This is a genomic window from Pseudomonas sp. LB3P14 (assembly GCF_054898045.1).
In genome coordinates this window covers 3,387,672-3,442,999 of sequence record NZ_CM142714.1, presented here as the reverse complement: position 1 = coordinate 3,442,999, position 55,328 = coordinate 3,387,672, and the positions used below count along the sequence as shown (strand labels likewise).

Below are 55,328 nucleotides of genomic sequence, written 5' to 3'. Positions count from 1 at the left end.
CAACATCTATGTCGACTAACAATCCGCTTTCGCGAGCAGGCTCGCTCCCACAGTAGATGTCGCCAGCCTTTAGATCCCCTGCGGAGTCTCTTCGCCGCCCAACGCTTCAACCAGCGCCGGCAGGTAGTCGCCGAAGGTCAGCATCATCAGGGTGAAGCTGGCGTCCAGTTGACCGAGGGCTTCTTCGCCACCGTCCTGTTCCGCCTGGTCTTGCAGCAGGTCTTCGAACTTCAGGCGCTTGACCACCATCTTGTCGTCGAGGACGAAAGACAGCTTGTCTTGCCAGGCCAGCGACAGCTGAGTCACCACTTTGCCGGTGCTCAAGTGCAGCTGAATCTCTTCGCTGGTCAGGTCCTGACGCTTGCAACGCACGATGCCGCCATCTTCGTGGGTATCGCGCAGCTCGCATTCGTCCAGCACGAAGAAGTCGTCCGCGGCTTTCTGGGTGGTGACCCATTCAGTCATGGTCGCGGTCGGCGACATTTTAACGGTCAGTGGACGTACCGGCAGTGTGCCGATCACTTCACGCAAGGTGGACAGCAAGTCTTCGGCACGTTTCGGGCTGGCCGAGTTGACCAGAATCAGACCCTGCTTCGGTGCTATGGCAGCGAAAGTCGACGAACGACGAATAAAGGCGCGCGGCAGGAAGGCCTGGATGATTTCATCCTTGATCTGGTCGCGCTCCTTTTTGTAGACCTTGCGCATTTGTTCCGCTTCGATCTCTTCGACCTTTTCCTTCACGGCGTCACGCACGACGCTGCCCGGCAGAATGCGTTCTTCTTTACGCGCGGCGATCAGCAGGAAGTCGCCGCTGATGTGCGCCAGCGGAGCATCTTCGCCCTTGCCAAATGGCGCGACGAAACCGTAGGTGGTCAACTCCTGGCTTGCACATGGACGCGCCAGTTTGGTGGCCAGTGCAGTTTCCAACGCCTCGGCATCAAAAGGCAGATCTTGGGTCAGGCGATAGATAAGCAGGTTTTTGAACCACATGGGGCGAGTCTCTCCTTTATGCAAAGGGGGGCATTATTCTCTTCGCGGCGCCATAGGCCAACCCTTCTCTAAGCCTTTGGAAGGCCTGAAAAATTATTTTAAAAAGTGCTTGCCAGAGGTGAAGTCGCTCCGTAGAATGCGCGCCACACCGAAAGTGAAGGGTGATTAGCTCAGCTGGGAGAGCGTCTGCCTTACAAGCAGAATGTCGGCGGTTCGATCCCGTCATCACCCACCATTCGCTTCCAGTGTTACGCGCAGCGGTAGTTCAGTCGGTTAGAATACCGGCCTGTCACGCCGGGGGTCGCGGGTTCGAGTCCCGTCCGCTGCGCCATATTCGGTAATCTGGAACGCTGAACGCCAGGTCACCACGGAAAAGCCCGCTAACGCGGGTTTTTTTCTGTCCGTAGTTCCTGCAGGGTGTATCGTTTTACGGGTTTTCAGATTTTTTTGATTAATTTATCAATTAAATCAACACGTTATGAAAATCTGTGGCACAATGCGCCCCGCAACGAAGGTAAAGGGTGATTAGCTCAGCTGGGAGAGCGTCTGCCTTACAAGCAGAATGTCGGCGGTTCGATCCCGTCATCACCCACCACTACTTTCAATGTTACGCGCAGCGGTAGTTCAGTCGGTTAGAATACCGGCCTGTCACGCCGGGGGTCGCGGGTTCGAGTCCCGTCCGCTGCGCCATATTCGGTAATCTGGAACGCTGAACGCCAGGTCACCACAGAAAGCCCGCTTAACGCGGGCTTTTTGCTGTCTGGGGTTTGGCTCCTGCCGGGTTCCACTGAGAAAGCGACCTTCGGGTCGCTTTTTTTCGTTCTGCCTTCTTATTGTTCGGCATTGCGGCTGTGTCGGTAGTCGCTCACGGCGTCATACACGGCTTTGCGCAACCGGTTGATGCCGCCAATGGGGCGATGAGCCTCAAGGCCAAACCACGGGTTGAACGACTGGTTATCGCATTGCACGTTCAGCGCAGGCGTATCGAAGTCCTGGGGGGGGACTTTGAGCCGCGCCACGGTCTCGAACAGGGCATCGCTTTGCTGCCATTCAATGCTCGTGTCTTCGATCGGCATGTACTTGGCCGGGTCCTGGCGTTGTATCTGCAGGACGAAACAGGCCGGCATCCGATCGGTCGACAGTTGCTGGTTCAGCGCATTGCGCAGGAAGTTCGGCAACTTCTGGTTTTGCGCGGGAAGGTTGTAGGCCGGGCAACTTGCCATATCGGGCATGACGCGGAACTTGGCATTGGCTTCGCCGAATTTGTAGGGCGAAACCGAAAAGTAAGTCGTCTGGGTCGGACTTTCCGGGGCGGGTGACAGTGTTGCCAGCGCGATAAACAGATGGCGAACCTGCCAGGTCCGCGGGTCCCAACCCGGGAAGAACGCCATCAGCTTCTTGCCGTCAGCCTGTGCGGCTACATTCTGACGGTACTCGGCGACATCGCTGACGAAGAAGTTCGGATGGCTGAACATCACGAAGTCCTGTTCGCCACGACTCTGTTGATCGTTCAGCAGTTGTTTGCCGGGTACATCGAGCAACTTGATCGCCATGCCCCTTGCATCGCGGATGCTGTCGAACTGCGGGTAGGCATTGCCGTTGGAAAGTCGCATCGTCGCTTGCCAGGTTTTGCCGGGTTCGCTGAACACACCCTGACGCAATTCACCCGCCAGATCTGGCAGCACCTCAACCTCGGCCTTCACACAGCCATGGGCCTTGGCATGGGCGTCACGCAGATAGCGGGTGCTTTCACGGTGCTGGTCGACGATGCGCACGGCTGTCTGGATGATGTCTTGGGTCATCGCTGATTCGCTATCCGGAATCAGTTCTTCTGCCGAAACCGGGCCGCTGTGCTGCCAGGCGAACCATGCCGTGGCCAGCGCCCAGCCGAGCAATCCAAGGCCCAGCGACCACAGCAGGGTTTTGCCGAGAAAGGCGCCAAAACGCATCCAGAGTCTACTCATGGCAATTGCGACTCCAACGGGCCGCCCAATACTTTCAAATATTCCAGCAACGCCCAGCGCTCCTCCGGTCGCAGCCAGCGGCCGATAACGCCGTTGCCACGCTTGCCTGCGCGGAACTCATGGCCACTGTTGTGATTGCCGGTGATGCGCGTGTCGAACAAAAATCCATTGGTGAAGGCCTCAGTGCGATAGCCGAGGTGCCTCGGGTCGTACTCGAAAGTGCCTTTGTAGAAGAGGGTTGCGCGTTCATCCTGGGGCGAGAGCAACTGATAAATGTTCGGCACCGAACCGTTATGCAGAAACGGTGCGGTGGCCCAGACTCCTGCCAATGGTCGCGCCTTGTAGGCGCGCAATTCGCGCACGCCAATCGGCAGGCCGAAGCCATCCATGCCCGGTCGTTCGGCTGTAGAAATGTTTGCTTCACGGTAGGCCCGGTTTCCGACGAAAGCGGTGATGTAGGCCAACCCTTTAGCCGATGAGAGCTTGCTCATATCCAGCGATTCAGTGGGCGTTGGCTGCAATTGCACATCCAGTTGCGCCAGCTCTGCCGGGTCCCATTGCAGGGCTGTGAGGTCGAAACGATGGTCAGCGATGTTATTGGCCGCGCCGGCGTCTGTGCCAATGAACTCCGCGGGCAGCATTTTCAAATGTTGCACCCAGCGCCCGTCGCTTTGGACCGATCGAGGTACATGGCAGCCGGCGCAGTTCTCGGTGAATAATTCGCGACCTTTTGCGGCCTGGGTTTTGTCGATGGCGCCCAGCAGTTCTTCCGGCCAGGCCGGTGGTTTTAGCCGTTGCAGGGTTTGTTCGATCAGGTGCAGGTCGCGCAAGCGGACACTGGACGGATAGCGGGCGTCACCTTTAAGCGGTTGGCCGTTAGCGTCGAAGAAATTCAGCGTGGCACCCACACCCAAGGCCTCACCGATGTTGCGGGCCATCGGCTGCTGCGCCGAACCGTTCCACTGCACCCAGTCGAAGGTCCACATGTCCCACAGTTGTGGATAGTCGACCGGAGCGTCGGCCACGCGGTAGTTGGCGGGGGAAATAGCATCGCCGAAACTGGCGTTGGCAATACGCCCGAAAGCGTCGGTGCGGCCGGGGCCTTCTTCGGTGGGGTAGAGCCCGCGATGGGTGTCGTTCCAGGCCACCTTCAAGAAAGTGTCGAGAGAGACTTTGACGTCTTTGCGCAGTTGTTGATGCCGGGCATCGTAGTCCTGGCCCAACACTTTGCGTGCGAAACGTTCGAATTTCCACGGGTTGTAGTAAGTCGACGTCAGACTTGCCACCAGCGCTTGCCCGAAACTGCCGCCGCGCAACATAGGAACGCTGGATGGCAGAACGTGCTGCGCCGAACCACCATCGATGCGCACGGCCTGGCCGTTAAAGCGCAGTTCGCCGGTGTGGCAGGCGGCGCAGGTGATGTCCAGAAACTCGTCCTGGCTTCCAGGGTTCTGATGACGGGCAAAACCTACGGGTAGATTGCCGGGGTTGTTCGGTGTGGGTCTCTGGCTGGGGTCGATCAGAAAACCGAAGCGGGCGAGGTATTCGGGAGCGGCGAATCGCTGTTGCGAGAACGGCAATTCGAGGGCCTTGAACCAGTCATAGCGCAAGCCTTTGACCTGAGTACCCTGAGGTGTGAAGTAGTAAGTCTCGCGGTCGGCGGCGCTCCATTGCTCCAGGTAATGCACCTGCTGCACGGGTGACCAGGCCGGCAATTTCGGATTGGCGACGTAGTACAGAGCCACGGCGAGGCCCAGCCCCAGGAGAACTGCGAACAGAACCAGCAAGCGGAAGAGGAGACGCAAGATAAACATCCTTGTCGATTTTATAGCTCCCTTATGCCTCAGCACCTGAGGTGCGGCAAGTGGCCATTACGCCAGATGCTGTGGGATCGGTATCGGTCTGTGTGAGCAAAAGATGACAGAACCTTCATCATCCCATTCCCGAAATGCGTTAAAACACCTGAACTTATCAGAAGTTTCCTGCTCTCATGCCGGTAGCCATTGGTCGTGGCCGCCTGATAAGCTCGCGGCTTTATTCGATTGCCCTTTAGGCGCATGAACAAGGAAATAGCATGAAACAGCATCGGTTGGCGGCGGCGGTGGCCCTGGTTAGCCTGGTACTTGCGGGTTGTGATTCGCAGACCAGCGTAGAGCTGAAAACCCCGGCGCAAAAAGCTTCCTACGGGATTGGCCTGAACATGGGCAAGAGCCTGGCTCAGGAAGGCATGGATGATCTGGACTCCAAAGCCGTAGCCCAAGGCATCGAAGATGCCGTCGGCAAGAAAGAACAGAAGCTGAAGGATGACGAACTGGTCGAAGCCTTCGCAGCACTGCAAAAGCGTGCTGAAGAGCGTATGGCCAAAATGAGCGAAGAGTCGGCAGCCGCCGGCAAGAAATTCCTCGAAGACAACGCCAAGAAAGCCGGTGTAACCACCACCGCTTCGGGCCTGCAGTATGAAGTAGTGAAGAAGGCCGATGGCGCACAGCCTAAGCCGACCGACGTAGTGACCGTTCACTACACCGGCACCCTGACCAACGGTACTGTTTTCGACAGCTCCGTCGAGCGTGGCAGCCCGATCGATCTGCCGGTCAGCGGTGTGATTCCGGGTTGGGTAGAAGGCCTGCAACTGATGCACGTTGGCGAGAAGTACAAACTGTACATCCCTAGCGAATTGGCTTACGGCGCCCAAAGCCCAAGCCCGGCGATTCCAGCCAACTCGGTGCTGGTATTCGACCTGGAACTGCTGGCGATCAAGGATCCAGCAAAACAAGACGCCACTGCCCAGTAACCGGCGTCTGCTCTAAAAACAACGCCTCGCTTATGCGGGGCGTTGTTGCATCTGGCGTTCAGCGAAGGTAAACAAAGCGAACGGATGCTGTAGGCTGGAGTCATAGCCATTGAGGACGCCTGTGCTAGCCGCGTCAGAACGCCAAGTCAATGAAATCTTGGGTTTTTTTATGTGAGTAAAAAACGCCCGATCTGAGTTAAGCCCTTATGAAACGGGGCTTTCAGCCATGAAAAGCAGCTCTGTTCACAAGGTTATCCACAATTTGTGTGGATAACATTTCAGTGGGAGGAATGATGAAAACGCCTTGGAATTTCGCTCGTTTCCTGCCTCTGGCTGGACGGCTGCTCGCGCGTGGACGTTTGCCGACCTTGCTCTTCGCGGTGGCCAGCAAAGGTGCCAGCCAAGGCAACCGCCTGGGCAAACTCAAGGATGATCTGCGCTTGTTGCAAGCACTCTGCCTGGCTTATTGGCGCGGTGAGTATCGGGCCATCAGCCCCAAAGCCCTGATATCAGTCGTGGCAGGCCTGATGTACTTCCTCAGTCCAGTGGATGCGATTCCGGATTTCATTCCGGTGTTCGGCATGCTCGATGACATCGCAGTGCTGGCTTGGCTGATGAAAGTCCTCGACGACGAACTCAACGCCTTCCGCGCCTGGCGCAATCGTCAGCTGCCGGAGAAGCTCGCAGTGGTTGAGCGCCTACCCGATACCCCGGAACAACTTCAGCTTCAGGGGCCAAAAAAAAACTGAGTTGATTCAGTCTCATCCACAGATTGATGCCCCCCGCGACCTTGGCCGCTGTTAGGATTACACTTCTAGGGAAAAGTGCCGACTCGCTAAGTGTTGTTGTCCTACGGGGTAGTCATGGATATTCAGATAATTACACGCGAAGGCGAGCCCGAATATGCGGTTCTGCCGTGGGCTCAGTATCAGGCTCTACTGAAAGCAGCAGGCATCAACGAACAACCGCCGCAGGTCGCTCCAGAGCGTCACGCGGCAACACCAGACCAGATTCTTCCGGGTCTGGATCAACTACGAAGTTTGCGCGAAGGGAAGGGCATCGCCATCGAGGCGCTGGCCCGCACGGTAGGCATCAGCCCGTCTTATCTGGCCTTGATCGAAAGTGGCGAGCGTCAACCCGACGCTGCGATTCGCCGCAGCCTGGCCTGGGAATTGACGGTGCCAGGGTGGAGGGATGAATCGTGAGCGTACGCATCAGTCGTCAACATTGGGACGGGTTGCTGGGTGAACTGGATCAGGCGCGCCGCCAGCGCCATCTTCTGACATATCGTGCGTTGCTCGAACGTTTGCAACTGCCCACGCCGGCCATGCAAACCCTGACTGCCGCCCTTGAACATCTGGCCGCGCTGGACGCCAAGGCCGAGCAGCCCTTGCGCAGCTCGCTGGTGATCAGCCAGGGTGCCAGCCGCTTGCCGCGCACCGGTTTCTTTGAATGTGTCGAGCGTCTGGGGCGTTTCTCCGGTCCTTCCGATGGCATCGCCGCAGCGTCCTGGCATGCTTCGGAAGTGGTGCGGGTGTTCGAGTACGAATACCCCGAGTCGGCGGAGGCCTGAGTGTTTCTGCGACTCAAGGCGAAGGCCAGTTACTGGCTGGCGCGTAGGCTGTTTCACTGGTCGTGGTTTGTGCGTCAGCCGCGTGGCTGGAGCTGGCTCGAAGGCCAGTTCGCCCGCATGGCGAACCTGGGTGATGTCGGCGCCCAGAGCTTCTATGGCCACATCCTGACCTTTCGCGGGGTCGGCCTTGGGGCACGCGAGGAGGGTGTGAGATTGCTGCGCCTGGCGGCGTTGGCGGGGGATGGCAAGGCAGCGTACCAGGTGGGCGTGATCAGTCTTGCCGGAACGCCGAGCAAGGCACCGGATCCGGTTGAAGCTGCGCGGTTTTGGGAGATGGCTGCCAAAGCAGGACATCCGTTGGCGGAGATCAAACTCAGAGAGCTGGAGTCCCGTCACTCCGAGCCTCCACTTACGAATTAAGGTTGCCTGAACTTGCCCGCGATTACGTTAGCTCGATCACCGCTGCCCGACGAGCAATTCTTCTCCAGGCACCGCCAGACTATCAATCACATGCACGCTATACCCCGGCACATTCTTCGCGTGGTGCTTGGCTTGCGAGGCCATCTCCGCCAATTGGCTTGCATCGAGTTGTCCACAGGCCTGTGGATGCAAGTGCACCACGCCGATCGACAGTGACAGCAACGCAAACTCCTGACGCACGCCCTGACGGTTTGGGGCGATGAAGCAGCCAGCTTCCAGGTGTTCGCTGCGGTAGAAGCGTCGGCACTGGCTCTGGAAGTCGTCCAGCAACTGGTTCAAACGTTTGCGCCAGTCTTCCGGGCCGAGCACCAGCAGGAAGTCATCGCCGCCGATATGCCCGACGAAGTCGCGGGAAGGGTCGACGCGATCATTCAGGCATTGCGCCAGGCACAGTAGGACTTCGTCCCCGCGGCCGTAGCCGTAGATGTCGTTGAAGGGTTTGAAACTGTCGATGTCCACGTAGCAGATCACCGATTCCCGTTGCTGTTGCAGCAGTCGTGTCAAGCATTGCTGGATCGGCACGTTGCCAGGCAACAGGGTCAGCGGGTTGGCGTAACGGGCTTGCTGGATCTTCAGTTCGGTAATCAGTTTGAGTACGTCGATCACTCGGCCCAGTCCCAGGTAACCGCCGTTGAGGGTGATGATGAAATCTTCTTCGATGCGCTGCCGCGCGCGGCTGGTGATCAGGCGACTCACTTGTTGCAACGACTGGCTCATCTCAACGGCGAGGAAGTCATCGCTCATTAAGCGGCTGATCGGTTTGCGGGCGAACAGGTCGGTGGCAAAGGGTTTGAGCAGTGCGTCGGAGAGCGAATGCCGGTGGACGATCCCGCAGGGCTGGCCTTGGTCGTCGAGCACCGCCAGGGAGTTCAGGTTGGCCTGGCGACGGAAGGCTTCCAGCACCGTGGCGGTCGGTGTATCGCGACCCACTGCCGGTTGGTCGTTGAGCAGGGCACTAAGGTCACTGCCTTCATCGTTCAGCGCCACGGCGGAGCTGTCATGTTTGGGCATCATCGCTCGTGCGTCCCGAGGCGGTTGCTCTTGAGGCCGACAGAGCAAATAACCCTGGACCAGGTCGACGCCCATCTCGGTCAATACCGCGAGTTCTTCCGGCAGCTCGATGCCTTCGGCGATCACTTGCGCCCGCGAGGCCTTGGCGATTTGCAGGATAGAGCCGACGAATTCGCGCTTGAGGGCGTCCTGGTGAATGCCGTCGATGAAGTGTCGATCAATCTTCACGTAGTCTGGACGCAGTTCGGACCAGAGCCGCAAGCTCGAATAGCCTGCACCCAGATCATCCAGAGCAATGGAAAACCCCATCGCTCGATAGTGATGCAACGCGGTTTGCAGCAGCTCGAAATCGTCGGTCGGGGTCTGTTCAGTCAGTTCGATCACCACCTGACTCGGCGGTATGCCGAAATCCTGCAGCAGTTGCAGGGTGCGACCGGGTTGGTGTGCGGCTTCGAGCAAGGATTCCGGGGAAACGTTGAGGAACAGTTTGCCGGGCAGTTGTTGTTCGTTGAAGCGGCGGCAAGCGCTTTGACGGCAAGCGATCTCCAGTTCGCTCAGGCGGCCAGCCTGCCGGGCGACGGCGAACAGTGCGATGGGGGAATGCAGCGGACTGTTGGAGGGGCCGCGACTGAGCGCTTCGTAACCCAGAATGCGTCGCTCAGAAAGGCAAATGATCGGCTGGAACAGGCTGTGCAAACCGCTTTGAGCCAGTATGGAACTCAAGGCACTCAGCTGTTCTGTGGTGGTCATGGCTTTCTCTGGCGATAAAAAAAGGACTGGGAGCACACTCTTGGATAAAGAGGTGCTCCCAGTCCTGTATTTCACGACAGGATGATGACTGTTTGATGACGCTCCGGGGAGCGTCACCATTAAATTGCCATCATCTTGCTTGTAACAACTTAGTGCTTGGCTACCGCGGTGTTGAGTTTCAGGTAGTCCAACAGAATCCGCCCGGTCTCACTCAAGTAAGCATCGTCTTCTGGTTTGGTCTTGTCTGGCTCGGCCGCGATCGCGTCTTCGTCTTCTTTCTTCAGCTCTTTGAGCGGTTCTTCGCCCTTGGCCTTGCGACGGATATTTTCCATGGCAAGTTGCTTGGCTTCGATATCAGCGTGTTGGGCACGACGATCAGCTTCATTGAGGCTGACGGTTTTTTCCGCCATCAGTTTCTGTGCCAGGGCCAGTTTGTCGCGGATGAATACGAACTCCGCGTCTTTGGCCGAGCGTCCGTCATGCTCGGATTTAAGCTGCGAGATGTACGGCTTGAACGGGTCGACCGCAGGCTTGATGGCCGCACGGATGGTGTCCCACGGCATGGCTTCAGGCAGTGCGCTTTCGCCGATTTCCTTGGTGTCGATGATCGACGGGTAATCGATGTCCGGCAGTACGCCCTGATGCTGGGTGCTCTGGCCGGAAACCCGGTAGAACTTGGCCAGGGTCAGTTTCAGTTCGCCATGGTTCAGCGGCTGAATAGTCTGCACGGTGCCTTTACCGAAGGTCTGGCCGCCGATGATCAATGCGCGGTGGTAATCCTGCATGGCACCGGCAAAAATCTCCGAAGCCGAGGCGGACAAGCGGTTGACCAGCAACGCCATTGGCCCTTTGTAGAAGGCACCCGGGTTTTCATCTTCCAGCACATCGACCCGGCCATCGGCATTACGCACGAGAACGGTCGGACCTTTGTCGATGAACAGACTGGTCAGCTCGGTGGCTTCCTGCAGGGAACCACCGCCGTTGTTGCGCAGGTCGATGACTACGCCGTCAACTTTGTCTTTCTGCAACTCGGTCAGCAGTTTCTTGACGTCGCGAGTGGTGCTCTTGTAGTCCGGATCGCCAGCACGGAAGGCCTTGAAGTCCAGGTAGAAGGCCGGGATCTCGATGACGCCGAGCTTGTAGTCCTTGCCGTCCTGTTTCAGGTTGAGGACCGACTTCTTCACAGCCTGGTCTTCAAGCTTCACTGCTTCGCGGGTGATCGGGACGACTTTGGTGGTCTGGTCGTTCGGCGCGTTGCTGGCCGGGATCACTTCCAGGCGCACCACGGTGCCTTTCGGCCCACGGATCAGCTTGACCACTTCGTCCAGACGCCAGCCGACCACGTCGACCATTTCCTTGTTGCCCTGGGCAACGCCGATGATCTTGTCAGCCGGTGCGACTTGCTTGGTCTTGTCGGCCGGGCCTGCCGGCACCAGACGCACGACTTTCACCTGGTCGTTGTCGCTCTGCAACACGGCGCCGATGCCCTCGAGGGACAGGCTCATGTTGATGTCGAAGTTCTCCGCGTTATCCGGCGACAGATAGTTGGTGTGCGGGTCGTAGGACATGGCGAAGGTGTTGATGTACGCCTGGAAGATATCTTCCGGACGGGTCTGGTCCAGGCGCGCCAATTGGTTCTTGTAGCGCTTGGTCAGGGTTTCCTGAATCTGCTTGGGCTCTTTGCCGGCAATCTTCATCCGCAGTACTTCGTCCTTGACGCGTTTGCGCCACAGGTCGTCGAGTTCTGCAGTGGATTTGAGCCAAGGGGCGTCCTTGCGATCGATCAGCAAGGTTTCCTTGGTGGAGAAATCAATTTTGTCGACGCCTTTGTTCAGCTCGGCAAGGGCGAAGTCCAGACGCGCTTTGACGCGGTCCAGGTAGCGCTTGTAGATGGTGAACCCGGCGTTCAGGTCGCCGCTTTTGAGGAAGTCGTCAAACTGGGTTTTCCACTTGTCGAATTCGGCAATGTCGCTGGCCATGAAGTAGCTGCGCGACGGGTCCAGCAGCTTGAGATAGCTGTCATAGATGATCGCGGAGCGCGCGTCATCGAGCGGCGGCTTGCTGTAGTGATGGCGCTTGAGCAACTCGACGACATTCAGGCTGGCGATCACTTCATCACGATCAGGCTGAAGCTTGTCCCAGCTATTGGCTGCAAACGAATTGGTCGACATCGGCAACAGACCGATACCAATGAATAGGGCTAGGGCGGTGCTGGGGAAAAAATGCTTCATGCTGATTCGACGCGGGGACAATTGATCACGCATATTAGGCCGTCTTTGAAGTCGCCGGTTCCACAAAGGGCCGGTCAAAAAATGCAAGAAAGCCCGGCGCTACAGCAACGGGCTCAGTCCAGACTCACTATGGAGGCACTGTGAAAGCATTGCAAGGCGTTGAAGGTCGAGTGGAGTGGGTGGAAGAGCCCAGTCCTACATGCGATGTAGGACAAGTTCGGATTCGAGTGGCGGCTGCGGGTCTCAATCGCGCCGATTTGTTACAGAAGGCGGGTCTTTATCCGCCACCGCCGGGAGCCAGTCAGGTACTGGGTCTTGAGTGCTCGGGGGTGATCAGCGAGGTGGGACCCGGGTCGTCCTGGCAGGTCGGGGATCGGGTCTGCGCCTTGCTGGCCGGGGGCGGGATGGCCGAGGAGGTAGTTGTCGACGGACGGCACGTGTTGCGGGTTCCCGAAGGTTTGTCCCTGACGGAGGCTGCAGCGCTGCCGGAAGTGTATGCGACCGTTTGGCTGAATTTGTTTCAACTGGCGGCGCTCAAACCGGGTGAGAAAGTGCTCCTGCACGCCGGAGCAAGTGGAATCGGTTCAGCTGCCATTCAGCTGTGCAAGGCGTTTGGTAACCCGTGCTGGGTCAGCGTCGGTTCCGCCGAGCGTTTGGCTTACTGCGAAGCGCTGGGCGCGCAAGGCGGGGTAGTACGAAACGGGGATCTGGACAGCTTGAGCGATCTGGCGCCGTTCGATGTGATCCTTGATCCGGTCGGCGGTAACTACGCGACGTTGAATCTGAAACTTCTGGCCCGCGACGGCCGTTGGGTGTTGATCGGCCTGATGGGCGGACGTGAGGCGAAGCTGGATCTGGCGCAAGTGCTGGCCAAGCGCGTGCAATTGCTGGGTTCGACCCTGCGCAGTCGCGACGAGCAGTTCAAGGCGGATTTGTTCAGTGATCTGAGCCAGCATGTCTGGCCGCTGTTTGCCGAAGGGCGTTTGAGTCCGCAACTGGCCAAGACCTTCCCGATCAAGGATGCCGAAGCGGCGTTTGCTGAGTTGGCGACCAATAAGGTGGCGGGGAAGTTAGTGTTGGTGATCGACCCAAGCCTGACCTGACCCTTGTCACAGATCGTTCCCATGCTCTGCGTGGGAATGCCTCAATGGACGCTCTGCGTCCGCTTGGGACGCGGAGCGTCCCGGGCTGCATTCCCACGCAGAGCGTGGGAACGATCAGAGCAAAGAGTTACTTCCAGATATGGATCGGCCAGCCTGCTTTTTCGGCGTGCTCAAGCAACACTGGATCCGGATTCACCACGTGCGGGAAATCCACCTTCAGCAACAGCGGCAAGTCATTGCGTGAGTCCGAGTAGAAACTCGCGCCTTCCAGATTTTCCTCCTCCGCATCCAGCCATTCCAGCAAGCGCGTGATCTTGCCTTCGCGGTAGGTCAGCGTGCCGACGGTGTGGCCGCTATAAACGCCGTGCGCGACTTCCAGCTCGATGCCGAGAATCTCGTCAATGCCCAAACGATCGGCAATCGGCCTCACCAAGTGCGTGCCCGACGCCGAAATCACCAAAATCCGGTCGCCGGCCTTGCGGTGGGCTGCAATTGCTTTGGTGGCGTCACTGAAAATGATCGGCTCAATGAAGTCTTCCACCCAAGGCCCGACCAAATGATCGACCTCTTGCGGTGTGCGCCCGATCATCGGCTCCAGACTGAAGGTCATGTATTCCTCCATTCGCAGCTTGCCGTGGCTGTAGGCGTCCATCAGTTCGTTGTTCTGACGCATGAACGACTCGGGATCGACCCAACCCAGGCGGCCCATTTGCTCGCTCCAAAGGGTGGCGCAGTCACCGTGGATCAGGGTTTCGTCCAAATCAAAAATTGCCAGGGCCATCAGTGCGGTTCTCTCTTCAACATCAGCAAAGGCATCAGGCTACCTCACAGAGGGCCGTCGGATCGATGGAAAGCGCCAGACGCTGACCATCGGGATGCAGATCGGCCGCCGAGCGGTTCAGCACATCCACCACCAATTCCACGCCCCGGGCTTCAACCCGGTAGCGAATCACGTTGCCCAACAGGCTGTGGCTGCGGACTTGCGCGTCGAGTTCGCCGTTCAGGCTCAGCTCGATGGCTTCCGGGCGAATCGCGATGCGGTGGGTAATGGGGCGCTGCAGCAGTTTCGAGGCGCTGTCGGCGTCCAGCAGGTTGTAGTTGCCGATAAAGCCTGCGGCAAAAACATCCACTGGCGCGGTGTAAAGGGTTTCGGCATCGCCGCTCTGTACGATTTTTCCCTGATTCATCAGGAAAATCCGGTCAGACATGGTCAGTGCTTCTTCCTGATCGTGTGTGACGAAGATCGTGGTCAGGCCGAGTTCACGCTGAATCTGACGGATCTGTTCGCGCAAGTGCTTGCGAATCCGCGCATCGAGGGCCGACAGCGGTTCATCCAGCAGCAACAGACGTGGCCGGGTCACCAACGAGCGGGCGAGGGCGACCCGCTGGCATTGGCCGCCAGACAGTTGATGCGGATACCGCGCGGCGAAGTCATTGAGTTCCACCAGTTTCAGCACTTCGGCAACACGTTTTTGGCTGTCGTCGGCGTTGACCTTCTGCATGCGCAAACCGAAGGCGACGTTCTGTTCCACGGTCATGTTCGGGAACAGTGCATAACTCTGGAACACCATGCCGATCCCGCGTTTCTGCGGGCTCAACGGCACGATATCGACGCCATCCAGCAGAATCTTGCCGCCATCCACCGACGTCAGGCCGGCGATGCAGCGCAGCAGCGTGGATTTGCCGCAACCGGACGGGCCGAGGAGGGTGACGAATTCGCCCTTCTGGATTTCGCAGTTGATGTCGCTGAACACCGTGGTGCCTGCATAGTTTTTCTGCAGGTGTTGGACGCTGACATAGCTCATTCGCTTTTGTCCTTGTTCAAGATATTGGCCGCCCAGGTCAGAACCAGCACAAAGAAGAAGTAGGAGATCACCAGCGCACTGGTGAAGTGGCCGCTGCTGTTACGCATGTTGTTGAGGTAGACCTGCAGGGTTTCGTAGCGGGTCCCGACGAGGATGTTGGCGAACACGAACTCACCGAACAGGAACGAGAACGACAGCAGCAACGCCACCATCAGCCCCTTGCGCAGGTTCGGCAGCACCACCAGGAACGCGGCTTGCCAGGTGCTGGCGCCCAGCAACTGAGCGGAGTCCATCAGGTCGCGCAGGTTGATCGCTTGCAGGTTGTTGGTGATCGCCCGGTACATGAACGGCAGCGCGATGGTGAAGTAGCAGCCAATCAGAATCCATGGCGTACCGACCATCGCAAACGGCCCGGAACCATAGAGCTGCAACAGCCCCACCGAGGACACCACCGGCGGCACCGCGAAGGGCAGCAGGATCAGGATGTTCATCAGCGCATCAAGTTTGGGGAAGTGGTAATGCACCACAAACAGCAGCGGCAGAATCAGCACCACCGACAGAATCAACGCGCCGACGCAGACCAGCAGCGATTGCCCGAACGCATTGAGAAAGCGCGGATCGCTCCACAGCTGGACGTACCACTTGAAGGTAAAGCCGCTGGGCAGAATGGTCGCCGACCAACTGCTGGCGATCGAGTAGATTAACGTCCCGGCCAGCGGCAACAACAGAATGGCAAACAGCAAGTACACCACCACCCGGTGATAGACACCGATGGGGCCCAATTCAGCGCGAGACATGGTAGCTCCTCTTCAGCAGCAGCTGATGCACGATGGTCACCAGGGTCATCAACGCCACCAGCACCACGGCCAACGCACTGGCGAGGTTCGGGTCCAGGGAAATATCGCCGGACACCATCGCCGCGATGCGGATCGGCAGCACGTTGAAGTTGCCGGTGGTCAACGCGTAGACCGTGGCGTAGGCACCGAGGGCGTTGGCCAGCAAGATCACGAAGGTGCCGAGCAGTGCAGGCGTCAGCACCGGCAAACCGATGTGGCGCCAGAACTGCCAGCCGTTGGCGCCGAGCAATTGGGCGGACTCACGCCAGTCTTCGCGCAAGGCGTCGAAAGCCGGGTAGAGCAGCAGCACGCCCAATGGAATCTGGAAGTAGGTGTAGAGAATGATCAGCCCGGTTTTCGAGTACAGGTTGAAGTCCTGAATGATCCCGGCCTGCTTGAGCATGATGGTGAAGCTGCCGTTGAAGCCCAGCAGGATGATGAACGCGAAAGCCAGGGGTACGCCGGCGAAGTTGCTGGTCATGTTGGCGAAGGCGTTGACGAAGTTGCGCAGTTTCGAGTCGACCCGGCGAAGGGAGTAGGCGCCGAGCACCGCGATGATGATCCCGAACACGCTGGACCAGAAGCTGATCTCGAGACTGAGCTGGATCGCCTGCAGATAGAACCTCGAATTGAAGATTTTGCTGAAGTTGGCGATGCCCCAGCCGAACTCTTCCGATTGCAGGCTGTTGATCATCACCCAGCTCAACGGGGCGATCTCGAATACGATAAAGAACAGCGCGAAGGGCACCAGGCACAGCACCGCCAGCCATTTCCCCCGAGTCATGGCATTCACTTGAGGAGCTCCCGGCAGACAGGTTTGTCGTGGGCCACGCCCAGCAGTTCGCAGACGGTGCCGCAGATTTCAGTCTGTTTCGGTGCAGCGTTGGTATTGAAGCTGAAGGCATCGCCGAGGACGAACAGCGGCACTTCGCGTTCTTCCGGCAGCAGGCCGTTGTGGGAACGGTCGTTGTTCATGCCATGGTCGGCGGTCACCAGTACCTGATAGCCGGCGTCGAGCCAGGTTTGCAGGTAGTCGGCCAGAATAATGTCCGCCGAGCGGGCGCTGTTGCGGTATTGCGGGGTGTCGAGACCGTGCTTGTGCCCGGCGTCGTCGATGTTCATGGGATGGATCAACAAAAAATTCGGCGCGTGGCGCAAGCGCAGGTTTTCGGCGTCGGCGAACAGGTGCGAATCCGGGTAGTGATCGTTCCAGTAGAAGTGACCATGTTGGATCGGCAGGTCGGGGTTGTCGGTGTGACGATCCCGTGCGGCAACGAAGGGCGAATTGTTATACAGCTCGCTGACCCAGTGATAGGCCGCGGCGGCGGTTGTAAGGCCGGCATCCGTGGCGTAGTGATAAATGCTGCGCTGGTTGGACAGGCGCGAGACGTTGTTGTGGACGATGCCGCTCTCGATGGGCGGGACGCCGGTGAGGATGCATTCGTAAAGCGGTCGGGACAGGGCCGGCAGTTCGCACTCCAGTTTGTAGAGCGACGCGCGTCCTGCGCCAACATAAGCCTGCAGGTGCCCCATGGCGTGGCGCGCGACTTCGTAATTGAGGCCGTCGAGCACGACAAGGATGACGTTGTGCTTCATAGGGGCAAAACTCCGCAATACAGGAATCAGAGGTCTCGAATTCAACTCAATCCACTGTGGGAGCGAGCTTGCTCGCGATGACTGCTGCGCATTCAACATCAATGTTGACTGTACTGCCGCCATCGCGAGCAAGCTCGCTCCCACATGGATCTCCATCAGAGATCCAATCGGGGATCTACAGCATCACTTCATTTCGACGATGACTTCTTCGTTCCACTTCTGAGGCAGTGCCTTGGAGGTCTTTTCCCACGCATCCGCGTCTTTGATCGGCGTGACCTTTTTGTACTGTTCGTTAGGCAGCAGTTTGGCTTTGACGTCATCCGGCAGTTTGACGTGCTCGGCGCGGATCGGACGGGCGTTGCCGCGCGCCAGGTTGATCTGACCGGCATCGCTGAAGATGTATTCGCGGGTCAGCTTGGCGGCGTTCGGGTTTTTCGCGTATTTGTTGATGATGGTGGTGTAACCGGAAATCACCGAGCCATCGGAGGGAATCAGCACCACGTAATCATCCGGATTCGCCATCTTGGCCTTGTAGCTCAGGCCGTTGAAGTCCCAGACCACGCCGACTTCGATTTCACCCTTTTCCATCGTGGCGATGGTCGGGTTGGCCATGGACAGGCGTCCTTGTTTGGCGATATCTGCGAACAGCAACAGCGCTGGTTGCAGGTTCTTTTCGTCGCCACCGTTGGCCAGTGCTGCGGCCAGTACACCGTTGGCGGCCTGGGCGGCGGTGCTCACGTCACCGATGGAAACCTTGTATTTACCGGTTTTCAGATCAGCCCACTTGGTCGGGGCTTCGGAGCCGTGCAGCAGCTTTTTGTTGACGATGAACGCGATGGTGCCGGTGTAGGCCAGCGCCCAGTTGCCGTCCTTGTCTTTGGCCCAGTCCGGGACTTGCGCCCAGGTGCTCGGTTTATACGGCTGCACCACGCCTTGTTTGACCGCGATCGGACCGAAGGCTGCGCCAACGTCGCCGATGTCAGCGCTGGCGTTGTCTTTCTCAGCGGCGAACTTGGCGATTTCCTGCGCCGAGCTCATGTCGGTGTCGATGTGTTTCAGGCCGTAAGTCTTGGCCAGGTCTTCCCAAGTGCCTTTCCAGTTGGCCCAGTCATCGGGCATGCCGACGCTATTGACCGCGCCTTCCGCTTTCGCAGCGGCTTCCAGGGTTTTCAAATCATCAGCGGCCATGGCGGCAGTGCACATGGCAATGGTCGAGCCTAACAGTGATGCCAGGAAAAGCTTTTTCATCCGAAGCTCCTTTGGGCGTTTTCAACGCTGCGATTGCGGTTGTGTTGGTCTAGGTCAGCAATACCTGAGCCAATTTAGGCCGGCTGGATGACATTTTGATGTCGACGACCGGTCTACCTCTATGTGCTGCGCTGGAATGCTCAGGCTCCTGGGTAAGCGTAGACCATGGCTAAAGGGCTGATATGAAAGGACTTGGCCGTGATTTTGCAGGCGTCTGGCTCAACCGTTCGGCGGCTTTGTCATCTGTCAGTCATGTGCAGTGCCTAGGCTTGCAGGGAGTTGATGGGAGCCGATTGAATCGCGGTTCCGCCCCGAAACAGTGCTGGTCTAGTCCAGATAGGTAACGTTGATGCGTATTGAGTCAACCAAAGCGGTGACAGCGATCGGGCAGGTTCTGCAGGAACAGCTTGACCATGGCCTGTTAGCGCCCGGTAGCAAACTGCCGGCCGAGCGCAAGCTCAGTGAGTTGTTCGGTACCACGCGGATCACCGTGCGTGAAGCGTTGTTGCAGTTGGAAGCCCAGGGGCAGATTTATCGGGAGGAGCGCCGTGGCTGGTTCGTGTCGCCACCGCGCCTGGCGTATAACCTGATGCAGCGCAGTCACTTTCACGCGATGGTCAGTGCACAGGGGCGTGTGCCGTCCACCGAGGTGATTTCAGCGCGGTTGCAACCGGCATCGGCGGCGGTCTGTGCGTGGTTGCAGTTGCCGGCGTTGTCGAGCGTGATTCAGATTTGCCGGGCGCGGCGGATTGATGAACGGCTGGTGTTGTATGTGGAGCATTATCTGAATCCGCAGTTTTTCCCGGGGATTCTGGATTTCGATTTGAATCAGTCGATTACCGAGCTGTACGCGCGGCATTACGATTTGCACTATGGGCGGGTGCGTTTCGATATTGTGCCGACGGCGTTGTCGGTGGATGCGGCGGCCGCTCTACGGGTGTCGGTGGGAAGTCCGGGGTTGCGCATCGCTCGGGTCAATTACGATCAGCATGAGCGGTTGATCGATTGTGATCTGGAGTTTTGGCGGCATGATGCAATTCATGTCGGGGTTGATGTGGTCTGAGCCTGGCCGCCACAGGCTGAGCGCTTGTACTGCGACATTATCCGAAGCGGTAAATGTCCATGCCCAAGGCGCCCATGGTGAACCCCTTGTGAGCCACGCTGAAGCTTCCTCCGGCGCCACGGGCAAAATACAACGGCAATAAATGTTCATCACTCGGATGGTTGCGCACGGCATTCGGTGCTTGCTGACGGTAGTCGTGCAACGCGGTTTCGTCGTTGGCAGCGAGTTTTTCGATCATCCAGTCACGAAATGCCTGGGCCCAGGGTTCGACGCTTTCCGGACCGGCGTGCCAGTCCAGTTCGCGCAGGTTGTGGGTGATGCTGCCGGAACCGATCAACAACACGCCGTGTTCGCGCAGACTCGCCAGCGCATGGCCGACGCGGGTTTGCAGGGACGGGCCGCCACGGGTGGGCAGCGAGACTTGCACCACAGGGATATCGGCGTGTGGATACATCAACGACAAGGGCACCCAGACCCCATGGTCGAACGGCCGTTCGGCGTCGATGCGTGCGGGCAGGCCATCGCTCTTCAGCAGTTCGACCACCTCTGCGGCCAATTGTGGATCGCCGGGCGCCGGGTATTGCACGTCGAATAACGCCTGTGGAAATCCGCCGAAGTCATGCCAGGTTTCAGGCTGTGGGTTGCCGCTGACGAGCAACTCATTGCTTTCCCAATGCGCGGAAACAATGATGATGGCCTTGGGTTTCGGCAATTCGGCGGCCAGGCGAGCGAGGGCGGGCCCGCTGGCGCCCGGTTCCAGTGCCAACATGGGCGAGCCATGGGATATGTACAGGCTGGGGAACATGAATGAGCTCCTGAGGCGTAAGATGGCATCATCTTCAGTCAGATCATTGATCTAAATCTAATATAAGTTTTAGGGTCTTTTGATCGAATTTTCGGGATTAATTATGCAGCCGGAGTTTTGGCACAAGCGGTGGACGTCGAATCAGATCGGCTTTCACCTGCCGGAAGTGAATCCCTATCTGCAACGGCACTGGCCGCAGCTGGGCCTGGAAGAGGGCGCGCGCGTACTGGTGCCGTTATGTGGGAAAAGCCTGGATCTGCTGTGGCTGGCGAAATGCGGTCACGAGGTGTTGGGAGTCGAGTTGTCGGAAAAAGCGGTGGAAGACTTTTTCCACGAGCATCAATTTGATCCGGACGTCAGCGACCAAGGCCCCTTCACTGTCTATCGGGCGGGCTCGATCGAGATCTGGTGTGGAGATTTCTTCGCGTTGACGGCCGGCGATGTCGCCGATTGCAGTGCGCTGTACGACCGCGCGGCGTTGATTGCCCTGCCGCCGACAATGCGCGAGCAATACGCCGAGCATCTGAAGCGGATTTTGCCGAAGGATTCTTTGGGGCTGCTGATTACCCTGGACTACGAGCAGGCGCAAATGGACGGACCGCCCTTTGCAGTGCTGGATGACGAAGTGCAACGGTTGTTCGAGGCTTCGTGGGAGTTGAAGATTCTGGAGGACCAGGACGTTCTGGGCGAGAGCTGGAAGTTCCTGGAAAACGGTGTTACGCGGCTTGAAGAGCGGGTGTATCGCCTGATGAGTTGATGGAACAGCAAGGCACAAAAAAGGGGCGATCAGATGATCGCCCCTTTTTGTATCACCGCAGAACTGTCAGCCCCGACGACGCAACGCGTCGATGCGTTCTTCCAGCGGCGGGTGGCTCATGAACATGCGGGCGAACCCCTGTTTGATGCCACCGTTGATGCCGAAAGCAGTCAGGGTGTCCGGCATGTGCACCGGCAGACCCTGTTCCGCACGCAGGCGTTGCAGGGCGCCGATCATTGCGGCGGTGCCGGCCAGACGTGCACCGGCTTCATCGGCACGGAATTCGCGTTTGCGCGAGAACCACATGACGATGGCGCTGGCCAGAATGCCCAGGACCAGTTCGGCGAAGATGGTCGCCACGTAGTAGGCAATGCCCTGGCCTTCTTCGTTCTTGAAGATCACCTTGTCGACAAAGTTGCCGATGATCCGTGCGAAGAACATCACGAAAGTGTTCACCACACCCTGGACCAACGCCAGGGTGACCATGTCGCCATTGGCTACGTGGCCGATTTCGTGGGCCAGAACGGCTTTCACTTCATCCGGCGAAAAACGCTCGAGCAGGCCCTGGCTGACCGCGACCAATGCGTCGTTCTTGTTCCAGCCGGTGGCGAAGGCGTTCGCCTCATAGGCCGGGAAAATACCGACTTCGGGCATCTTGATCCCGGCTTCCCGGGACAATTGCTCGACGGTTTGCAGCAGCCATTGCTCGTGACGTGTGCGCGGCTGGCTGATGATTTGGGTGCTGGTGCTCATCTTCGCCATCCACTTGGAGATGAACAGCGAGAACAGCGAACCGGCGAAACCAAAGACCGCACAGAAAATCAGCAGCTGATTGAGGTTGAGATCAACCCCGTTGGCCGCCATGAACCCGTTGAAGCCGAAAAGGCTCAGGGTGATGCTGGCAATCAGCACGACCGCCAGGTTAGTGGCCAAAAACAGCAGGATGCGCATCATGGTTGTAGAAATCTCCTCATGCTAAAGATGTAGCGTACTGCGGGGTATATAAGGTGCTGACCCGGGCTATTCAACCGGGTGACTATTTCAAACTGTTTCCTACGGCAACAGTCTAGCTGTTTGAAGGGCATTTCCGACGTCGATAGGGGACGGGTTTGTCAGTCATTTCACGTCGCAGGCCCCGTCGTTGTTAGACGCGAGCGCGTAACGAGTCATCAGTCAGCAATTGAAGAAGCGATGTTCGGCAGGGCGCAAAGATATGTTGCTGAATCAATCACCGTGCGACTTGCGCAAGCGTCGCACGGTGACAGGCCGCTTACTGGCGATAGGACTTGAGGAAGTTGCCAATACGTCCGATGGCCATGTCCAGGTCGTCCAAACGCGGCAGGGTCACCACACGGAAGTGGTCCGGCCATGGCCAGTTGAAGGCGGTGCCTTGAACCACCAGCAGCTTCTCCGACAGCAGCAGGTCGAGCACGAATTTCTCGTCGTTATGGATCGGGCAGACTTTCGGGTCGATCCGTGGGAACGCATACAGCGCGCCCATTGGCTTGACGCAGCTTACGCCGGGAATGGCGTTGAGCAGTTCCCAGGTACGGTTGCGCTGTTCCAGCAGGCGACCTTGGGGTAATACCAGATCATTGATGCTCTGATAACCGCCGAGGGCTGTCTGGATAGCGTGCTGGCTCGGTACGTTGGCACACAGGCGCATGTTCGCCAGCATGTCGATGCCTTCGATGTAGCTCTGGGCGTGGTGTTTCGGGCCGGAAATGGCGATCCAGCCAGAACGGAAACCGGCCACGCGATAAGACTTGGACAGACCGTTGAACGTCAGGCACAGCAGATCTGGCGCCAGGGAGGCCGTGCAGATGTGCACGGCATCGTCGTACAGAATCTTGTCGTAGATCTCGTCGGAAAAAACCACCAGGTCGTGCTGACGGGCCAGTTCCAGCATGCCCAGCAGGACTTCTTTCGAATACACCGCGCCGGTCGGGTTGTTCGGGTTGATGATCACCAGAGCTTTGGTGTTCGGGGTGATCTTGGCCTTGATGTCGGCCAGATCCGGCCACCAGTTGGCCTGCTCGTCGCACAGGTAATGTACCGGGTTGCCGCCCGACAGGCTCACCGCGGCGGTCCACAGCGGGTAATCCGGGGCCGGCACCAGCACTTCGTCGCCGTTGTTGAGCAGGGCCTGCATCGACATCACGATCAGCTCGGAAACGCCGTTGCCCAAATAGATGTCTTCAATGCCGACGCCTTCCACCTGCTTTTGCTGGTAGTACTGCATGACGGCCTTGCGGGCACTGAACAGACCCTTGGAGTCGCTGTAGCCCTGAGCGGTCGGCAGGTTGCGGATCACGTCCTGGAGGATTTCATCCGGCGCTTCGAAACCAAAGGGCGCCGGGTTGCCGATGTTCAGCTTGAGGATGCGATGGCCTTCCTCTTCCAGGCGTTTGGCGTGCTTGAGCACTGGGCCGCGAATGTCGTAGCAGACGTTGGCGAGCTTGTTCGATTTGCTGACCTGCATGGCGATGTGTTCCCGAAAATGAACGATCCAGGCGGCGTATGAACAACCGTGCTGGGAATCCTGCGTATTCACACAGGCCTGACGCCTTGAAATGCAGCACCCATAAATCCGTTTGAATGCGCGTGGTCTGGCTGCCAGACTGGCGTTTGACGAGGCGCAATCATACGTGCCGCCTGATCCGTGGAAAAGGTACAGATCGGGCTTTTTCAGCTGCTGAGGTGTGATGATGGAAAAGTTGGAAAAAACCCTGGAAGAATGGAAAGCAATGCTCGACCCGGAGCAGTACAACGTTTGCCGCCTCAAGGGCACCGAACGACCGTTCTCCGGCAAATTTAACGACACCAAAACTGACGGTGTTTACCACTGCATCTGTTGCAACGAGCCGCTGTTTGATTCCAAGACCAAATTTGACTCCGGCTGTGGCTGGCCGAGCTTCTACGCGCCGATCGGCGACAGCGCCATGGTCGAGATCCGTGATGTCAGCCACGGCATGATCCGTACCGAAGTGGTCTGCGCCAAATGCGATGCGCACTTGGGGCACGTGTTCCCCGACGGTCCACCGCCGACCGGTCTGCGTTATTGCATCAACTCGGTGTGCCTGGACCTGGTACCCCGCGGTTAATAAGCCAGAGGGCGATCCGATGATCGCCCTTCGGATATTTAAATTGCACACAATTCAATTGCTCGCTATGTTTGTCTCATCTTCCCTCATTTAGAGTCCGAATCATGAGCGACAACCTGCTGAGCATCCCTTGCACCACCATCAAGGGTGAGCAAAAGACCCTGGCGGATTTCGCCGGCAAAGCCGTGCTGGTGGTCAACACGGCGAGCAAATGCGGCTTCACCCCGCAGTACAAAGGCCTTGAAGAGTTGTGGCAGACCTACAAGGACCAAGGTCTGGTAGTGCTGGGCTTTCCATGCAATCAGTTCGGCAAGCAAGAACCGGGCAACGAAGGGGCGATTTCCGAATTCTGCGAGTTGAACTTCGGCGTCAGTTTTCCGCTGTTCAAAAAGATTGAAGTCAATGGCGCGGGCGCCCATCCGCTGTTCGTTCAACTGAAAAAGCGCGCGCCGGGTGTGCTGGGTTCCCAAGGCATCAAGTGGAACTTCACCAAGTTTCTGATCGGCAAGGACGGCCAGCTGGTCAAGCGCTTCGCCCCCGCGACCAAGCCGCAGGACCTGAGCCGCGAGATCGAAGCCCTGCTCAAATGAACACCTTGTCAGTCGATTCCCTGAAGCTCGACAGCCAACTGTGCTTCAAACTGTACGCCGCTTCCCGGGCGGTGATCCGCGCCTACAAGCCGATGCTCGATCAGCTCGGCCTGACCTACCCGCAATACCTGGCGATGCTGGTGTTGTGGGAATGGCAGGAGGCAGCCCCTGAGCAGCCGACAGTCAAGGCGTTGGGCGAACGCCTGGCACTGGATTCCGGCACCCTGACGCCGTTGCTCAAGCGTCTCGAGCAACTGCAACTGGTTCAGCGTCAGCGCTCGGCGCGGGATGAGCGTGAAGTGCACTTGAGCCTGTCGCCCACCGGCAAGGCCTTGCGCGAACAGGTCGGGCCGCTCAAGGCCCGTCTACTGTGCGACAGCGGTGTGGATCTGGATCGCCTGAATGATCTGCGCGATGGCCTCGATCACCTGTTGGGACAAATCAAAGCACTGTCGTAGTAGGGATCCACAAGTCCAGCAGGGCAGCCAACTCTTCCCGGCGGAAGGGTTTTGCCAGGTAATCGCTCATGCCCGCCGCACGACAGCGTTCGCGCTCTTCGGACATGGCGTTGGCGGTCAGGGCGACGATGGGCAGCTGTGGCCAGCGCCCGCTGCGACGGATTTGCCGACTGGCCTCGTAGCCGTCCATCACCGGCATGTTGCAGTCCATCAGCACCAGGTCGAATTCGCTGTGCTCAAGCTGATCCATCGCCTCGCCACCGTGACCGGCGACGATCACATCGCATCCGAGTTTCCCGAGCATCCCCTTGGCCACTAATTGGTTGACCGGATTGTCCTCCACCAGCAGCACGCGTCCGCGTCGTTGTGGGGAGAGGGTGTCGAGCCGGGCATCGTTGATCGTGTTGAGTTCCGGCTGCAGGACTCGTCGCAGAGTCTGGTACAGCGCGTTGCGCGCCAGAGGCCGCGCCTGTTGCTGCAGGGGGGCAAGGGCGACGGCTTCTTCGCTGGGCATGAAGCTGCCGTAAGCGGTGACCAGCAGAATGGGGGCTGTACACGAGGGACGCAGGCCAAACAGGCATTCGGGGCAATCGGTAATCAGTACATCAGGGTTCAGACCCAGCAACGAATCCTCGATGGAACGCTGCTGATAGTCGAGCCCCCAGCCGGGCAACACACTGCTCAACAGTTCTGCCAGACCGCTGCTCGCGGCGGTGATTGCGATGACCTTGCCCTGTAAAGAAGCCGGGGGAAGGGCGCGGGTGTGGATGGGCAGCGGCAGATCCGCGCAGAACTGGCTGCCGAAGCCTGCTTCCGAGCTGATGGTGAGGCGCCCTTGCATGACTTCGCAGAGGTTGTAGGTCAGTGCCAGGCCCAACCCGGTCCCGCCGAATTGCCGGGTAATGCCGGCACCCGCCTGGGTGAAAGGCTGGAAGATCTTGACCTGGGCGTCCTGGGCGATACCGATGCCGGTGTCGCAGACTTCGATTCTGACGCCGTCCTCGAATGTCGAGAGGCGCACATCGACCCGACCGAAACGGGTGAACTTGAGGGCGTTGGACAACAGGTTGCTGACGATCTGTCGGACCCGGGTCGGGTCCCCGAGCACCAGCGCCGGAAAATGCGGATCGATCAGGCAGCTCAGTTCGACGCTCGGCGCGGCGTTCTGTGACAGCAGGTTGGCGGTGTCCTCGATCAGCGAACCGAGGTCGAACGGAATATGTTCGAGCTCAAGTTGGCCGGCATCGAACTTCGACAGATCGAGAATATCGTTGAGCAGTTCCACCAGTACTTTGCCCGAGTCATGGGCGATGGACAGCTGTTGCTGTTGCTCGGCATTGAGCGGACCGTCCAGGGAAAGCGCGATCATCCCCAGCAGGCCGTTGAGCGGCGTGCGGATCTCGTGGCTCATGTTGGCCAGGAACACCGAGCGCGCGTCGGCCATACCCAGGGCGGTGCTGCGGGCGACTTCCAGCTCCTGATTGGACTGGCTGAGCCGAGTGTTGATCGCCTTGAGTTCCGCCGTGCGGGCCGAGACGATGTTCTCCAGTTGCCCGAGGTAGTCGGTCAGGCGATTTTCGGCGTTGCGTCGTTGCTGGATTTCGGTGGCGATGTTTTCGAACTGTTGATTGGCAACCTTGACCAGTACACCGATTTCATCGTTTTCATGGTCCGTCGGACACTCCAGCGACGTCGACTCCGCGCTGCGCGGGTCGCGAATACTGAGTTCACGGATGACCCGCACCAACGGCTTGGTCAGCATCACATAGAACAGCGCCAGCAGGATGCCGGTCAGCAGCAGGCTGCGGGCGAAACCATTGAGCAGCGTCACCTCGGCCCGGCGCAGGAACCGGTTGCCGAATGAATAGGTGTCGACGTCCAGACGCAGGGTGCCGAGGGATTCGGTCGGCAAGTGATCCAGGTAGAGACGGTCTTCGAACTGCCGGTTGGCGCCGAACAGGAAGTCGCTGATCACTCGATAGTTACTTTGCACGCCTGGGCGTTTGTCGTTGGCCAGCACGTTATTGTTGTTGTCGATCAATTGCGCGCCGATGATCGCCGGCGAACGCAACAGGCCCAGGGTCAATTCCTGAGCGAGTTCGGCGTCGATGTTGTAGGCGATACGGGACGCGGGGTTATGGCTGATTTCCAGTAAAGACAGGATTTCTCGGTTGATGGAGGCGTCTTCACTGGCATAATCGATGCCTATTTGCAGCAGACTGAGCAGCGTGCCCAGAATAAAACCGACCAGCACAGTAAGCCTGGCTTGCTTGTAGGACAGCCGGTTGGTGAACTTGATATCCATGGGGTGTCGAACCACTTCCGTTTCCCTTCGCTGCTCAAGCATAGCCGATCATGCATGGATACCGATGTTCTCGCGAGCCCTTGTGCAAAGGGATGAACCGGACACCGAACGCTGTGTTTCGTCGCTGTATCGCCATCATTACTGTGAACGTGCCCGAGGAGAAGACGTGGATTCCCGATTAAATGCTTTTCTTGAACGCGCCGATGCCGTTTTGGCCCGTATCGAACCGCTGCTGCCCGCACCTCGGCAAGCCATCGACTGGAACCACTGCCTGGCTGCACGCTGGCAGCGCGAGGGGCGCAGCGGTTTTCTGCTGCCGCTGCAAGTCAGCCTCGACATGCGTTTGTCCGACCTGATCGGCGTCGACCGGCAACTGGAGCAACTGGGGCGAAATACCCAACAGTTCCTCGACGCAATGCCGGCCAACCACGCGTTGCTCTGGGGCTCGCGCGGCACCGGTAAATCGTCGCTGGTTCGCGCCTTGCTGGCCGAACACGCCAAGGCGGGTTTGCGGCTGATCGAGATCGAACGCGATCACCTGGCAGACTTGCCGCGTGTGGTCGAACAAATCGCCAAGCTGCCTCAGCGTTTCGTGCTGTTCTGCGATGACCTGTCGTTCGAGTCGGGCGAGGGTGACTATCGGGTGCTCAAGAGCGTGCTCGACGGTTCTCTCGAACAGGCGCCGGATAACGTTTTGCTGTACGCCACTTCCAACCGTCGCCATCTGGTGCCGGAAAAGGAAAGCGATAACGAAAACTGGAAAAGGGTCGACGGCGAACTCCATCCCAGCGAGGCGGTGGAAGACAAGATTGCGCTGTCGGACCGTTTCGGATTATGGCTGTCGTTCTACCCGTTTACCCAGGAACACTTCCTCAACGTCGTCGAGCACTGGATCGGTCAACTGGCCGACAAGGCGGGCCTTAAATGGCAGCGAGATGAAGAGCTGGACATCCTCGCGGTTCGCTGGGCTACGGGCCGGGGTAATCGCAACGGGCGATGCGCGTATCAATTTGCCCGCTATTGGGTCGGGCTGAAGCTGTTGGAGCACAAGGCATGATCGATTTACAGAAGAGCGGCCAGGGCCTCGAAGGCTACGGCATGCTGTGGGCGCAATTGGAGTCATTGCTGGCGGACGAGCGGGATTTCATCGCTAACGCCGCGCAGTTCTCGGCGTTCCTGTACAACCAGCTCGATGACCTGAACTGGGCTGGGTTCTACCTCAATCGCAACGAAGAACTGGTACTCGGCCCTTTTCAAGGGCAGATCGCCTGCGTGCGGATTCCATTCGGTCGGGGCGTGTGCGGGGCTGCGGCGGCGACCTTGCAGACCCAGTTGGTCGAGGACGTGCACGCATTCCCCGGACACATCGCATGCGACAGCGCATCGAACAGCGAACTGGTGGTGCCACTCGTCAAGGACGGTCGATTGATTGGCGTGCTGGACCTCGACAGCCCGAAACTGGCGCGTTTTACCGCTGAAGATCAGGCGGGTATCGAGCAATTGGCGGCGATTTTCCTGCGCCTGACCGACTGCTGATCATGCCCTCAAGCCTGCCTTGACCAGCAGGCTAGACGGATCCACCGCATCGATTTGTTGGGGGTCGAGGAATCGATCGGCGTACTGCAAATATATTTGTGCGTTGATGAACAGCCCGAACAACTCAGAATCGATGTGGGCGTCCCGGCACATGGTGGCCATGATGCCCAGCGCTTCGCTCAACGACTTGGCTTTCTTGTAGGGGCGATCGGCGGCGGTCAGTGCTTCAAAAATATCGGCAATCGCCATCATCCGCGCCGGTAGGCTCATTTCTTCACGCTTCAACTGTTTGGGATACCCGGTGCCGTCCATTTTTTCATGGTGGCCGCCGGCGATCTCCGCGACGCTGTTGAGGTGGCCTGGGAAGGGCAGGTGGCTGAGCATCAGAATCGTCTGCACCATGTGGTGATTGATGATGTAACGCTCCTCGCGGGTCAGGGTGCCTCGGGCAATGCTCAGGTTGTAGAGCTCGCCCCGGTTGTACTTGTAGCGCGGCACATCGAGTTTGAACCCCCAGGGATTATCCTCCGGAATCAGTTCGGCTTCGGGTCGTTCGAACAGGTGCTCGGGTTTGTCCGCCAGCAACGGCTCGCTGACCGGCAGTGTCGGTGCCGGGGTTCGCCCCTGGCGCCGGTTCTCTTCCCAGGAAACGCCCAGCCGGTCATCCAGTGTTCGGGTCCAGGTGCGCTCGGCCATTTTGTGCAGGCGTTGCAGGTCGGACTCGGCCATCGCCTCGCCACCCAGGTTGCAGCGGGCAACGAACGCGAAGTCATCGTCCAGCCCCGCCAGAGTGGCGTTGCGCCGTTCGGCCAGGTGCTGCTCGTCACCGCCCAGGGCCATGGCTTGCCAGTAGTTGATCCAGACATCGCGCTTGAGCACTTCGAAACGGGTACGGATTTCGTGGATGCGGTCGTTAAGCGTTTCCAGCTTCGTGGCTTTATCGACCACGTATTCCGGCGTGGTGACCTTGCCGCAATCGTGTAGCCAGGCCGCGATGTGCAGCGCTTCCCATTCATCTTCGCTGGGTTGGTAGCCACTGAAGGCCGGGTCCTGGCTGGCCGCCGCGGCTTGGGCGAGCATCAGGGTCAGCGCCGGCACTCGCTGGCAGTGACCGCCGGTGTAGGGGCTTTTGGCGTCAATCGCACCGGCCAGCAGTTGAATGAAGGAGTCCAGCAGTTGTTTTTGTTTGGCTTGCAGACGCTGACTTTCAATACTCACGGCGGCCGCACCGGAGACGGCCTGGAGGAACGCGATGCGGTCCGGACGAAGTTTTTCCAGATCGCTCTGGTTGCCGGTATCGGCCAACAGCAGGATCAGCAGGCCCACGGTTTCGTTATGACGATTGTGCAGTCGAATACCGATCAGATGAACGCGGGGGCACTCCAGCGCAAGCAGCACCTTCTGCAAATCTCCGGCCTGTTCGAAACCAAGCGTGGTGACGACGTTGTCGGCATTCGACAGCTGCCGTAGCCATGCAGGGCTTTGCGGAGCCTGGAGTTCGTGTCCTCGAAGATCAAATGACGGCAATGCCTGTGAGGTGCCGTTAATGACCAGACCCTGCGGCGCCATGCGATCGCCATCGCTTTCGCGCAGGTAGATCAGACCGGCCTGGGCCTGGCCGATTTTCACAGTTTCAAACAACACGCGTTCCAGCAAGGGGGCAAAACGGACCTCGGCACTCAGGCTTTCGGTGATTTGGAAAAAGCTCGCCAGGGTGTCTTTCATGCGCGTCATCGACACGCTCAGTTGGTCGACTTCGAGCACGGGAGAGCGACGTGAGGCCGGAAAGTTGAAGTCGAAACTGCGAACCGCATCGGCCTCCCGCACCAGCGCGCGCAGGGGTTTAACCAGAATCCGAGAGGTCAGCCAACCCAGCGGCAGGCACAACAAAAGCGTGGCCAGGGTAATCAGCGCGCCTTGCCAGCGCATGCGGTAGGCATCGGCGAGCAATTCATCTTCCGGCACCAGCAGCGCCAGTTGCAGTCCCTGGGGGCCGCCCTCCTGCATGCTGCTGCGGGCAACGATCCATTGACGACCGGCGACATCCAGGCGGTTACCTTCGGGGGGATTGTTGAGCAATGCGCCAAGACTGGGGCTCAGGTCGGTGGCTTTGATCAGGCGGGCAGTCTGATCGTCAATGATCAGTTTGCTGCTGTCGGGATAAGCAATGGCATTGCCCTGGGCATCGAACAGCACAATTTCGGTACTGGGGGTCACCACATGTTTGGCAAGGGTCGCGGAGAGTTCCGCCAGGGTCAGATCGGCGCCTATGACGGCTTGTTCGCCGCTGCGCCGGGCCAGGGTGGTGCCGACATTGTGGGTGGAGAAAAAAATGTAGGGTTCGGTAGTGATCTGATCCCTGTCGCTGCGGGCGTTGGCATACCAGGCGCGGGTTCGCGGATCGTAGGTTTCGTCTGGATTGTCGTGGTGGCTGATGAGGGCCAGATCTTGATCAAAAAACAGTGATTGGAAGCGGGCCTTTGCGCTGTTGCCGGTTCGCTCAATGCTCCACACCTGATAAGCCGCAGTGTCCGGGGCATTGAGGAGTGTTTTCAGACCGGGGGTTCGCAAGGGCCGAACCATGAAGAAATCACCATTGTCGTAGCCCAGATACAGCGAGGCCAGGTCGGGGTTGTCCTTGAGTGACTGGCTGAAGGGTTTGAACAGCGCCAGGCGTTGCTCGAGGTCAGGTGCCAGCGTCGCCGGGTAATCCGCCAACAGGCTCAGCAGATGACGAATCGGCTCATAGGTGGTGTGCAGGTCCAGGCGGACGTCCTGCTCGATGCGGTTGAAGAGCTTTTCACTGCTGGAAAGAATGATCTGCGTGGTGTGCCGGTAGTTGAAAATGCCCAGTACCACTCCAGTCAGCATCAGCAGGAGAGTGAACATCACGCTGATATGGACGTGCAGGGGAAACCGCCGTTGATCCGGGCGCAGTGGGCTGGGCATTGCAGGTCTCTCCATGATGGTTAACACACTGCTCAGCGTCCAAGCATAGTTAAGGCTCTGTCATTCTGCTGTTGTCGTTTTGGCCAATCTGATGCTGCAAGGCTTGCTCCAGTTCGAGCATGGCGCGCTCTATAGCCTTGCTGCAATCGGCCACCTCGTCGTGATGGAACGCTTCATTGCAGGCCTTTTCCAGCGCCTCGCAGCTGTCGATCACCCGGGAGGCCTGGACGATTCGGGCGGCGCCCTTGATTTTGTGGGCGACGTCGAGAAATGACTGAGGGTCTTTGGAGCGGGACAGGGCCAGCAATTCTTGTCGGTCCAGACGGTTGCTGTTCAACAGTTCGGCCAGCAATCGCTGGTCCAATAGCGGATTTCCACCCGTCAAAAGACGCAGTCCTTGCAGGCTGAACGCCGGATCGCGGACGGTCGGCCTGATACCTTCAAGCCATTGACTCAAGGCTGTCAGGGTGAGGGGCTTGAACAGGCAGTCGTCCATCCCGGCTTGTTTGCAGCGTTGTATTTCTTCCGGTTGCGCGTTGGCGGTAAAACCCAGAACGGTACAGGGCGGGCGTTGCGTTTGTTGTTCCTGTCGGCGAATGGCGCGGGCCAGTTCGTATCCGTTCATGATCGGCATGTTGCAATCGACAATGACCAGATCGAACGGCTCTGCTTTCCACGCCTCGTATCCCGCTTCGCCATCCGCCTGGACGCTGAATCGATGCCCCAGAAACTCCAATTGCTGGCACATGAGCAAGCGATTGGCCGGGTGATCGTCGACCACCAGAACGTTCAAGGGGGACGTCGTGGAGTGTATGTGCGCTTCAACAGTCTCCGGCACGTGCTCGAGTGGCAGTGTTGCCAGGTGCAACGAAACCTCGACTTGAGTGCCCACACCCGGCTGGCTGCTCAATTGCAGGCTGCCACCCATCATCTCGCACAGGCTGCGGCTGATCACCAGACCCAGTCCTGCGCCACCTCTGTCTGATTGTGCGCAGTTATCGGCTTGAGCGAAGGGTTCGAATAACCGCTGCTGATCCTGTTCGCTGATTCCTATGCCACTGTCCTGAACGTGCAGCAGCATCTGAACCCGCTTGGGTTCGGCGGTGGGCTGCAGGTCGACGATGATCCGGACCTGGCCGTGCTCGGTAAACTTGATGGCGTTGCTGACTAGGTTGGACAGCACCTGCTTGAAACGCATCGGGTCCAACAGGACATCAAACTCCGAATTGGCAGGGCGGAATTCCAGCAGCAGTCGGAGATTTTTCTGGCGCGCCAGTCCATCGAAGACCCGCACGACCGAGCTCACGATTTCACTTGGATTGACGCGTTCAGGGCTCAGGCTAAGACGCCCGGATTCGATCCGTGCAATGTCGAGAATGTCCCCGATCAGTTCCAGCAGGTCCTTCGCCGAGTTGTACGCCACATCGATGGCCGGGCGATCCGGGTGCTCATGATCGATACGCTTGAGCGTCAGTTCGAGCATGCCGATGACCGCGTTCATCGGGGTGCGGATCTCATGGCTCATGGTCGCCAGAAACGTGCTTTTGGCCCGGTTGGCTTCATCGGCGCGCTCTTTCGCGCAGCGCAGCTCATCGAACAGTTGCCGCCGTTCGCTGATGTCGATCCAGCCGCCGATGATGCCTTGCACTTCACCGCTCGAATCACGGTAGGGAAGAATCCAGTGGTAAATCGTCAGCCTGCGGCCGCCGATGTGCAACGCGCGGTCGAGAATCAGCGGTATACCCTCGGCCACGACACGTTGGTAATCGGCCTGATATTCCCGGGCTTCGAACGCATTGCTCATGTTGCCCTGCATGACGCTTTTGCCGATTACGTCTTCACGTTTCGCGCAGAAGGCCTCCAGGTAACTGTCGTTGCAGCTTTGCAGCAGTCCCTGGCGATCGCGTACATAGATGGGATGAGGCGTACCGTTGACCAGCGATCGCATGAATTCGAGTTGATCGTTCAACGCGCGCTCGGCCGCCTGACGCTGCTTTATCTGGCGACGCATGTAAGCGTTCCAGGCAAAGGAAATCAGCAGCAGCACCCCGGCACCGATAACGATTTGGTAGAACAGTCGGTGATAGAGGCGCCAGGTACTTTGTGAAGACGCCGAATAGCCACGCCAGCGGCTGTTGATGATGCCCAGTTCTTGCGGCTCAATGCTCAGCAGCGCCTTGTTGAGGATGGCGTTCAGTTCTTTGGCATCTCGGCCTGTGGCCAGGGAGAACGCGGCCTGCCGGGTACCGATAGTGGTACTGATTTGAAGTGTGTGCTCGAAGAGCCGCGATGAGATGAAGTAGTTGGCAATCACCAGTGAGTTCACCGCGCCGTCTGCCTTGCCCTCGGCCAGCAACTCCACGGCGCTGAACGCGTCCGGTGTTTCAATCAGCTTGATCTGTGGAAACTCGCTGCGCAGGTAATCCACCAGGGGATTGCCTACGGCGATTGCCAGGTGTTTGTCCTGTAACTGCGCAAGGCTTGTCGGGCTGTCGGCGGCTTTGCGAGTCAGCAAGACAAAGGAGTTTTGCAGATAGGGGCGGGTGAAGTTCAGCGTCGTTTCACGTTGGGCGCTGGGGAGCAGGGCGGCGATCAAGTCGGCCTTATTGTCCCTGATCTGCTCGATCATCTCGTCATCGCTGCGGCTGCGATGGACGTCGAAGCGCAACCCGGTGCGCAACCTGATCAGCTCGAGCAAGTCCGCGGTAACCCCGCGAAAGTTGTTATTGCTGTCGAAAAACGTCAGCGGCGCAAAGGCCTCGTTGACCACCACACGGACTACCGGATGTTGCGCCAGCCAGCGTTCCTCGTTGTGGGTGAGCTGCAGTTTTTGATCGGTGAGCAGAATGTCACTGCCGGCACTCCAGCGTTTGGCGATGTTATCGCGTTCGCTGGTGGGGATCGCCCAGAGCATTGCGTTGATGATCCCGAGCAATTGCGGGTTGTCCTTGTGCACGGCAAAGCTGAAACCGTGGGCTTCGTGTTTGCCGAAGTTGGCCATGCGGATGTTGTTCAGATAGCCCTTGTTGATCATGTAATGGGTGGAAATTGTGTCACCCAGAAAAACATCAGCCTGGTCGAAGGCCACTGCATTGATCGCATTCTGGTAAGACGGAAAGGACGTGATGATCGCCCTCGGATACATTGCCTTGACTTCTTCCAGCGGCAAATAGTGATACACCATGCTCAGCCGTAGACCGGCCAGGCCATCGGTCAAGGATCTGGTTTCTCCTTCGCGTGTCACCAGAACCGGCTGATCTACGGCGTAGGGTGTGGAAAGTACAATGTCGGTGTTATGCGCTTCGAATCCATTGGCGCTACCCAGCAAGTCGACCTCGCCGTTTTCGAGTGCTTCGATTGCGGCCTCCCGGGACGCAAAGCGCATAACCTTGATTGGCAAACCGGTTGATGTACCCAGGATGCCCGCGTAATCGGCGGTATAACCTTCGTAGTCGTGACCACGGGTGGTCAGGTCGAAAGGGGGGTAGTCCGGGGCTGATGTGCCAAGGATCAGTTCCCGTTTATTCTTGATCCATTGTCGTTGTGATGTATCCAGTTGGACTTCCTGGTGTCCGGTCATTGAGCGACTGAGCAGGGTGTAGTTCTCGCTGACGGTCTGCCCAGCGAGCACTGAGGTGCTCAGGCATAAACCGGCGGCCATCAGTGTCAGATAATCCTTTATACGACTGGGCATCCTGTCTCTCACACTAATGCGTTACGTTTTGCCATATCGATGAGTTCAACCAAAGATTTGGCTTTGAGTTTTTGCATGAGGCGTTTTTTGTAAGTGCTGACAGTCTTGTTGCTCAGAAACATACCTTTGGCAATTTCCTTGTTGGTGCGGCCTTGGGCAAAGAGTTGCAATACCATCAGTTCTCGGTCATTGACCGACTTGAACAGTTCCAGGTCGGCGAAGCGCGCGTCATCACTACGAACAGGATTCAAGGCCTGACTTGGGAAATAGTTGTAACCTGACAATACGGCTTTTATAGCACTGACCAGTTCACTCAGATCTTCCTGTTTGCACACATAGCCAGATGCGCCGGATTGCATGCAGCGAATACCAAAAAGTGTCGGGCACTGTGCTGTTAACACCAATGTTTTGAGGCGGGTACTCATTGCGTTGAATCGGGCGAGAACTTCCAGGCCATCCAGTTTGGGAATGCTGATGTCAAGAATGACCAGGTCGGGCGTGCATTCGCGAACCATCTGCATGGCGTCGACCCCATTATCAGTTTCGCCGACGACTTTGTAACCTTCATGTTCAAGCAACATTCTGACGGCAAGGCGGATGACCGGGTGATCGTCGACAATAAAAACGGAGTTCATAATCAAATCCCATACGAGCTCAAATAAAGCGCGCACCTTAGCTCAGATAGTTGAGGTGACGCATGAACTGACGGACCTGTAGCGGCAATATAGGATGATTCCTACAGATGAAGAAGAATCGGACTACGTATCAACTGGATTTTTTATGAAGAAGGATGAAGTTTGTTGAGGGTTAGTCGAGATGTTGCAAGTATTGATTTGTAAGTTTTGAGTTGTGTTTGTGCTGCATTTTTAGTGTGTTTAGTATGCGTTTTTTACAATGAAGCTAAGGTCAACAAGTTTCTAAATTCTGATTGTTTCAACGGTTTGATCAAGTAACCCAACAATGGCAGCCCGTAGTCGTTGGCCTTTTTTTCAAGTTTGTCCAGTTCCGCGGAGGTCAGGCTACTTAACAGTATTGCCTGTCTAATCATCCCCCGGTGGCTGGCGAATTCGACCAGGTCAAGCCCGGAGAGGTCGGGCAGACATTGATCGCATAAAAGAATATCAAACGGTTGCACAGCCTTGAGCATTTGTTGCAGCGCGCCATCGGCACTGTCGGTGGTGGTCAGTTGGGTGAAACCGTAACTCTCAAGCAGGTATTGAGTCGCCTTGAGTTGAAAGGGATGATCTTCCACCAGCAAGATGCGCAGATCGTCTTTGAACATAGGATTATTCACGCTTCTTCTGTCGAACTGAGGGAAGCGGGATTATTTCGCGAGGTTACTGAATAATCGATCAGTTAGCTCAGCACATGTTGTAGGGGGATTCGGCGAACGTTGAGTGCACTTGGGTTTTGAGAGGTAAATCAGCCATCGCAGGCAGTGTAATGGCTGATCAACCGGGTCTCATCAGTGGCTCGAACGACCGGTCATCTCCAGAGCCATTTCGCTCGCGTAGCTGTCGGTCATACCGGCGATGAAGTCAATCATCCGTAGAAACGAGGTGTGCAATGGGCCGTTAGGATCGGGTGCATTGTTGCCCAACAGGTCGAGGATGCGGCGACTCTTGAAGGATGGCGTTCGACCGTTATGCTGTTCCAGTGCCGCGCCGCAGAAGGCGTTGAGCAGGATTTCCAGCGTGGTGTATGCACCGATTTCATGCAGGGTCTTGCGCTTGTCCTGGAAGATTTTTTTGCGCGCCATGTCCTTGGCATTCAGTACGCAACGCTTGGCAGGACCGTGCATGTGCTCCACCAGATCACCGGGCAACGTGCCGGCCAGCAACGCATCCTGTTGCTCGACAAAGGCGCGGGCTGCGGCGTTGGTCAGGTGTTCAATGGCTTTGCCTCGCAGGATCGCCAGTTTGCGCCGACGCGAATCCTGTGGACCGAGCTGGCGATAGGTTTCCGGCAGATCGTCACCCACGAGGTCCAGCAACAGGGACTCGACTTCGGCGTATTCCAGCAACTCCATCTCCAGGCCATCTTCCAGATCGATCAGCGCGTAGCAGATGTCATCGGCAGCCTCCATCAGATACACGAGCGGATGGCGCGCCCAGCGTTGTTCCTCGAGTTGCGGCAGACCGAGTTTATGGGCGATCTGTTCCAGTAGCGGCAATTCGCTCTGATAGCAGCCGAACTTGTGTTTCTTGTAGCCCAGTGAATCCGCGTGTTTTGCAGTCCATGGATACTTCAGATAAGTACCCAGCGTGGCGTAGGTCAGCCGGGTGCCGCCGTCGAACTGGTGATATTCCAGCTGGGTGAGTACCCGAAAGCCCTGGGCATTGCCTTCGAAGTTGAGGAAGTCATCGCGTTCGACTTCGCTCATTGCATCCAGCCAGCCACGGCCGGCGGCTTGCTGGAACCAGTGGCGAATCGCGTCTTCGCCGGAGTGGCCGAAGGGCGGATTACCGATGTCATGGGCCAGGCAAGCCGATTGCACCACCATCCCCAGGTCGCTGGGCTCGCACCAGTCGGGCAGGGCGCTGCGGATGGTTTCGCCGACGCGCATGCCCAGCGAACGGCCGACGCAGCTGACTTCCAGCGAGTGGGTCAGGCGCGTGTGGATATGATCGTTGCTGGTGACCGGATGGACCTGGGTCTTACGCCCGAGGCGGCGGAACGCTCCCGAGAAAATGATGCGGTCGTGGTCTTTGTGGAAAGGGCTGCGGCCGAGTTCTTCCGGGCTGTGCAGAGGCTTTCCGAGGCGTTCGCGGGTAAGCAGGGTTTGCCAATCCAAGGCTGGTTCGCTCCGTCAGGTGACTGAGCCCCTAGCTTCCCGTTTCGCACCGGTGCCTGCAAGTGGAACTACAGCCCGACGGCGTCAATATCGATGAGCAGCAGTCGCTCACCGTTGTCGAAAAATTGCCCGGCGGTGAGGCAGTACTGGTTGCTGGTGGCGTCGCGGTAAGTATTGGAAAGCGTCAGCCTGCGCTCATCCCAACCCTCTGCCAGCAGGTGATAGAAGTAGGGACGCCATGACCAGTTGTGGCCCAGGTAGCGGTTGTCAGCCTCCCAGCCGTTATTGCGCCATTCAAGGTTGGGCGTCAGCTGCGTGCCGTGGCGGTCGCATTGATAGAAGCGCAACAGCCAAGGGAATGCATCCAGTTGTGGCAAGGCGCTGAGCGGTGCACGGGCCTGAGCCCATTCTTGCAGGATGGCCATCAGCTCGCTGAGTTGCTGGCGCATGATCATCAGGCGTCCGCGCTCAGCCAGCTTCTGCTGAACATAGCGCTGACGCAGCTGAGCGAAGCGCTCGACAAAGGCGTCCGTGGCAAAGAAATCGGCTTGCGCCCGGGCGAACAGAAAACCCTGGACGTAGCGCGAACCGCATTCCAGGGCAAAATTCAGTTGAGCTTCGGTTTCCACCCCTTCAGCGATGATCCAGCAACCGGTTTTCTCCGCCATTTGCGCCAGAGCCTTGACCACGTCGCTGCTCGGTCCACCTAACGCAGCGGCCTGGAACAAGCGCATGTCGAGTTTGAGAATGTCCGGTTGCAGCGCAAGTACGCGATCAAGCTGAGAGTAACCGGCACCGAAATCATCGATGGCGATCCGCGCGCCAGCCTGTCGGTAGCGTGCCACGACATCGGCCAGGCGCTGAATATCGCCCCCCAGTTCGGTGATCTCGAAGACAATGCGTTGCGGGTCAACGTTGTGCCTGCTCAATTGCTTGAGGCTCGGTAGGGCCTGGTCCTGCCGCAAGCGGTTGATCCAGCGTGGCGATATGTTCAGGCTCAGAAACCAGTCCGAGGGCGCTTCATGCAGACGGCTCAGCGCGTTATCGCGGATCAGGCGATCCAGACGACGCAGCGCGATAGCGGGCGTTCGCGGGTCGGCGAACAGCGGCCCCACCGAGGCCAGTTGACCGTCGGCCTGGCGCAATCGGCCGAGTGCCTCGACGCCAGCGATGCGGCCGGTAGCGGTATCAATGAATGGCTGAAAGCAGGCGAGCGGTTGCCCGTCGATCACGAGGCCTCCTTGGTCAGGTCTTGTTCTTGGATAAAACCTGGTCACCGGTCAGGCACGCAGGATTGAACCCCTCGATAAAGAGGTTCATCCCGGTGATGTTGCAAGAATGCAGCCAGAGGATGGCTTTAGCGGTTGTGCGAAGAACCCTGCATGACCAGCTTGATCAGCGGCCCCAGCGTGGTGCCCAGACGAACCAGTCGAGTGAGGCTGCTGATGCCACCGCTCTTGGCGCCCTTGCCAGTCAAAAATCCCAGCAAGGTGACGGCTGCCACGCCCCAGAGTGGGGCGTGCTTGATGCCGAAACCATCGTGCAGGGTTTGCGTCATCCCGCGCATGCGCTGCAAGGGTTGCAGCAATTCCCGGGATTCGTGGCGCATTTCCTGGCGATGCATTTCCATGCGCAAGCGGATCAGCGCCTTGCGCATTTCTGTACGCGAGCTGTTGTGAGGCAGTTCAGGCAGATTCATGGCAGCAGGCGCTCCCGATCATTGGCCAATTCTTCCAGGGTGCCGTGGAAGGGCGAGGATTCATCGAAAATCGCCGCTCTCAAGCGCATTGCACAGAATATGGCCGCGAGTGTGTAGAACACGCAGAGCCCAATGATGGCCGCCAGGCGATAGGTGTCCCAAAACAGGATCAACACCAGCGTCGACAACCCCACCAGTAAGAGCAAGGCAAAAACCAGCGCCAGGCCTGCAAACAGCAACAGGCTTACAGTGCGCGCTTTTTGCTCCTGCAATTCGATGCCGAATAGTTCGACATGGCTGTGCAGCAGTCCAAGAAAAGCGGCACCCAGGCGCCGCGGTGAGGAGCTTGGGCCCGTCGCGGACGAGCCGGATTCGCCGATCGCCATATCAGCGCCGCGTTGCCAGCAAACCAATCAGGAAACCTACGCCAGCCGCGATGCCGACCGATTGCCATGGGTTTGCCTGAACGTAATCTTCGGTGGCGGTGACGGCTGCCTGGCCGCGTTCGCGCAGGGAATCTTCGGTCAATTTCAAGGTTTCGCGGGCACGCAACAGACTGTCGTGGATCTGCTCGCGCAACTCATCGGCCTGATCGCCGGCCAGGGATGCGGTGTGTTCCAGCAACCGTTCGGTGTCGCTGACCAGTGTTTGAAAATCGGTCATCAGGATCTCTTGAGCAGTCTTTGCCTTGATGCTGGCCATGGGTGGATCTCCGTAAGTGGCTTCTGTTGCTTTCGAGTATGAGCCTTGCGCGAAGGTTCAGTACAAATGACTGGTACAACTTTTGCTACGTCGTGGTGCATCTGCCTGCGCCGTTGCGCTGTTGCTGGGCATGATTTCAAGAAAAACCTTAACTCAAACAATCAAAACCCGCGCAAACGTCCCGGTCTTGATTTGCCTTCATGAATTTTGTGCGCCAGCTTCCATGATTTCGCCGGCTCGGTCGTGGTCCACGCCATGGGCGGTTGGCTGGCCCTGGCAGCGGTGTTGTTGCTCGGGCCGCGGCAAGGTCGCTATCGCGAAGGGCGCCTGGTGGCGTTCGCGCCCTCGAGCATTCCCTTTCTGGCGTTGGGGTCGTGGATCCTGATCGTTGGCTGGTTCGGTTTCAACGTGATGAGCGCGCAAACCCTGCAAGGTGTCAGTGGACTGGTGGCGGTGAACTCGTTGATGGCCATGGTCGGCGGTACCGTGGCGGCGCTGATCGTCGGGCGCAATGACCCGGGTTTTCTGCATAACGGCCCGCTGGCCGGGTTGGTGGCGATCTGCGCCGGTTCCGATCTGATGCATCCGGTGGGGGCACTGGTGACGGGCGCTATCGCCGGGGCTCTGTTCGTCTGGTGCTTTACCGCGGCCCAGGGCAAATGGCATATCGATGATGTGTTGGGGGTTTGGCCGTTGCATGGTTTGTGTGGCGTCTGGGGCGGGATCGCCTGCGGCATCTTCGGTCAAAGTGCCATGGGCGGTTTGGGCGGCGTCAGCCTGATCAGTCAGTTGATCGGCACGGCACTGGGCGTGGTCGTGGCGCTGGCCGGCGGTTTTACGGTGTATGGCGTGATCAAGGCGTTCCATGGTTTGCGCCTGAGTCAGGAAGAAGAGTATTACGGTGCGGACTTGTCGGTGCACAAGATTGGCGCCGTCAGCCAGGATTAGATGTCCCGCCTCAACGCGGCTGATGTGCGTCAGCGTATTGCCGCAGTCCGTTGCCGTTCATGGTTCAAGGGTCGAGTATTCAATGGCTCGACGGCTTTTCGGGGCGGGCCTAGAATGGTTACTTAATTTTTTTCGGTTGAGCGCTCATGCTTCCTGAATGTCAGCTGTTCGGCACCGTTGGGTGTCATCTCTGTGAAGTGGCTGAAGCCATGCTGATGGAATTTGTCGAGCGTGAGGGTCTGCTGGTGGAGCTGGTGGATATCGCTGACGACGAAACATGGTTCGAAGCTTACAGTCTGCGTATTCCGGTGTTACGACGGGTCGATACCGGCGCTGAGTTGGCCTGGCCATTCAGTGCCGAGCAAGTGGTGGCACTCCTGAGTTGATCAGTTTTTGTGGCGGCGAATTTCCCGGCTGTCGAACTTTGCGATTGATCCCTTGGCTTTACCTCTACTGTTCGGATACTGTATGCGCATACAGTTATGCGTAATGCCTGCCTTGCGCAGGCGGTCCGGGCGGGAGAGGGATGAATCGTGGTCAATGTCGAACAATTGAAGAACAGCGTGAACCGGATGTCGGCGGACGTGGTGCGCGAGGCTGTCCTCGAATTGCGTCTGGATGGCCTGGTGACAGAAGGAAAAACCCCTTTCAACAAACTGCATTTCAATACCTGTTTCGCCGAAATCGAAGCCTTGTTCCAGCGCGCGGGCTATCACCGGCAGCTGGATGTCGTGGGTTATCAGGGGTTGTTGTACGCGCTTTATGATCCCGGTCGCTGGGAAGCGGTCGATGTGTTGCGCTGGCTCAAGGAATTCACCGAAGCGGCAGCGCGCACGCAGATACCGGCTTGAGGATTCTCTTCTAGGTTCGTTCCGGCCGCTGTTGGATAATGCTGCCCTGTATTGAGGGTTAGAGCTTTTCGTATGTCCACTTCATCTTTTTCTGCTGCACACAACCAGGCCAGCACGCTCTACTTGCCGCCTGGCCCGTGGCAGACCGTACTCGATTGTCTGTGCGAACACTTCAGTGCCATCGGCCGTGAACAATGGCTGGACAGAATCGCCCGCGGTCGTGTGCTTGATGGGCATGGCATGCCCATCGCCCTGGACTTGCCCTACAAGGAAGGTTTGCGGATTCACTATTTTCGCGAAGTGCCGGACGAAAAACCGATCCCGGTGGTTGAGTCGATTCTGCACGCGGATGAACATCTGGTAGTGGCGGACAAGCCGCATTTTCTGCCAGTGACTCCGGCGGGTGAATACGTAGAGCAGACCCTGTTGCGACGGCTGATACGTCGACTCGATAACCCGCATCTGGTGCCATTGCATCGCATTGACCGTCACACGGCGGGGCTGGTGCTGTTTTCCGCCAACCCTCAGAGCCGTTCGGCGTATCAGTCGTTGTTTCCTAGGCGGCAGATCGAAAAGCGCTACGAGGCAATTGCCCGAGCGTTACCTGAACTCTCTTTTCCATTGGTCCATAAGAGCCGGCTCATCGATGGCGAGCCTTTCTTCCGCATGCAGGAAGGTCCTGGCGTCAGCAATACCGAGACGGCAGTCGAGGTCAGGGAGAAGAACGGTGACCTTTGGCGTTATGCGCTTTACCCGGTGACGGGCAAGAAACATCAGTTGCGGGTGCACATGACAGCCTTGGGCGCCAGTATCTGCAACGACCCGTTTTATCCGCAGGTACTCAAGGATGTTGAGGATGACTATGCCAATCCTTTGAAACTGCTCGCTCAGGGGCTACGGTTTGTGGATCCGGTCACCGGCCAGGAAAGAGTATTCGAAAGTACCATCACCCTGCAGTGGTGATTGCGAGTTCAGCAAATCGGCTGATCTTCAGCCACGAAAAAGCCCGCATAAAGCGGGCTTTTTCATATCCGGTTGTCACCGCAAAAATTACAGCTCCTTAACGGTACGAACCTGATCCTTGTTGATGCGGGTCTGCTTGCCATCCAGTTGTTCGAATTCGTAGAAACCCGAATCCTTATCGAACTTTGGAGCGTCGACAGCCTGGATTTCTCGACCGTCATTCAAGGTGATCACTGTAGGCGATGCACAACCGGCGAGGGTAGCGAGGCCCAGTGCGAGCATGAAAGTGGCGAGGGTCCGTTGAGTCATGAGTGTGTCTCCGAATATGAATTCTTTTGGTTGCTGAGCTTGAGACGTGTACAGCGCGCGCAAGTTCCTTCTCCTGTCAGTCTGACACAGTGTTGGGGGCACTTAACAGTTCTGGTGTGTTGAGGTTGGCCAGGCGCGGGTCATTGTCGGGGCATTGCAGGGCGGTAGCACCCAGTTTGCGCATGAGGCGACCCGGGCTGCGTTCGCCGTCGTTCCAGGCACTGTCGAAATCTGCCAAGAGTGCCACGGGGATAATGCACAACAAGGGTTCCCAGTGTTCGTCATGGCGCAGCATCAGCGGTTGGTCCGGGTGCTGGCTGGCGGTTTCGCGCATGCTATTGAGCAGCACGGCATCGATGCGCGGTACGTCACAAGGCAGCACCAGCAGATGCGCATGGCGGGCGACCTTCAAGCCTGCGCGAATACCGGCCAGGGGGCCTGGAAAGTCGCCTTCATCGTCATGAACCAGCTGGTCGGCGTAGGGCGCGTACTTTTCCAGGTTTCTGTTGCAGGAGATGATCAGGTCATCGCTCAGCGAACGGGTCTTGCGGTGCAAGTGGGCAATCAGTGGCTCGCCGTGCCATTCCAGCAACCCTTTGTCCTGTCCGCCCATGCGTTGGCCGCGACCACCTGCCAGGAGCAGAATGGAACAGGACGGCAAAAGTGTGTTCGAGGTCATGGCAGGTCTCCATGGGGGCGGCGAAAAAATGAGGCGCTGTGATATAACACCGGGCTGTTTCTCCTACAACTGGATGAGCCTATGAAAGCCAAGGCTGATGTACCTTTCGCGCCGCTCAACATCGCGGTGCTGACGGTCAGCGATACCCGTACCCTGGAAACCGATACCTCAGGCCAGGTCTTCGTCGACCGGTTGAGTGCAGCCGGTCATAACCTTGCGGCCCGGATTCTGCTCAAAGATGACCTCTACAAAATTCGCGCGCAAGTCGCCAACTGGATTGCCGACGATGTCGTGCAGGTCGTGCTAATCACTGGCGGTACTGGTTTCACTGGACGCGACAGCACTCCGGAAGCGGTGAGTTGCCTGCTGGACAAACAGGTCGACGGTTTTGGTGAGCTGTTCAGGCAGATATCGGTGGCGGATATCGGCACCTCGACTGTTCAGTCCCGTGCGCTGGCCGGCCTGGCCAATGGCACGCTAGTCTGCTGTTTGCCGGGCTCGACCAATGCCGTGCGTACCGGTTGGGATGGCATTCTTGCCGAGCAGCTCGATTCGCGGCACCGCCCGTGCAACTTCGTGGCTCATCTCAAACAGGCGGCACTCTGTGAATCCCGCGGGTAAGCCAGGCAAGACGGGTAGTCTGCTGGCGGTCGAGGTGGCACTGGCACGCTTGCTGGCAATGGCTGAAGCCTCACCGATTCGTGAGCGTGAACGCTTGCCGTTGGCGCAGGTTCAGGGTCGTGTGCTGGCCGATGACCTGGTCTCGACGCTTGATCTGCCACCTTGGCCCAATAGTGCCATGGACGGTTATGCCTTGCGCACGGCTGACTGGACTGGAGAGCCACTGGTGGTCAGCCAGAAGATTTTTGCCGGACAGGCTCCGGAGCCCTTGAAGCCCGGCACCTGTGCACGAATCTTCACCGGTGCGCCAGTTCCCGCAGGTGCTGATTGCGTTGAGATGCAGGAAAACACCGAGGTTCAGGCGGATGAGCGAGTACGTTTCACCGAAACCATGACCTCAGGACAAAACATCCGTCCCCAAGGCCAGGAATCCACTGTCGGTGAATTGATTCTGCCAGCCGGCACGCGCCTCGGGTCGATCGAACAGGGGCTGGCCGCATCGCTGGGATGTGCAGAGCTGGACGTGATTCGCAAGGTTCGTGTTGCTGTTCTGTCCACCGGGGATGAACTGATTGAACCGGGTCAGGCTCTGGGGCCGGGACAGATCTACAACAGCAATCGAGTGTTGCTTTGCAGTTGGTTGCAGCGCTTGGGCTGTGAGGTGATCGATGCCGGTATTCTTCCGGATGATTTAACAACCACTCGCGCTCGCCTTGGTGAATTGAAGGATGTCGACCTGATTCTTTCTACCGGTGGTGTATCGGTGGGAGAGGCGGACTTTCTGGGCATTGCCTTGCGTGAAGAGGGCGAGTTGACGTTGTGGAAACTCGCCATCAAACCAGGCAAACCACTGACATTCGGGCATTTTTGCGGCGTACCTGTGATTGGTTTGCCCGGCAATCCGGCGTCGACCCTGGTGACCTTTGCTTTGTTGGCAAGGCCCTATCTCTTGCGCCGACAGGGCGTAAAAGAGGTTGAGCCCCTGAAGTTCCAGGTGCCGGCAGGGTTTGCCTGGCCCAAAGCAGGCAATCGGCGCGAGTACTTGCGTGGACGTCTGGAGAACGGCCGGGCAATCATCTACAAGAATCAGAGTTCTGGTGTACTGCGTAGCGCCGCCTGGGCCGATGGTCTGGTTGAGGTGCTGGAGGATCGCACGCTGATTGAAGGTGACTGCGTAAGCTTTATCCCGCTGAGTGAAGTTCTGAGCTGATTCCTGCCGCAGGCTTGCCGCAAACCCGGTTGAACGAACCGGGTTTTGCGTTCATGGCTAACCCTTAATGAGCCAGGAGTGTCACGACCTGATCAAAACGGCTATTGGCGATCCAGGCCAGAAGCCCGATGACCACGGTTGTTCCGCCAGCCGAATAGGCAAGCCTGTGTTTGATGGATTTGACGTCACTACGGACTTCATCCATGTCTCGTCGGATGTATTTGAGGTGTGTCTCCAATTCAACGACGCGAGGTTCCATATCAACTTCTCCAGTGGGTTTTGCGCTGTTTTTGAATTCAGCTTGATGATTGGCGCGTTTTTCTGCGAGCGGTACGACCGGAATGACCGGTGACCTGATCTCATGGCTTTGCATGGCACGTCCCTGTGTGTTTCCTGCTGATGTTTGATAACCGCAGACGCCAAGGTGTACCAATCGCACTTGCCGGTCAATTGAGCCGATTCCTCAGGTTTTGTAAGAAAAAGTCCCGCCTTGTAGGACGCCATACTGCTCGCCTTCAAATAATTCAAATTCTTGCGACTTTTATGTAGCGCGACGAGGTCAACATCTCCCATACGGAATTCAATCATGGGAGTGACAACAATGAGCGAACGCAAGGCGGTGTTGATTCTGCATGGCAAGCAAGCGCTCAACGAGGCGGTTCGTTCTGCCGTCGAGGGCAAGCGCAAACAGGGTTGGGAGCTAGCCGTTCGAGTGACCTGGGAGGCCGGCGACGCACAACGGCTGGTGGATGAAGCGCTGGCGGCAGGCTACAGGCAGGTTATCGCCGGCGGCGGTGATGGCACCTTGCGTGATATTGCTGAGGCCATGGCGGCGCATTCGACGCAGGCCAGCCTGGTACTGATGCCCCTGGGCACCGCCAATGATTTTGCTCGTGCCGCCGGCGTGCCTCTGGAGCCCGCTCAGGCACTGGATCTTCTTGACACTGCGCCGAGCGCCATTGATCTGGGGGAGGTCGGTGGGCAGGTGTTCCTGAATATGGCCACGGGCGGTTTTGGCAGTCAGGTCACTGCAAACACCTCGGAGGACTTGAAAAAAATCCTCGGGGGCGCGGCTTACCTGTTCACCGGTTTATCGCGCTTCAGCGAGCTGCACGCGGCCTATGGCGAGTTGCAGGGTCCTGATTTTCAGTGGAGTGGCGAGCTGTTGGCATTGGGCATCGGCAATGGCCGGCAGGCTGGCGGTGGACACGTGTTGTGTCCAGAAGCGCTGGCTGACGATGGCCTGCTGGACATCAGTATTCTGCCTGCTCCGCAGGAAGTCGTCGGTACCTTGAAAAACCTGCTGGCCGATGGCTTCGGCATCGACAACATGTTTGTGCGAGTCCGGCTGCCGTGGGTCGAAATAAAGGTCTCGGAAGGCCTCTACATCAACCTCGATGGCGAACCTCTGGAAGGCGACAACTTGCGTTTCTCGGCACGGCCGGCGGCACTGCGCGTACATTTGCCTGAAAACTCGCCGCTGCTGGGGTCATCGCAATCGATCAATCATCCAGGCTGATGATCTGCTCGCGAACGGCGAACAGCACCAGGCCCGCCACATCGTAGATCTGCAAACGCTTCATGATCTGCGAGCGATGAGTTTCGACCGTCTTGATACTGAGGCCCAGGCCGTTGGCGATCTCCCGGGTGGATTTTCCGCGAACGATCAACCGAAGGATTTCCAGCTGACGCGCTGTCAGGTTGTGCGAGTCGGCAGGTTCCGGCTGGTGTTTCTGAGATCGGATCAGCGCCTGGTTGATGACGGTGTGAGCGATGGCCGGGCTCAGGTAGCGTTCGTTGTTACGCAAGGCTTCCAGGGCATGTTCGAGCTCGGTGGCCGTGGTGTCCTTGAGCAGGTAGCCATGTGCGCCGGATTCCAGTGCCTGCATGATGAGTGCAGGATCGGTGTGCATCGACAGGATCAGCACCTTGCTCTGCGGGCGTACTCGCTTGAGTCGCTGCAATGCTTCAAGGCCACTGGTTTCCTTCATGGAAATATCCAGCAGGACGATGTCCGGGGACAGCTGCTCGACCATCTCGAGCAACTGCGAGCCATCATTGGCCTCACCGATTACCGCGTAGCCGGGAATATCCAGCACCAGAGCGCGCACGCCTGCCCTGATAAGCGAGTGGTCATCCACCAGAAGTAAGTTACAAGTCAATGCATAACCTTATTCGAACTGGCCCGTTCGAGCGCACGAGGCGCCCAGGGAAAGAGAGCTTCGATTTGAGTGCCTTTGCCCGGCTCGCTGGTAACGCTCAGTGTGCCGCCGAGCTGATCGATCCGTTCCGACATCCCCGCCATTCCGCGTTGCCCTTCACGACCTGGATCCGTCGATGGCGCGAAACCCAGACCATCGTCGCTGATCGACAGCGCAAGTCCCTGAGGCAGACGTTGCAGGCGGACCACCAGATTTTTCGCGTCGGCATGGCGCAGTATATTGGTGACCGCTTCCTGGGTTATTCGAAAGGCGGCCACCGCCATTTCTTCCGGTATACCGGTTAAGCGCTGATGGCATTCCAGACTCCAGTGCACCGACGTGTTGGCCAGTGTCTTGAGTAAATGCGCACGCAGACTGGCTTCCAGCCCGAGACTGGTCAGCTGCCTGGGATTGAGAATGGCCGATAGATCCCGAACTTTGGTCAGGGTTTCTTCCAGCGTGTCGCAGAGCACCGAACACTGGCCCTGAAGTTCTTCGGGCATTCGGCGTTTGAGCCAGTCACTTTGAAGTTTTGCCGCGGTCAGCAACTGTCCGATGTCGTCATGCAGTTCCCGACTGAGCCGGTGACGTTCGTTTTCTTGAACCTCCAACAGCCGGTCGGCCAACTCTTGAGGTTGAAACTTTATCGATTTGCGCGAGAGGTAATGCTCTACCCAGACGCAGGTCAGCGCCGCAACATTGAGCACCAGCAGGCTCAGCGGCAGGCGAGTGGACAGACTATAAATCAGCAGGCCAATCGCCGAGCAGGTACACAACATAAGCGTGATCAGGCGCGCGTTTTTTCGGGAGGGTGGCCATGCGGTGATTGACTTGAGGCTGGCGTACATAGCGGATGGAGCCAATGGATGATCGCTGCGGGAAGACCGGTCATAACGGATGACGGTCTCTGTCTGGAGTCACTCTGCCATTAATTGACGTCAACTAATGGGCGGCATAATACCACTTAAGATACCGTTGGTCGCGTTTGGTATATATTTCTGCAGGGGCAGGAAATAAGAGGTTATGGACGGCAGTTCCATAATGGAAAAAGTTGGGTGGCAGGAATTGTTTATTTGTTTCGAGTTGTCGTTAGCAGGTATGGATTATTCAATTGCGACATAACTTCGCGAAAGTTAGAGAGGCAGTCACGGCAATAAAAAAATCGGAGCGCGGCATACTGCTCCGATAAATTCAGGCTTGCCGCCCTGAAAAGGAGACGAGTGCGAACGGTTTGAAATTAGCGGGTGGATGAAACTGACTGTGTCCGACCTGAAAGGCGAAGGCTTCGATCAGAGAGGTCTGTTCACTGTCATCGAGGCTGAGTTGGCCGGTGTTCTGATCGATAAGCTCGAGTTGCCAGGCGATCAACGTCAGGCAGTCTTTCAGCGCACCCAAGGCCTGCTCGTGCAAGTCCATGTGATTCTGGGCGTGGCTCAGCAAACCATGAATGTGCAACGAAAACTCCGAAACAGCTGCCAGAGCGAGCGCATCAGCCTTTTTGGCCAGTTTGAGCAGGGTGCTAAGCATGCAGTCGATGGCGTCCATGTCATTGCTGATCAGTTGCAAATGACTCAGGCATTCCTCGGTTTTGGCCAGAAGTGTCTCAGCTTCGACGAGAAACTCCGCGTGCTGCTGAGCCCATTCTTTACGATCGTTCGGCATGTTTATCTCCACAACGTCATGTCAAATGAGGGAATGCCGTGTGTGTCGACGAGGACGATCAGGGTACCGGCATTGCCGTGCCATCGTGAGATCGCGCTCCGGCCTGTCTGGTTGCAGGCTGGGGAACTCGATAGGGTGAATGGACACTTACCTGCGATCGCACACAAAAGCCTGACTCCGTTCATGCAATGAGAATGGCGTCACATTAATGGCTATTGGATATTGCGAATATCAGGTTGGGCCTGATTGCTACTAGGGGAATCCCTTACACAGAGGAACCAACCGAACGAAACGAGGTCTCGCGGGAGGGAATGAAGCAGATGAAATCACTTGGCCAGTAAAGCATGATGTTAATGTGACATCAATGTTCGATCGTGGCATTTTACAGGGGGGGTCAAGGTTGGGCAAAAACAGCCGATAACCCCCTTTAGTGAATTCATCAGAACAAGCCCAGGAGTCATTGATGGCCGGCATTCTCGACACGGTAGACCAACGCACGCAACTGGTGGGTGAGAATCGCCTGGAAATTCTCATGTTCCGGCTGGCCGGACGGCAATTGTTCGCGATCAACGTCTTCAAAGTACAGGAAGTGCTGCAACTGCCGAAGCTGACCCTGATGCCCCAGCGTCATCCGTTTGTCTGCGGTGTGGTTAATCTGCGTGGCCAGACCCTGCCGGTGATCGACCTGTCCCAGGCCATTGGCATGCGTGCGCTGGTGCCAAGCCCGACCAGTACAATCATCGTCACCGAGTACAACCGTTCGGTGCAGGCGTTCCTGGTCGGTGGTGTGGACCGTATCGTCAACATGAATTGGGAAGCCATTCTGCCGCCGCCGGCCAGCGCCGGTCGTCAACATTACTTGACCGCTATCAGCAAGGTCGACGACCAGTTGGTGGAAATCATCGACGTCGAAAAAGTCCTGGCGGAAATTGTCCCGTACAACGCCAAGGTATCGCGCGACAAACTCGACGATCCGGTTCTGGAACGTGCCCGTGGCCGTGAAGTGCTGCTGGTGGACGACTCTAACGTGGCGCTGTCGCAATTGCGTGACACCCTGGGTCAATTGGGCGTGAAGATGCACATCGCCAGCGATGGCTTGAAGGCACTGAACATGCTCAAGGCCTGGGCTGATACCGGTGTGAACATGACCGACAAACTGCTGATGATCTTCACCGACGCGGAAATGCCGGAAATGGACGGCTATCGCCTGACCACCGAAATCCGTAACGACCCGCGTCTGCGTGGCCTTTATGTGGTGCTGCATACCTCGCTGTCCGGCAGTTTCAACGACTCGATGGTCAAGAAGGTCGGCTGCGATAACTTCCTCTCCAAGTTCCAGCCGGACAAACTCGTCGATGTGGTGCGCGAGCGCCTGATGCTCGACGCAGTGCCTGCCTGACACCCCCCGCAGAGGCTGGCCTGACGTCAGCCTTTGATTCGGCGATCAAGCTCGTATAGGGTGGCGTTTTTTACCCACCAGGGAGCTGGCCATGCTGCGTCTGAGCGCGCTTTATCGTTATCCGTTGAAATCCGGCAAGGGTGAGATCCTGCAGCAGGTCAGCCTCGACAAGCTGGGCCTGGACGGTGATCGACGCTGGATGCTGGTGGACGAGGCCAGCGGCCGCTTCCTGACCCAGCGTGCGGTGGCGCAGATGAGTCAGTTATCGGCGTTGTGGAATGCCGACGGTGGCTTGACCCTTGGTGCTCCGGGGCGCTCAGCGATCGATATTGCCTTGCCCGCCAGCGACGCTGAGCTGCGGGGCGTGACGATCTTCAAAGACAGTCTGCGAGTGCCCGATGCCGGTGATGAGGCCGGGGCCTGGGTCAGTGAGTTCATTGGAAAGCCGACGCGACTGGTGCAAATTCCTCTGGATCGCGCGCGCACCACTCAAGCGGGCTACGGGAGGGACGACGATCAAGTGGCTTTCGCCGATGGTTTTCCACTGTTGCTGATCGGGCAGGCGTCCCTGGAAGACTTGTCGCAAAAGGTCGGGCGTTCGCTGGAGATGCTGCGCTTTCGGCCGAATCTGGTGATCGAGGGCAGCGAAGCGTATGCCGAAGATGGCTGGAAGCGTATCCGCATCGGCGATGTTGAGTTCCGCGTGGTCAAGTCGTGTTCGCGCTGCATCCTGACCACCATCGATCCGCAAACCGGCGTGCGCAGTGATGATCGTGAACCGCTTGCAACTCTGCAGAAATACCGCGCTCAGGAAGACGGCGCCATGTTTGGCCAGAATTTGGTCAACGACGGTAATGGCCAGCTTGAAGTCGGCATGCCGGTCACGGTCCTGGAATAAACGACCCTGAACGAAAAATGCCCGTGTCCTTGGACACGGGCATTTTTTTGTCGTTGTGAAAACCCGGGGGTTTAGCCGCGGTATTCGCACAGGTAAGCGGTGTCGACGGCCACTTTCAGCTGGAACTTGCTGTTGGCGGGTACGTTGAACTGGTCGCCGGCGGCGAAGGTTTCCCAGTCGCTGCTGTCCGGCAGTTTGACGGTCAGGGCGCCGGACACCACGTGCATGATTTCACGCTGGCTGGTGCCGAATTCGTATTCGCCCGGTGCCATGACGCCGATGGTCGCAGGACCTTCAGCGGTGCCAAAGGCGATCGACTTGACGGTGCCGTCGAAGTACTCGTTGACTTTAAACATGGGCGATTCCTCGAAAAGGGCTAAAAAGGGCTGGCCAGTATGCACAAGGCCCTTGGCGCCGTCACCTCTCTAGAGGGGGAGAACCAGTGGTAACAGACGCGCTGTATTACGCGCGTCTTCCAGCGCCCGGTGTTGCTGCCCGGTGAACTGCATACCCGCCAGTTGCAGCGCACCATTGAGCCCCAGCGGGCGTTCCAGCCGGCGAGCCTTGGCAAAGCGCTGCTTGAGGTTCATGTGCGGCACCCGGCTCAGGGCGCTGTCGAGTTGCAGTTTCTGCCATTCCTGAAGCAGCTGTTTGCGATCGTAATCACCCCAACTGACCCAACCTTCGAGGCGCGAGTGATGCTGGCCGAGCCAGCGTTCGAACGACGCCCAGACCTCGCTCAGCGGCTCGGCGGCATCGATGTTGGCCTGGGTGATGTGTGTCAGCTCCCGACAAAACGGAGTCAGCAAAGGCCGACGCGTCGGGCGCACGAAGCACTGGAAGCTATCCAGTTCTCGACCTTTTCGGTCCACCAGGGTGGCACCGATTTCGATGATTTCCATTTCAGTTACTGGCCAACCACCCTCATCGGTGGTGGCTTCGAGATCAATGACCAGCCAGTGAGGCATCGCAGGGTTCCTGGTATCCGCGTCCTGATAGGGCTTGAGCGTAGCCAAACCCGGCGGATCCGCCTAGCGGCTTATTCGACCTCCAACAAAATCTGACGATTTTTCACCTGATCACCGACCCTGACCTGCAAGCGTTTGAGCACGCCATCGATGCCTGATTTCAGCGGATGCTCCATTTTCATGGCCTCCAGCACGACCAACAACTGGCCTTTGCTGACTGGGCTGCCCTCAGTGACCAGCACGTCGACGATCACCCCGTCCATCGGAGCCTTGAGGGTGCCGGTGCTGACGCTGACCTGGCTGCTGACCAAGGCCTGGGTCCGATCTATCAGCCGTAAACTGCCGGGCCGGGTAAACAGCCAGAGTTGTCCGGCTTCAAGACGGTAGGCATGGCGTCGCCGGATACCGTTGATTTCCAGGCTGGCCAAGCGTCCATCGCACTGGATGATCGTTAATTCAACGTTTTGCTCAGCGACTTGAATCCGATACGGTTCCCCCGGCACAGCGTTCAATTCCACTGACCAATCCTGATCATCAAGGCCGATTCGAAAGTGCAACGGCACGCTGGCGTTGTTGCGCCAACCGGCCAGTGGCGCGGGATGAACCTGCGCCGAGGCCTGATAGAACAACGCTGCGGCGATTGCCAGTGCTTCGGCGTCGGGTGCACGGGGATGCAGGCAGGCATGGTCGGCAAAATACGTCGGGATGAACCTGGTGCTGAACTCACCACTGATGAACTGCGGGTGCTCCAGCAGGCTGGCGAGCAAGCGCTGATTGCTTTGCACGCCGAGCAGCACGCTGTCCTGCACCGCCCGCAGCAACTTGCGCCGGGCTTCTTCGCGGGTGGCACCGTGGGCAATGATCTTGCCCAGCATCGGGTCATAGAACGGGCTGACGTTCTGGCCTTCGATCAGGCCATGGTCGATTCGTACGTCGCCCTGCAACGCTGGCTCCCACGCGGTGATGCGACCGGTTTGTGGTAGAAAGCCGTGTGCCGGATCTTCGGCGTACAAACGGACTTCCATGGCATGCCCGTTGAGCTGTACGTGTTCCTGACGCAGCGGCAGCGGCAGTCCTTCAGCGATGCGGAACTGCCAGGCCACCAGATCGAGGCCGGTGATCAATTCAGTCACCGGGTGTTCCACCTGGAGTCGGGTGTTCATCTCCAGAAAGTAAAACTCCCCGCGCGCATCCAACAGAAACTCGACGGTGCCAGCGCCGACGTAATTCACCGCGCGACCGGCCTTGAGCGCCGCTTCACCCATGGCCTGACGCAATTGGGCGGTCATCACCGGGCAGGGCGCTTCCTCGATGATTTTCTGGTGGCGGCGCTGGATCGAACAATCGCGCTCGCCAAGGTAGATCAGATTGCCGTGCTGGTCGCCGAACAGTTGAACCTCGACGTGGCGAGGATCAACCAACGCCTGCTCAAGGATCAGCTCGTCACTGCCAAACCCGTGCAGGGCTTCGGAGCGGGCGGTGCGCAGCTGCTCCAGCAAATCTTTGGCCTCGTGCACCAGGCGCATGCCACGCCCGCCACCGCCGGCGCTGGCCTTGATCATCAGCGGATAGCCAATCATTTCGGCTTCGCGGCTCAGGGTGGCGTCGTCCTGTTTGGCGCCCTGATAGCCTTTGATGCACGACACACCGGCTTCGATCATGGTGAGTTTCGACAATCGCTTGCTGCCCATCAGTTCGATGGCTTCGGGGCTGGGGCCGATGAAGGTGATGCCGGCATCCCGGCAGGCGAGGGCGAACCTGGCGTTTTCCGAGAGGAAGCCGTAG

54 protein-coding genes, 4 tRNA genes and 1 pseudogene (1 of these 59 only partly in view) are annotated in these 55,328 nt (G+C 58.1%); 26 read left to right on the top strand and 33 right to left on the bottom strand.

Annotated elements, in window-relative coordinates; all coding sequences use genetic code 11:
- Window positions 1–69: 69 nt before the first annotated feature.
- Window positions 70–990, bottom strand: a complete 921-nt coding sequence (rdgC, locus tag ACYZT5_RS15965) for a recombination-associated protein RdgC (RefSeq protein ID WP_462051931.1) — start codon at window positions 988–990, stop codon at window positions 70–72.
- 159 nt (window positions 991–1,149) lie between these two features.
- Here rdgC and ACYZT5_RS15960 point away from each other — a divergent pair.
- From ACYZT5_RS15960 to ACYZT5_RS15945, 4 genes are all read left to right on the top strand, one after another.
- A tRNA-Val gene (locus tag ACYZT5_RS15960) sits at window positions 1,150–1,225 on the top strand.
- Between the two features lie 19 nt (window positions 1,226–1,244).
- Window positions 1,245–1,321, top strand: a tRNA-Asp gene (locus ACYZT5_RS15955).
- Between the two features lie 188 nt (window positions 1,322–1,509).
- Window positions 1,510–1,585 (top strand) — tRNA-Val (locus ACYZT5_RS15950).
- A gap of 18 nt (window positions 1,586–1,603) precedes the next feature.
- Window positions 1,604–1,680: transfer RNA gene (locus ACYZT5_RS15945), tRNA-Asp, on the top strand.
- A 140-nt stretch (window positions 1,681–1,820) separates the two neighbouring features.
- Here ACYZT5_RS15945 and ACYZT5_RS15940 read toward each other — a convergent pair.
- Window positions 1,821–2,954, bottom strand: coding sequence for a catalase family protein (locus ACYZT5_RS15940; RefSeq protein WP_462051930.1), 1,134 nt, complete (start codon window positions 2,952–2,954; stop codon window positions 1,821–1,823).
- A complete protein-coding gene (locus ACYZT5_RS15935; protein ID WP_462051929.1) occupies window positions 2,951–4,759 on the bottom strand; it encodes a di-heme-cytochrome C peroxidase in 1,809 nt (602 codons plus the stop codon). The genes ACYZT5_RS15940 and ACYZT5_RS15935 overlap by 4 nt, the downstream gene beginning before the upstream one ends.
- Window positions 4,760–5,028: 269 nt before the next feature.
- On the opposite strand from ACYZT5_RS15935, the gene ACYZT5_RS15930 reads away from it, so the two are divergent.
- From ACYZT5_RS15930 to ACYZT5_RS15910, 5 genes are all read left to right on the top strand, one after another.
- Window positions 5,029–5,745 (top strand): FKBP-type peptidyl-prolyl cis-trans isomerase, encoded by a 717-nt coding sequence (locus tag ACYZT5_RS15930; protein WP_462051928.1) that lies wholly within the window; start codon window positions 5,029–5,031, stop codon window positions 5,743–5,745.
- Between the two features lie 293 nt (window positions 5,746–6,038).
- Window positions 6,039–6,494, top strand: coding sequence for a YkvA family protein (locus ACYZT5_RS15925; RefSeq protein WP_462024636.1), 456 nt, complete (start codon window positions 6,039–6,041; stop codon window positions 6,492–6,494).
- A 114-nt stretch (window positions 6,495–6,608) separates the two neighbouring features.
- Window positions 6,609–6,950 (top strand): helix-turn-helix domain-containing protein, encoded by a 342-nt coding sequence (locus ACYZT5_RS15920; RefSeq protein WP_282381005.1) that lies wholly within the window; start codon window positions 6,609–6,611, stop codon window positions 6,948–6,950.
- Window positions 6,947–7,318 carry a hypothetical protein gene (locus ACYZT5_RS15915; RefSeq protein ID WP_059401930.1) on the top strand — a complete coding sequence of 124 codons (372 nt, stop codon included), beginning with the start codon at window positions 6,947–6,949 and terminating at the stop codon, window positions 7,316–7,318. The genes ACYZT5_RS15920 and ACYZT5_RS15915 overlap by 4 nt, the downstream gene beginning before the upstream one ends.
- Entirely contained in the window at window positions 7,319–7,738 is a 420-nt protein-coding gene (locus tag ACYZT5_RS15910; protein WP_462051927.1) for an SEL1-like repeat protein, read from the top strand.
- A gap of 36 nt (window positions 7,739–7,774) precedes the next feature.
- On the opposite strand, the gene ACYZT5_RS15905 is transcribed toward ACYZT5_RS15910, so the two are convergent.
- Both ACYZT5_RS15905 and ACYZT5_RS15900 read right to left on the bottom strand, forming a co-directional pair.
- The gene (locus ACYZT5_RS15905) at window positions 7,775–9,559 is read right to left on the bottom strand and encodes a bifunctional diguanylate cyclase/phosphodiesterase (RefSeq protein WP_462051926.1); all 1,785 of its coding nucleotides are present in this window, start codon (window positions 9,557–9,559) and stop codon (window positions 7,775–7,777) included.
- 149 nt (window positions 9,560–9,708) lie between these two features.
- Entirely contained in the window at window positions 9,709–11,790 is a 2,082-nt protein-coding gene (locus ACYZT5_RS15900; protein ID WP_462051925.1) for a carboxy terminal-processing peptidase, read from the bottom strand.
- A 140-nt stretch (window positions 11,791–11,930) separates the two neighbouring features.
- Here ACYZT5_RS15900 and ACYZT5_RS15895 point away from each other — a divergent pair, with 140 nt between their 5' ends.
- Window positions 11,931–12,893: a zinc-binding dehydrogenase gene (locus ACYZT5_RS15895; protein ID WP_462051924.1), complete on the top strand. Its 963-nt coding sequence runs from the start codon at window positions 11,931–11,933 to the stop codon at window positions 12,891–12,893.
- A gap of 127 nt (window positions 12,894–13,020) precedes the next feature.
- Here the strand turns inward: ACYZT5_RS15895 and ACYZT5_RS15890 are convergent, their stop codons facing one another.
- The 6 genes from ACYZT5_RS15890 to ACYZT5_RS15865 form a co-directional block, all read right to left on the bottom strand.
- The gene (locus ACYZT5_RS15890) at window positions 13,021–13,674 is read right to left on the bottom strand and encodes an HAD family hydrolase (RefSeq protein ID WP_462051923.1); all 654 of its coding nucleotides are present in this window, start codon (window positions 13,672–13,674) and stop codon (window positions 13,021–13,023) included.
- A 34-nt stretch (window positions 13,675–13,708) separates the two neighbouring features.
- Window positions 13,709–14,698: an ABC transporter ATP-binding protein gene (locus ACYZT5_RS15885; RefSeq protein WP_462051922.1), complete on the bottom strand. Its 990-nt coding sequence runs from the start codon at window positions 14,696–14,698 to the stop codon at window positions 13,709–13,711.
- Entirely contained in the window at window positions 14,695–15,495 is an 801-nt protein-coding gene (locus tag ACYZT5_RS15880) for an ABC transporter permease (protein ID WP_462051921.1), read from the bottom strand. Before ACYZT5_RS15880 ends, ACYZT5_RS15885 begins: the two co-directional genes overlap by 4 nt.
- Window positions 15,482–16,318, bottom strand: a complete 837-nt coding sequence (locus ACYZT5_RS15875; protein WP_462052259.1) for an ABC transporter permease — start codon at window positions 16,316–16,318, stop codon at window positions 15,482–15,484. The genes ACYZT5_RS15880 and ACYZT5_RS15875 overlap by 14 nt, the downstream gene beginning before the upstream one ends.
- A gap of 5 nt (window positions 16,319–16,323) precedes the next feature.
- Window positions 16,324–17,130 carry an alkaline phosphatase family protein gene (locus tag ACYZT5_RS15870; protein ID WP_462051920.1) on the bottom strand — a complete coding sequence of 269 codons (807 nt, stop codon included), beginning with the start codon at window positions 17,128–17,130 and terminating at the stop codon, window positions 16,324–16,326.
- Between the two features lie 183 nt (window positions 17,131–17,313).
- A complete protein-coding gene (locus ACYZT5_RS15865) occupies window positions 17,314–18,378 on the bottom strand; it encodes an ABC transporter substrate-binding protein (RefSeq protein WP_462051919.1) in 1,065 nt (354 codons plus the stop codon).
- Between the two features lie 349 nt (window positions 18,379–18,727).
- On the opposite strand from ACYZT5_RS15865, the gene ACYZT5_RS15860 reads away from it, so the two are divergent.
- Window positions 18,728–19,441: a UTRA domain-containing protein gene (locus ACYZT5_RS15860; RefSeq protein ID WP_462051918.1), complete on the top strand. Its 714-nt coding sequence runs from the start codon at window positions 18,728–18,730 to the stop codon at window positions 19,439–19,441.
- 37 nt (window positions 19,442–19,478) lie between these two features.
- Here the strand turns inward: ACYZT5_RS15860 and ACYZT5_RS15855 are convergent, their stop codons facing one another.
- Entirely contained in the window at window positions 19,479–20,246 is a 768-nt protein-coding gene (locus ACYZT5_RS15855) for a DODA-type extradiol aromatic ring-opening family dioxygenase (RefSeq protein ID WP_462051917.1), read from the bottom strand.
- 103 nt (window positions 20,247–20,349) lie between these two features.
- Between ACYZT5_RS15855 and ACYZT5_RS15850 the strand changes: the two genes are divergently transcribed.
- Window positions 20,350–21,003, top strand: a complete 654-nt coding sequence (locus ACYZT5_RS15850) for a thiopurine S-methyltransferase (RefSeq protein ID WP_462051916.1) — start codon at window positions 20,350–20,352, stop codon at window positions 21,001–21,003.
- A gap of 66 nt (window positions 21,004–21,069) precedes the next feature.
- On the opposite strand, the gene htpX is transcribed toward ACYZT5_RS15850, so the two are convergent.
- Complete coding sequence (gene htpX, locus ACYZT5_RS15845) at window positions 21,070–21,957, bottom strand: protease HtpX (RefSeq protein ID WP_008145865.1); 888 nt, start codon at window positions 21,955–21,957, stop codon at window positions 21,070–21,072.
- 316 nt (window positions 21,958–22,273) lie between these two features.
- Window positions 22,274–23,485 carry a pyridoxal phosphate-dependent aminotransferase gene (locus ACYZT5_RS15840; RefSeq protein ID WP_462051915.1) on the bottom strand — a complete coding sequence of 404 codons (1,212 nt, stop codon included), beginning with the start codon at window positions 23,483–23,485 and terminating at the stop codon, window positions 22,274–22,276.
- Between the two features lie 226 nt (window positions 23,486–23,711).
- On the opposite strand from ACYZT5_RS15840, the gene msrB reads away from it, so the two are divergent.
- From msrB to ACYZT5_RS15825, 3 genes are all read left to right on the top strand, one after another.
- Window positions 23,712–24,107 (top strand): peptide-methionine (R)-S-oxide reductase MsrB, encoded by a 396-nt coding sequence (gene msrB / locus ACYZT5_RS15835; protein ID WP_462051914.1) that lies wholly within the window; start codon window positions 23,712–23,714, stop codon window positions 24,105–24,107.
- A 104-nt stretch (window positions 24,108–24,211) separates the two neighbouring features.
- Complete coding sequence (locus ACYZT5_RS15830; protein WP_074878825.1) at window positions 24,212–24,697, top strand: glutathione peroxidase; 486 nt, start codon at window positions 24,212–24,214, stop codon at window positions 24,695–24,697.
- Entirely contained in the window at window positions 24,694–25,155 is a 462-nt protein-coding gene (locus tag ACYZT5_RS15825; protein ID WP_462051913.1) for a MarR family winged helix-turn-helix transcriptional regulator, read from the top strand. Before ACYZT5_RS15830 ends, ACYZT5_RS15825 begins: the two co-directional genes overlap by 4 nt.
- On the opposite strand, the gene ACYZT5_RS15820 is transcribed toward ACYZT5_RS15825, so the two are convergent.
- The gene (locus tag ACYZT5_RS15820) at window positions 25,139–27,460 is read right to left on the bottom strand and encodes a hybrid sensor histidine kinase/response regulator (RefSeq protein ID WP_462051912.1); all 2,322 of its coding nucleotides are present in this window, start codon (window positions 27,458–27,460) and stop codon (window positions 25,139–25,141) included. The two genes, ACYZT5_RS15825 and ACYZT5_RS15820, sit on opposite strands and share 17 nt — an antisense overlap.
- Window positions 27,461–27,626: 166 nt before the next feature.
- On the opposite strand from ACYZT5_RS15820, the gene ACYZT5_RS15815 reads away from it, so the two are divergent.
- Window positions 27,627–28,517: an ATP-binding protein gene (locus tag ACYZT5_RS15815; protein ID WP_462051911.1), complete on the top strand. Its 891-nt coding sequence runs from the start codon at window positions 27,627–27,629 to the stop codon at window positions 28,515–28,517.
- Entirely contained in the window at window positions 28,514–28,996 is a 483-nt protein-coding gene (locus tag ACYZT5_RS15810; protein ID WP_046054403.1) for a GAF domain-containing protein, read from the top strand. The genes ACYZT5_RS15815 and ACYZT5_RS15810 overlap by 4 nt, the downstream gene beginning before the upstream one ends.
- On the opposite strand, the gene ACYZT5_RS15805 is transcribed toward ACYZT5_RS15810, so the two are convergent.
- The 9 genes from ACYZT5_RS15805 to ACYZT5_RS15765 all read right to left on the bottom strand — a co-directional run bounded on the left by ACYZT5_RS15805 (window position 28,997) and on the right by ACYZT5_RS15765 (window position 40,834).
- Complete coding sequence (locus ACYZT5_RS15805) at window positions 28,997–31,945, bottom strand: HD domain-containing phosphohydrolase (protein WP_462051910.1); 2,949 nt, start codon at window positions 31,943–31,945, stop codon at window positions 28,997–28,999.
- A 49-nt stretch (window positions 31,946–31,994) separates the two neighbouring features.
- Window positions 31,995–35,639 (bottom strand): transporter substrate-binding domain-containing protein, encoded by a 3,645-nt coding sequence (locus ACYZT5_RS15800; RefSeq protein ID WP_462051909.1) that lies wholly within the window; start codon window positions 35,637–35,639, stop codon window positions 31,995–31,997.
- A gap of 8 nt (window positions 35,640–35,647) precedes the next feature.
- A complete protein-coding gene (locus ACYZT5_RS15795) occupies window positions 35,648–36,274 on the bottom strand; it encodes a response regulator (RefSeq protein WP_449644135.1) in 627 nt (208 codons plus the stop codon).
- 254 nt (window positions 36,275–36,528) lie between these two features.
- The gene (locus tag ACYZT5_RS15790) at window positions 36,529–36,921 is read right to left on the bottom strand and encodes a response regulator (protein WP_462051908.1); all 393 of its coding nucleotides are present in this window, start codon (window positions 36,919–36,921) and stop codon (window positions 36,529–36,531) included.
- Window positions 36,922–37,104: 183 nt separating this feature from the next.
- The gene (locus tag ACYZT5_RS15785) at window positions 37,105–38,433 is read right to left on the bottom strand and encodes a deoxyguanosinetriphosphate triphosphohydrolase (RefSeq protein WP_462051907.1); all 1,329 of its coding nucleotides are present in this window, start codon (window positions 38,431–38,433) and stop codon (window positions 37,105–37,107) included.
- Window positions 38,434–38,501: 68 nt separating this feature from the next.
- Window positions 38,502–39,665 (bottom strand): EAL domain-containing protein, encoded by a 1,164-nt coding sequence (locus ACYZT5_RS15780; RefSeq protein ID WP_462051906.1) that lies wholly within the window; start codon window positions 39,663–39,665, stop codon window positions 38,502–38,504.
- Window positions 39,666–39,790: 125 nt separating this feature from the next.
- Window positions 39,791–40,132 carry a hypothetical protein gene (locus ACYZT5_RS15775; protein WP_462051905.1) on the bottom strand — a complete coding sequence of 114 codons (342 nt, stop codon included), beginning with the start codon at window positions 40,130–40,132 and terminating at the stop codon, window positions 39,791–39,793.
- Complete coding sequence (locus tag ACYZT5_RS15770) at window positions 40,129–40,518, bottom strand: phage holin family protein (RefSeq protein WP_008145878.1); 390 nt, start codon at window positions 40,516–40,518, stop codon at window positions 40,129–40,131. The genes ACYZT5_RS15775 and ACYZT5_RS15770 overlap by 4 nt, the downstream gene beginning before the upstream one ends.
- A gap of 1 nt (window position 40,519) precedes the next feature.
- Window positions 40,520–40,834, bottom strand: coding sequence for an ElaB/YgaM/YqjD family protein (locus tag ACYZT5_RS15765; protein WP_034151323.1), 315 nt, complete (start codon window positions 40,832–40,834; stop codon window positions 40,520–40,522).
- Between the two features lie 213 nt (window positions 40,835–41,047).
- On the opposite strand from ACYZT5_RS15765, the pseudogene ACYZT5_RS15760 reads away from it, so the two are divergent.
- From ACYZT5_RS15760 to ACYZT5_RS15745, 4 genes and pseudogenes are all read left to right on the top strand, one after another.
- A pseudogene (locus tag ACYZT5_RS15760) lies at window positions 41,048–41,782 on the top strand (ammonium transporter); the annotation flags it as partial.
- A 146-nt stretch (window positions 41,783–41,928) separates the two neighbouring features.
- On the top strand, window positions 41,929–42,168 hold the full coding sequence (locus ACYZT5_RS15755) for a glutaredoxin family protein (protein WP_462051904.1): 240 nt from the start codon (window positions 41,929–41,931) through the stop codon (window positions 42,166–42,168).
- A gap of 147 nt (window positions 42,169–42,315) precedes the next feature.
- Complete coding sequence (locus ACYZT5_RS15750) at window positions 42,316–42,633, top strand: hypothetical protein (protein WP_008145883.1); 318 nt, start codon at window positions 42,316–42,318, stop codon at window positions 42,631–42,633.
- Between the two features lie 72 nt (window positions 42,634–42,705).
- Window positions 42,706–43,596 carry a pseudouridine synthase gene (locus ACYZT5_RS15745; protein WP_462051903.1) on the top strand — a complete coding sequence of 297 codons (891 nt, stop codon included), beginning with the start codon at window positions 42,706–42,708 and terminating at the stop codon, window positions 43,594–43,596.
- A gap of 87 nt (window positions 43,597–43,683) precedes the next feature.
- On the opposite strand, the gene ACYZT5_RS15740 is transcribed toward ACYZT5_RS15745, so the two are convergent.
- Together ACYZT5_RS15740 and mobA are read right to left on the bottom strand one after the other, a co-directional pair.
- Window positions 43,684–43,905, bottom strand: coding sequence for a YgdI/YgdR family lipoprotein (locus ACYZT5_RS15740; RefSeq protein ID WP_033059146.1), 222 nt, complete (start codon window positions 43,903–43,905; stop codon window positions 43,684–43,686).
- 76 nt (window positions 43,906–43,981) lie between these two features.
- Entirely contained in the window at window positions 43,982–44,584 is a 603-nt protein-coding gene (mobA, locus tag ACYZT5_RS15735; RefSeq protein WP_462051902.1) for a molybdenum cofactor guanylyltransferase MobA, read from the bottom strand.
- A gap of 81 nt (window positions 44,585–44,665) precedes the next feature.
- Here mobA and moaB point away from each other — a divergent pair, with 81 nt between their 5' ends.
- Both moaB and ACYZT5_RS15725 read left to right on the top strand, forming a co-directional pair.
- Window positions 44,666–45,205, top strand: a complete 540-nt coding sequence (moaB, locus tag ACYZT5_RS15730; protein WP_462051901.1) for a molybdenum cofactor biosynthesis protein B — start codon at window positions 44,666–44,668, stop codon at window positions 45,203–45,205.
- On the top strand, window positions 45,189–46,415 hold the full coding sequence (locus ACYZT5_RS15725) for a molybdopterin molybdotransferase MoeA (RefSeq protein ID WP_462051900.1): 1,227 nt from the start codon (window positions 45,189–45,191) through the stop codon (window positions 46,413–46,415). Before moaB ends, ACYZT5_RS15725 begins: the two co-directional genes overlap by 17 nt.
- Window positions 46,416–46,479: 64 nt before the next feature.
- Here ACYZT5_RS15725 and ACYZT5_RS15720 read toward each other — a convergent pair whose 3' ends face one another.
- Window positions 46,480–46,788 (bottom strand): hypothetical protein, encoded by a 309-nt coding sequence (locus tag ACYZT5_RS15720; RefSeq protein ID WP_462035864.1) that lies wholly within the window; start codon window positions 46,786–46,788, stop codon window positions 46,480–46,482.
- Window positions 46,789–47,016: 228 nt separating this feature from the next.
- Here ACYZT5_RS15720 and yegS point away from each other — a divergent pair, with 228 nt between their 5' ends.
- Window positions 47,017–47,934: a lipid kinase YegS gene (gene yegS / locus ACYZT5_RS15715; protein WP_462051899.1), complete on the top strand. Its 918-nt coding sequence runs from the start codon at window positions 47,017–47,019 to the stop codon at window positions 47,932–47,934.
- Here yegS and ACYZT5_RS15710 read toward each other — a convergent pair.
- The 3 genes from ACYZT5_RS15710 to ACYZT5_RS15700 all read right to left on the bottom strand — a co-directional run bounded on the left by ACYZT5_RS15710 (window position 47,918) and on the right by ACYZT5_RS15700 (window position 50,278).
- Window positions 47,918–48,577 carry a response regulator gene (locus ACYZT5_RS15710; RefSeq protein ID WP_462051898.1) on the bottom strand — a complete coding sequence of 220 codons (660 nt, stop codon included), beginning with the start codon at window positions 48,575–48,577 and terminating at the stop codon, window positions 47,918–47,920. The two genes, yegS and ACYZT5_RS15710, sit on opposite strands and share 17 nt — an antisense overlap.
- Window positions 48,574–49,464, bottom strand: a complete 891-nt coding sequence (locus ACYZT5_RS15705) for a sensor histidine kinase (protein WP_462052258.1) — start codon at window positions 49,462–49,464, stop codon at window positions 48,574–48,576. The genes ACYZT5_RS15710 and ACYZT5_RS15705 overlap by 4 nt, the downstream gene beginning before the upstream one ends.
- Window positions 49,465–49,807: 343 nt before the next feature.
- Window positions 49,808–50,278: a hypothetical protein gene (locus tag ACYZT5_RS15700; RefSeq protein ID WP_462051897.1), complete on the bottom strand. Its 471-nt coding sequence runs from the start codon at window positions 50,276–50,278 to the stop codon at window positions 49,808–49,810.
- 463 nt (window positions 50,279–50,741) lie between these two features.
- On the opposite strand from ACYZT5_RS15700, the gene ACYZT5_RS15695 reads away from it, so the two are divergent.
- Together ACYZT5_RS15695 and ACYZT5_RS15690 are read left to right on the top strand one after the other, a co-directional pair.
- Window positions 50,742–51,677 carry a chemotaxis protein CheV gene (locus ACYZT5_RS15695; protein ID WP_462051896.1) on the top strand — a complete coding sequence of 312 codons (936 nt, stop codon included), beginning with the start codon at window positions 50,742–50,744 and terminating at the stop codon, window positions 51,675–51,677.
- 91 nt (window positions 51,678–51,768) lie between these two features.
- Complete coding sequence (locus ACYZT5_RS15690) at window positions 51,769–52,575, top strand: MOSC domain-containing protein (RefSeq protein ID WP_462051895.1); 807 nt, start codon at window positions 51,769–51,771, stop codon at window positions 52,573–52,575.
- A gap of 71 nt (window positions 52,576–52,646) precedes the next feature.
- Here ACYZT5_RS15690 and ppnP read toward each other — a convergent pair whose 3' ends face one another.
- The 3 genes from ppnP to ACYZT5_RS15675 all read right to left on the bottom strand — a co-directional run.
- Window positions 52,647–52,931 (bottom strand): pyrimidine/purine nucleoside phosphorylase, encoded by a 285-nt coding sequence (gene ppnP / locus ACYZT5_RS15685; protein WP_462051894.1) that lies wholly within the window; start codon window positions 52,929–52,931, stop codon window positions 52,647–52,649.
- A 69-nt stretch (window positions 52,932–53,000) separates the two neighbouring features.
- Entirely contained in the window at window positions 53,001–53,543 is a 543-nt protein-coding gene (locus ACYZT5_RS15680) for a 3'-5' exonuclease (protein ID WP_462051893.1), read from the bottom strand.
- 71 nt (window positions 53,544–53,614) lie between these two features.
- Window positions 53,615–55,328, bottom strand: partial view of an acetyl/propionyl/methylcrotonyl-CoA carboxylase subunit alpha gene (locus tag ACYZT5_RS15675; RefSeq protein ID WP_462051892.1) — the 3' portion only. It continues 248 nt past the right edge of the window; 1,714 of the gene's 1,962 nt are visible here — the last part of the coding sequence; the start codon falls outside the window, past its right edge; the stop codon is at window positions 53,615–53,617.

What these genes read in the sequence shown, in the direction of transcription:
- ACYZT5_RS15755 (WP_462051904.1), top strand. Translation starts at nt 41,929, where the DNA reads ATGCTTCCTGAATGTCAGCTGTTCGGCACCGTTGGGTGTCATCTCTGT.
- ACYZT5_RS15680 (WP_462051893.1), bottom strand. Translation starts at nt 53,543, where the DNA reads ATGCCTCACTGGCTGGTCATTGATCTCGAAGCCACCACCGATGAGGGT.
- ACYZT5_RS15810 (WP_046054403.1), top strand. Translation starts at nt 28,514, where the DNA reads ATGATCGATTTACAGAAGAGCGGCCAGGGCCTCGAAGGCTACGGCATG.
- ACYZT5_RS15890 (WP_462051923.1), bottom strand. Translation starts at nt 13,674, where the DNA reads ATGGCCCTGGCAATTTTTGATTTGGACGAAACCCTGATCCACGGTGAC.
- ACYZT5_RS15820 (WP_462051912.1), bottom strand. Translation starts at nt 27,460, where the DNA reads ATGGATATCAAGTTCACCAACCGGCTGTCCTACAAGCAAGCCAGGCTT.
- moaB (WP_462051901.1), top strand. Translation starts at nt 44,666, where the DNA reads ATGAAAGCCAAGGCTGATGTACCTTTCGCGCCGCTCAACATCGCGGTG.
- ACYZT5_RS15870 (WP_462051920.1), bottom strand. Translation starts at nt 17,130, where the DNA reads ATGAAGCACAACGTCATCCTTGTCGTGCTCGACGGCCTCAATTACGAA.
- ACYZT5_RS15885 (WP_462051922.1), bottom strand. Translation starts at nt 14,698, where the DNA reads ATGAGCTATGTCAGCGTCCAACACCTGCAGAAAAACTATGCAGGCACC.
- ACYZT5_RS15940 (WP_462051930.1), bottom strand. Translation starts at nt 2,954, where the DNA reads ATGAGTAGACTCTGGATGCGTTTTGGCGCCTTTCTCGGCAAAACCCTG.
- ACYZT5_RS15865 (WP_462051919.1), bottom strand. Translation starts at nt 18,378, where the DNA reads ATGAAAAAGCTTTTCCTGGCATCACTGTTAGGCTCGACCATTGCCATG.
- ACYZT5_RS15705 (WP_462052258.1), bottom strand. Translation starts at nt 49,464, where the DNA reads ATGTACGCCAGCCTCAAGTCAATCACCGCATGGCCACCCTCCCGAAAA.
- msrB (WP_462051914.1), top strand. Translation starts at nt 23,712, where the DNA reads ATGGAAAAGTTGGAAAAAACCCTGGAAGAATGGAAAGCAATGCTCGAC.
- ACYZT5_RS15745 (WP_462051903.1), top strand. Translation starts at nt 42,706, where the DNA reads ATGTCCACTTCATCTTTTTCTGCTGCACACAACCAGGCCAGCACGCTC.
- ACYZT5_RS15825 (WP_462051913.1), top strand. Translation starts at nt 24,694, where the DNA reads ATGAACACCTTGTCAGTCGATTCCCTGAAGCTCGACAGCCAACTGTGC.
- ACYZT5_RS15905 (WP_462051926.1), bottom strand. Translation starts at nt 9,559, where the DNA reads ATGACCACCACAGAACAGCTGAGTGCCTTGAGTTCCATACTGGCTCAA.
- ACYZT5_RS15840 (WP_462051915.1), bottom strand. Translation starts at nt 23,485, where the DNA reads ATGCAGGTCAGCAAATCGAACAAGCTCGCCAACGTCTGCTACGACATT.
- ACYZT5_RS15690 (WP_462051895.1), top strand. Translation starts at nt 51,769, where the DNA reads ATGCTGCGTCTGAGCGCGCTTTATCGTTATCCGTTGAAATCCGGCAAG.
- yegS (WP_462051899.1), top strand. Translation starts at nt 47,017, where the DNA reads ATGAGCGAACGCAAGGCGGTGTTGATTCTGCATGGCAAGCAAGCGCTC.
- ACYZT5_RS15860 (WP_462051918.1), top strand. Translation starts at nt 18,728, where the DNA reads ATGCGTATTGAGTCAACCAAAGCGGTGACAGCGATCGGGCAGGTTCTG.
- ACYZT5_RS15800 (WP_462051909.1), bottom strand. Translation starts at nt 35,639, where the DNA reads ATGCCCAGTCGTATAAAGGATTATCTGACACTGATGGCCGCCGGTTTA.
- ACYZT5_RS15850 (WP_462051916.1), top strand. Translation starts at nt 20,350, where the DNA reads ATGCAGCCGGAGTTTTGGCACAAGCGGTGGACGTCGAATCAGATCGGC.
- ACYZT5_RS15695 (WP_462051896.1), top strand. Translation starts at nt 50,742, where the DNA reads ATGGCCGGCATTCTCGACACGGTAGACCAACGCACGCAACTGGTGGGT.
- ACYZT5_RS15920 (WP_282381005.1), top strand. Translation starts at nt 6,609, where the DNA reads ATGGATATTCAGATAATTACACGCGAAGGCGAGCCCGAATATGCGGTT.
- ACYZT5_RS15925 (WP_462024636.1), top strand. Translation starts at nt 6,039, where the DNA reads ATGAAAACGCCTTGGAATTTCGCTCGTTTCCTGCCTCTGGCTGGACGG.
- ACYZT5_RS15855 (WP_462051917.1), bottom strand. Translation starts at nt 20,246, where the DNA reads ATGTTCCCCAGCCTGTACATATCCCATGGCTCGCCCATGTTGGCACTG.
- ACYZT5_RS15795 (WP_449644135.1), bottom strand. Translation starts at nt 36,274, where the DNA reads ATGAACTCCGTTTTTATTGTCGACGATCACCCGGTCATCCGCCTTGCC.
- ACYZT5_RS15775 (WP_462051905.1), bottom strand. Translation starts at nt 40,132, where the DNA reads ATGAATCTGCCTGAACTGCCTCACAACAGCTCGCGTACAGAAATGCGC.
- ACYZT5_RS15805 (WP_462051910.1), bottom strand. Translation starts at nt 31,945, where the DNA reads ATGCCCAGCCCACTGCGCCCGGATCAACGGCGGTTTCCCCTGCACGTC.
- ACYZT5_RS15880 (WP_462051921.1), bottom strand. Translation starts at nt 15,495, where the DNA reads ATGTCTCGCGCTGAATTGGGCCCCATCGGTGTCTATCACCGGGTGGTG.
- ACYZT5_RS15720 (WP_462035864.1), bottom strand. Translation starts at nt 46,788, where the DNA reads ATGCAAAGCCATGAGATCAGGTCACCGGTCATTCCGGTCGTACCGCTC.
- ACYZT5_RS15700 (WP_462051897.1), bottom strand. Translation starts at nt 50,278, where the DNA reads ATGCCGAACGATCGTAAAGAATGGGCTCAGCAGCACGCGGAGTTTCTC.
- htpX (WP_008145865.1), bottom strand. Translation starts at nt 21,957, where the DNA reads ATGATGCGCATCCTGCTGTTTTTGGCCACTAACCTGGCGGTCGTGCTG.
- rdgC (WP_462051931.1), bottom strand. Translation starts at nt 990, where the DNA reads ATGTGGTTCAAAAACCTGCTTATCTATCGCCTGACCCAAGATCTGCCT.
- mobA (WP_462051902.1), bottom strand. Translation starts at nt 44,584, where the DNA reads ATGACCTCGAACACACTTTTGCCGTCCTGTTCCATTCTGCTCCTGGCA.
- ACYZT5_RS15740 (WP_033059146.1), bottom strand. Translation starts at nt 43,905, where the DNA reads ATGACTCAACGGACCCTCGCCACTTTCATGCTCGCACTGGGCCTCGCT.
- ACYZT5_RS15765 (WP_034151323.1), bottom strand. Translation starts at nt 40,834, where the DNA reads ATGGCCAGCATCAAGGCAAAGACTGCTCAAGAGATCCTGATGACCGAT.
- ppnP (WP_462051894.1), bottom strand. Translation starts at nt 52,931, where the DNA reads ATGTTTAAAGTCAACGAGTACTTCGACGGCACCGTCAAGTCGATCGCC.
- ACYZT5_RS15900 (WP_462051925.1), bottom strand. Translation starts at nt 11,790, where the DNA reads ATGAAGCATTTTTTCCCCAGCACCGCCCTAGCCCTATTCATTGGTATC.
- ACYZT5_RS15790 (WP_462051908.1), bottom strand. Translation starts at nt 36,921, where the DNA reads ATGTTCAAAGACGATCTGCGCATCTTGCTGGTGGAAGATCATCCCTTT.
- ACYZT5_RS15930 (WP_462051928.1), top strand. Translation starts at nt 5,029, where the DNA reads ATGAAACAGCATCGGTTGGCGGCGGCGGTGGCCCTGGTTAGCCTGGTA.
- ACYZT5_RS15875 (WP_462052259.1), bottom strand. Translation starts at nt 16,318, where the DNA reads ATGACTCGGGGGAAATGGCTGGCGGTGCTGTGCCTGGTGCCCTTCGCG.
- ACYZT5_RS15830 (WP_074878825.1), top strand. Translation starts at nt 24,212, where the DNA reads ATGAGCGACAACCTGCTGAGCATCCCTTGCACCACCATCAAGGGTGAG.
- ACYZT5_RS15770 (WP_008145878.1), bottom strand. Translation starts at nt 40,518, where the DNA reads ATGGCGATCGGCGAATCCGGCTCGTCCGCGACGGGCCCAAGCTCCTCA.